This is a genomic window from Pontixanthobacter sp., assembly GCF_049682855.1.
In the GTDB taxonomy this organism is placed as follows: Bacteria; Pseudomonadota; Alphaproteobacteria; order Sphingomonadales; family Sphingomonadaceae; genus Pontixanthobacter.
Genome location: NZ_JBAUIK010000002.1, coordinates 57,672 through 111,971, shown reverse-complemented (window position 1 = coordinate 111,971; position 54,300 = coordinate 57,672). Strand labels below are relative to the sequence as shown.

Here is a 54,300-nt window from a genome sequence, read left to right as displayed (position 1 = left end):
CCGGAGGCGCATCGCCGGCTGGCTGCCCATTTGGGTACTGGCTCAACATATGACGGTGCCAATCACAGCGGTATGTTCACTCTGGTTGGCCGCATTGCCCGCAGCACTATGCGCCCGCGCTAGGCAGCGCATATCTAGCCTGTGAAACAGATCATCGCGCAGCGCCGGTCACGCGGCAGACCTTGGCTGGCTTCGTGTGCGATTTTTTTGGCTAAGCGGGGATGCGCAGCCAAATCACTAATAGTCGCAAAGCCAATCTTTTCATAAAAAGGGGCGTTCCAGGCAATATCGCGGAACGTCGTGAGAGTGACTGCGGCAAAACCGCTATTCTTGGCATCGATGATGCATGCGCGCAGCAATCCGGCCCCAATGCCCCGCTGCTGGAATGCGGGAAGCACTGACATTTCCCAAATATGCAATTCGCGTCCGAATGGTTGGCTGGCCAGAAAACCAACGATGTCCTCCCCCGCACAGGCGACCAGACAATGCCCCTTAGCGATGAAGCCGCGCTGCTCTTTGGCGCTCAACACGTCGTTGAAATCAATAGCGGCAAGGTCAGGCTCGCCTGCCAAGAGCTGTCCCGCCGCCCGTTCGATCGCGGGTAAATAATCGGCGTCATCTATGTGCGCGAGCCGCAATGACCAGCTGTCAGCGGTCATTCCTCGGTCCGAATGAGGACGCTTTCACCGATAAACAGAAACAGCAGGAACGGTCCCCAGGCGGCGAGTGAGGGCGGATACCCGCCAAAGCTGCCCATTGCCAACGCTGCATTATCGACCACGAAATATGCGAAACCCAATGCCATGCCAATAACCGCACGGACAAATAATTGCCCCGATCGGGCCAGGCCGAATGCTGCCACCGCGCCGAGCAATGGCATCAGAAATGCCGAGAGCGGCCCAGCCAGTTTGTGCCACCATTTCGCGCGCAATTCGCTCGTCCGGCGGCCCGCCGCCTCATATGCGTCAATTGAACGCGATAACTCAAAAAAACCCAGACCATCCGCATCGACACTATCAAGCTCTATCTGCGCCAGAGTCAGCCCTTGACCAACCACGAGTGTGCCGGCCACAGACGAATCAGCAGCCGCGACGTTGAAGCGTTCTGCATCGTCCAATCGCCAGCCTGGATCCGCGAAGGTTGCGGTTTCGGCAGTGATTTGTTCGGACAGCATGCCATTGGGCGCGCGGCTGTACCATGTGACGCCCGTCATTGTGATATCATTACCCGAACCGCTCAGCGTTGCGGCTGTCATGATATTCGCGCCATCGGTCAAATATACATTGGTCCGCGTGCCCTCTTCCTCGGGGATGAGGCCGTAATCCGCGCCCTCCCATGCTTTCAACGCGGCATTGGCCTTGGTCACAAAACTTTCGTTAAATGCGAAGCTCAAGCCAGCGACAATCAGCGCAGTCAGCAGCAGTGGCGCCAGAACCTGGTGGGCGGACAGGCCTGACGCTTTCATCGCGATCACTTCGCTATTTTGGTTGAGCGTGACCAGCGTAATCAATGTTGCAAGCAGTACCGAATAGGGCAGGAACCGCGATATTAACTGCGGGATCCGCAGGCTGACATATTTCCACAATTCAGGACTGCCATTGCCCTCTACGGCGAGAATTTTCCCGGTGCTGCCCAGCAGATCGAGCGCCATCAGCACGAGAACGAGGACTGCAAGCATTGCAATAATGCGCATGACGAACAGTTTCGCGAGATACAGCGTGAGCGTGCGCGAGGGGAAGAAGTCTAGCTGCATGACCCGCGCTCTATTCCGCCGGTGCCAGCGCGGTATCAGTATCGCCGCTGCGCGTTTTCCGGCGGAACAGATTCCCGATCATTTTTGCAAACTTGCCGAAAGCGGTTTCCAATGCGCCAATTGCCTGTCCGCCCGGAACATACGCAACCCGGTAGTACATCCAGATTATCAAAACACCGAACATGAAGAAAGGCCCCCACAAGGCGATGACCGGATCCACGCTGCCCAATGCGGCAATATCTTCCCCATATTGGTTGACCTTGTGATAGGCCACCACCATCACAATCGACACAAACACCCCCAAAGCAGACGATGATCGTTTTGGCGGTATGGCCAATGCCACAGCAAGCAGCGGCATCAGGATCATCATCACCACCTCGACCAGCCGGAAGTTGAAACTGGCCTGACTGGCGTCGCGTTTGGCTTCGGTGGCATTATCTGACCAGCCGATCTGCACCAGTTCGGGCAGAATATATTCCCGCTCCGCATCGCCGCGTTCGCGAAATTCCTCTATTCGCGGGAAATCGATGGGCAAATCGTGCCGGGTGAAGCTGAGCACGCGGGGGCTCGCATCCTTGCCTCCGGTTTGCTGGACTATGGTTCCGTCAGTCAGGCGCAGAATTATAGTGTCCGGGCTGTCGGTGGTGGCGAGAAAGTTGCCCTCGCGCGCTGTAATGGACAGCACCTGGCCTTGCTCATTCTGGGCCCGGGCAAATATGCCGATCAATTGGCGCCCATCCTCGCGGCTTTCATCTATGCGCAATGCCACGCGGTCTTTCAGCGTGGTGAATTCGCCCACTTTGATTGAGGCACCCAGCGCGCCGGAGCGCAATTCATATTCAAGCTGTTCGTAATAATACCGGCTGACCGGCTGTACATAGAACACCAAAGCGACATTTACCGCCATCAGAATTGCGGTGATAAGGTACGGGCCGCGTAGCAGCCGCCCATAACCGAGCCCAACCGCGCGAAACACATCAAGTTCGCTCGACGTTGCCAATTTGCGAAACGCCAGCAAAATACCGAGCAGCAATCCAAGCGGGATTGCAAGGCTGGCATATTCAGGGATCAACGCGCCCAGCATTTTGAACACGACGCCGACCGGGCCGCCTTCGACCGCGACAAAATCAAACAAGCGCAGCATCTTATCGAGGATCAGCAGCGAGGCCGCAAGAGTGAACACGCCCAACATCGGGACGATCACAAGCCGCAATATGTAGCGGTCAATGGCAGGAATGAAATTGAACACGCTGACGCAATCCGGCTCGCTTTAATGCATTATGGATAACTCTTAGCCGCAAATTTGCAGAACGTCATGCCCCGTCGGCTAAAATGACCGTACCGGGTGACTGACGGTTCAGGCCTTTTCCAGAGTGCATTGCAGAGGATGCTGGTTCTCGCGAGCGAAATCCATCACCTGATTAACTTTGGTTTCGGCAACTTCGTAGGGAAACACACCGCATACGCCGACACCCTTTTGATGAACATGCAGCATGACGCGGGTTGCCTGTTCCAAATCCATACGGAAGAAGTTTTTAAGAACCGCGACCACAAACTCCATCGGCGTGTAATCATCATTCAGCAGCAAAACTTTGTACTGGCTGGGCTTCTTGGGTTTCGTTTTGACTTTGGTGGCGACACCGGTTTGCCCCTCATCATCACTTCCGCCATTCTTATCTGGGGGGGGGCCAGCGGCAGTCATGGGGGCGCAGTCGCTGTTGGAAAGGGAGATAGCGGTCTTCATTGTTTGAACAATATCGTAAGCGCCGGTGCATCCGCAAGGGGGCTATTGCGTTGATTGCACTCGAAAAGCGCAAAATCCATAAAAAACGGGCCCAGCGGTAACACCGCAGGGCCCGTTTTTATGTCTGGCCGTAAGGGAGGGCTGTTTCAGCCTGAGCTAATGCCACCCCCAAAGTCGGAAATTATGCGGCTTTGCGGACTTTTTCCATCGCCAGGCTCATGCGTCCAGAGATCGGTGCAAAAGCATCGTTGGCAAGCTTCACGAAAGTCTCGGTGTTCTTCGAGAATGTTGCAACAGTCGCGTCGAAGTTACGGCTCGCGATCTTGCTTTGCAGCTGAACGAATTCAGTTGGCGATTTCACCGCAGCAACTTCTTTCACGTCAGCGGTCATGGTCTCAACGGCATTTTTGCCGTCAGCGACGTAGTTCTTGGCAATGTCCTGCATGCCAGCCGCCAGAATCTTGCCTGATTCAACAACGGCTTCGACGTTACCTTTTGTGAATTCGCCCATTTCATTGGCAATTTCACTGCTTTTGTCGAAAGCGGTTTTCGCGCGGGCTTGAATGTCAGCCATGCTTTCCTGGGCTTGGGCTTTTGCTTGTGATGCCAGGTTTGCGGCCTTGTCTTGTGCTTTTGTCATAATGGTTTCCTTAGTGGATGTAGTGCGGGTTTCAGCAATCGGCTTACGCTTCGATGTGGGGCGTTTAGCCGATGCCGTCTTGTCGGCAGTTTTCTTGGTTGCGGCGACTTTCTTCGCCGGTGCAGCTTTTTTGACGGCGGCTTTACGGGCGGGCTTCTTGACAGCCGCTTTTTTCGTCGGCGCCTTGGCACTAGCCGGCTTGCCAGCTTCGGCAGGTTTGTCCGCTTCTACCGCTTCTGCGATCGCTTTGATACTGACATCATCAGTGACCGGCTTCGCTTCCGTTTTTTTGGCCGCAGCTTCAGCGTAAGCCTTTTCAGCGGCTGCATCGATTTTGCTAGCATTGGTAGCCATAGTGATACTCTCTCGCTTCTTAATGTGCGCCATGCACCTTTATGTTGCACTGCACAAAATAGCTATGGCAGCTGCAAAGTCAAGCATTTTTTGTGCAGCGCAGCATAGATACGAAATACCGTTTCATTACATGGTGTTGGCAAGGAATTAGCGCGTCATAACATAGCGGCCGGGGGCATCTTCGATAATGCGGTCTCCTTTTCCCCCGGGCTTGCGTTTCCCGGTGGCGGGAATTTCCGTGTCCTCTTGACCGCGCAGCCAGTCGATCCAGTCGGGCCACCAGCTTCCCGCCGTTTCGGTAGCACCTGCTTTGAATTCTTCTAGCGAGCGTGCGTCTGCATCATTTGTCCAATATTGATATTTGCCTGATCCCGGCGGATTGACGACGCCAGCAATGTGGCCCGACCCGGCCAAGACGAAGCGCACCGGACCGGTAAAATGATTGGTGATTTCCCACACGCTTTCGGCTGGTGCGATATGATCTTCTTTGCCTGCTTGGACGTAAGACGGGGTTCTCACGCGTCGCAGATCAATCGCAGTGCCGTCTGCTTGCATCGCTCCGGGCGTCACCAATTTGTTATCGCGGTACAGATCGCGCAGATATTCCTGATGCCATTTGGCCGGCAGGTTGGTGACATCTCCATTCCAGTGCAGCAGATCAAACGCAGGGTAGCTTTCACCCATCAAATAATGATTGACCCAGTAATTCCAGATAAGGTCAGGCCCGCGCAGCAGGTTAAACGCCGCGGCCATATAGCGGCCGTCAAGATATCCCTCGCTGCATAGCTTCTCAATCCCCGACAATTGCTGATCGTCGATGAAATGCAGCAGTTCACCAGCCTTAGCGAAATCAACCTGAGCCGTGAAAAATGTTGCACTTTTTACATGGTCCTGCTCGCCGCGCTCATGCAAGATTGCAAGCGTCGCCGCCAGTGTCGTTCCGGCAACACAATAGCCAATTGTATGAACCGAGGGTACGTCCAACCGCTTGCGAATATGGTTGATCGCATCCAACTGCGCGCGGATATAATCGTCCCACGTAACATCGGCCATGCTGGCATCAGCAGATTTCCAGCTGACCACAAAAGTCGTCACGCCTTGCTCAACCGCCCAGCGAATGAAACTCTTCTTCGGATTTAGGTCGAGTATGTAATAGCGATTGATCCAAGGCGGAAAAATCACCAGCGGCGTTTCCATTACACGGCTCGTCGCCGGACTGTATTGTATAAGCTGATAGAGCGGGGTTTCATGCACGATCTTGCCGGGCGTAACGGCGATGTTTTCACCCAGCGTGAACGCTTCGGGGTCAGTATGGGTCAGCTGCCCTTTTTTGAGATCGGCCAGCAGGTTTTCCATGCCGATCACCAGGTTCTTTCCTCTGGTCTCCAGCGTCCGCTCCAGCACCAGCGGATTCATCGCGGGGAAATTGGCGGGGCTCATCGCTTCGGCCATAGCGCGGGTGGCAAACCGCATTTGCGCGCGCTTGCTGTCGTCCAGGCCCTCAATCTCGTCCACCATCGTGTGCAACCGCTCGCATACGAGAAGGTATGTTTGATGGATAAGAGCGAAGGCAGGCTGGTCGTTCCAACGACGGTCTGCAAAGCGCCGGTCCTTACGCGGAAGATCGGCCTCCTGTTCTTTCAAGGCGCCGGGTCCAATCCCGTATCGGCCGAGCACTGTCTGCCACAATTCCAGACTGTCCTGCCACAGTTGCTTTTGCGCCTCGGGTTCTGAAATGGGCATCTGGCGATACCAGTTTTGCATCGCGCCATACCATTCTGCCGGGTCCACTATGGCCAAGCGGGGATCAGCCGATTGGGCGTGTTCCGATTGATAGTCCAGCCACATTTTCTGCAACGTGTTACTTACTCTGGTCCATTCCGCCATCGTCTCGGACGGTGTTTCAAACCGGGTCTCTGCGTTTGGAAACGGGCTTTCAAAGACAGATAACGGCGCCTCTAGTCCGCCGAACGCTTGTCGCGCCGCTTCGGTCTGTATGCGTAGCATATCGGCGAGAGGACCTGCCGTGAAAGCGGAAGAAGAATGATCGTCTTTTGCCATGATGATCCTACTTTTGGAATGAAGCGAATGTATAATCTGCACCATAAACGGTGCGGCGTGGATTTGCTGCTTGCACGATTGTAGCGCAGCTAGGATAGGTCCGAAACCGGAAACCGGTGATTTGCCAGTTCTGGATACGATTTCGCCTAGTAAAGACCGAGGATTCTATGAATACCGACTTCTATCGCATGAAGCGTTTGCCCCCCTATGTCATCGCAGAAGTCAATGCGATGCGGGCGGCCGCGCGGCAGGAGGGAAGGGATATCATCGATCTGGGTATGGGCAATCCCGATCAACCGCCGCCCCAGCATGTGATTGATAAATTATGCGAAGTGGCACAAAAACCGACAGCGCATGGATATTCGCAGTCGCGCGGCATCCCCGGACTGCGTAAAGCGAAAGCCAATTACTATTATCAGCGGTTCGGGGTAGATCTTGATCCTGATACCGAAATTGTCGTGACGATGGGGTCAAAAGAGGGGCTGGGCAGCCTGGCCAATGCGATTACCGCCCCTGGCGACGTTATCCTGGCGCCTAACCCGTCTTATCCCATCCATACTTTTGGCTTCGTAATCGCCGGTGCGACAATTCGCGCCGTGCCGACAACCCCGGATGAGGAATATTGGCGCGCGCTCGATAATGCTATGGCCTTTACTGTGCCGCGGCCCAGCGTGCTGGTGGTCAATTATCCCTCCAACCCGACAGCTGAAGTGGTTGACCTGGAATTTTACGAGCGTCTTGTTGCCTGGGCAAAGAGGAATGAGGTCTGGGTATTGTCAGACCTTGCCTATTCTGAGCTATATTTTGACGGCAATCCGACACCCTCAATCATGCAGGTGGCAGGCGCGAAAGACATTGCGGTGGAATTTACCTCGATGTCCAAGACCTATTCGATGGCAGGCTGGCGGATGGGGTTTGCAGTTGGCAACACTGCCTTGATCGCTGCTCTGTCCCGCGTAAAATCCTATCTCGATTATGGTGCTTTCACTCCGATCCAGGCGGCTGCCTGCGCCGCCTTGAATGGGCCGCAGGATATCGTCGAAAGCAATCGCCAGCTCTATCAAAAGCGCCGCGATGTCATGGTTGAGGCATTTGGCCGGGCGGGCTGGGATATCCCGCCGCCGCCGGCCTCCATGTTTGCCTGGGCGCCGCTGCCGCCCGCGCTGAAAGACATGGGCAGCCTGGAATTTTCAAAACAATTGCTGACCGAAGCCGAAGTCGCCGTCGCTCCAGGCGTTGGGTATGGGGAGGAAGGCGAAGGCTTTGTGCGCATTGCGATGGTCGAAAACGAACAGCGGCTGAGGCAAGCCGCCCGCAATGTGAAACGGTATTTGACCTCGCGCGGAGTAAAGTAGACTTTGGCGATATGATCGCGATGATAGTAAACACCTGCATCTTTATTGATTATTGATCGGCGATATTTTACTTAACCTCAATGAGGATAATAGGGACCATATGAGTGTGGTAGCTTCTCCTAAGCTGACAAACCGCCAGCGCGATGTGCTGGAACGGGTGGACAGACGCGTACCGATCAAGGTGATTGCAGCGGATCTTGGACTGTCGGAAGCGCGGATCAACCAGCACATTCGCACGTTGAAGGACAAATTCCAGTGCGAAAATATGAGCGAGCTGGTGGATCGGTACCGGGCTGTTTCTTCAACAAAAACAAAGACAAAATCAAACTTTGACGCCGCCGGTCCGCGCTTTGAAAACCCCTATAGTAAATCTCTATACAGAAAGTCTCAGCTGCCCGACGATCCGATTTTCCCAGATCAGGAACATCGGGTCGGCCCCGGCAAGATTGCTTTTTCTGATGTGCATCACGTCCTCATCGATGCATCTCGGGACAAGCCCCGGGAGCCGGTGGTCGTCCCACACATAATGGATGGCAGATATGCCGTTCTCTCCCGGCTCGGGGCGATGCTTGGCATTGCGTTTGGTGTTGTTGCAGCTGTGATCCTAGTCGTGGCGGCCGCAGTCACTGTGAGCGAGGTACTGGACGGAAAAGCCTCCTTGAACACGGAAATGAACGACCCTTAGGCGATCGCTCTTTGGGTCAGTGGCCCACAGGAGATTGTATGATGACGCCTGCAATGTATTCCGACGCACTACAGATCAAAAAGCTTGTCCGCGAAGCTGAAGCCTTGTCTGACGAGGCGATGCTTGCCTGCGCCAAGCTCAAACAGGCCATGTTGATGGCCCGTCAAAATCCCAATATCCCGGTTGACACGGGACAGCGCGCGATTTTGCGCCTGACTCAGGCCGAACAACAAGCCATGACCATGTCGACAAGCCTCTTGCGCGTGCATAGCGAATTGAGCAAAGTGGCGAAAGTCCACGCGGATCGCGAAAATGTCATCACGGAACTAGAGCCCTCTGCCCTGCAGGCCGATGGCTTGGCACTGGATGCTGAAAACCTGTAAAAGAGATACACACTGGCCGCGATAGAGATCTGGAATAGCTATCGCGGCCTCATCCTCGACGCGGTCCTACTGGCTTGCCTGATTGCAGCTTTCAAAATCGGCAGTGGCCCGGAAAAAGCATCTTCGCTCACGATGCTTGGCCTGTTCGTGATTTTTCAAACTTACAGTCACTTTTTTGACGTCGACAGCATGCTTCAATCGCTCGATTGGGGGCTGTTATTGATCGATACGGTGGTGGCGGTAATTTTCATCATAATCGCAATCTATGCGAACAGAATGTACACGTTATGGCTAGCTGGCTTACAAATTATCGTAGTGTTCTCGCACCTCGGTTGGGGTATGAGCGATGCGATATCCCCACTGGCTTATGTGATAATGTTCGCAGGGCCATCCTATTTGCAGATTTTCATCCTCGGGCTCGGGATATGGCTGCATTACCGGCGCGAAAGCCGGCACGGCAGCTACCGATCATGGAGGACTTTTTCGATCTTCACCCCCGACAGTCAGCGAATACCCTAGACCGCACAGACAATGTCATCGTCTCTCTGGCCGATAAGCGCATGCACGGTTTTCTCCAGTCGCGGCTGGGCGCTAATGCTGTCGAGAGTATGCTCATCGTTTTCTGCAATGAGAGCGGAGATTATCTGATAGATGAGCAAGTGGGATGGGGCGATATATCGACGGTTGAGCTGGACTTGCCCTGCCTTTTGCGGCGTGCGCTTATTATCGGAGCATCCTCGTTTTTGATGGTCCATAACCACCCGTCCGGAAACTGCTGGCCGAGCGATAATGACATCTATGCCACGCGGAGGGTCGCAAAAGCCGCTGATCTCGTCGGTCTTCATGTCATTGATCATCTCGTGGTCACGCATTGCCAATGCTATTCGATGCGGGCTGGCGCGATAGTGTAATATGGATCAGGCTCTGGACAGATATGTCTGAATTGGTACGTCTTCCTGTAACGTTTTTTAATCGGGTAAATGATATGCACTTCCAGACGAATGACCGGGTTTCGATTGAGCTTGCGGGTGACGGTGTGGCGCAGGTCCGGCTGACCCGGCCCGATAAGATGAACGCTCTTGATCCTGAAATGTTTGAACGCATTATTCAGGCGGGGCAGGCGCTCCATTCCATGAAGGGGCTGCGCGCAGTTGTTTTCTCCGGCGAAGGGACGAGCTTCTGCGCCGGGCTCGATACCTCCAGCTTCGGCCGTGAACCGGCGCCGGATGAGCCCGAACTAACCGAGCGCACCTATGGCGATTCGAATAAGTTTCAGCAGGTCGCCACAGTGTGGCGCAAGCTACCTGTTCCGGTTATTTGCGCGATCCACGGCGTGTGTTTTGGCGGCGGTATCCAGATCGCCAGCGGCGCGGATATACGCATTGCCAGCCCTGACGCGCGGATGGCGATTATGGAACTGAAATGGGGATTGGTGCCTGATATGGGCGGATACGCATTGTGGCGCGGGCTGGTGCGCGACGATATTTTGCGCGAGCTCGTCTATACCAATCGCCAGTTTTCGGGCGCGCAGGCGCTGGAGTATGGCCTCGCTACATTTGTGGATGAACATCCGATTGCCCGCGCAACAGCGATTGCGGCAGAAATCGCCAATCGCAATCCGCATGCAATTCGGGCTGCAAAACGGCTCCACAACAAGATGGCCGACGAAAATGGTGATACCTTGCTCATGGAAGAGAGCCTTGAGCAGCACGCCATCATGCGGACCAAAAACCAGATTGAAGCGGTAATGGCGGGAATGGGAAAACGTGCCGCCAATTTTGAAGACGTGTAATTTTAGGGTGTGGACCTCCTAATCCCGCAGGTGCGGCGTCAAATTTACAAGTGTGTAAGGGGGTCGGCAGTGACGGGTCCTGACCCTTCGCTTCAACCAAAAATCGCCACTGCCTGAATGCCCGACAGCATCGGTTTGCCGTCAGCGTTCCAAAGCCGCAACCGTTCGCTCGAATATCCTTCATTTGCATGGTCGCTGGCTGTTTCAGCCAGCCACCATCCGTCGCGGGTGGCAGGGTGCGTGTCGAGTACATTGAAAGACCAGTTGATCGAACTGATCGGACCCGGCCGCTGCATAATCCGCATTGCGGATGGCGGCATGGTATCCCCGACGAGAATCAGTTCGGAAACCGGGTCGAGGTCGCCTTTATCCTTGAGCCGGGTCCAGCGCCGTATAACCGGCTCGCCCACGCCACTTCGTTCCGGCGTGTAACGCGTATCATAGTTGCATTTCAGAAATTCAGGTGCGCGGGATGTATCGGCGGGCAGTGCGTCCTCCGGACGGCCAGCACCGGGGATGTGCGCTGTCCCCGTATGGACCGCATTGGCTTCCCTGCCGGTACCAAAAAGCCACAATGCGGTTAGAGCGACTTTGCCGCCGCATGTTATTTCGCTGCGCAATTGTGTCACACTGCGTCCCTGACGGATGATTTCACTATGCACTGCAAATGCGCGCCCGACTGGCGCGGCGAAGCCGATCTGGCCCGCGCGCAGCGGCGGCAGTTGCGGGAAAGCCCTAATAGCCGAAATATACGCAATCAATGCCGAGGCCCCGCCATATAGCGTCCGTCCCTGCATCCAGCTTTGTGCATTTTCCAGGATCACGTCGCCCCCTTTGGCGGTGATCGGATCGGTCAGGTTGGCTACGCTCATACGGCACTCCTATCCAAAGTTTTATCATTCGTCAGCCGGGCAGATTGCGCATTACGGCGCAGCCGGGATTACCGAAAATTCGGATTGCCAGTTAGGAAAATGTCGCTAGAAGGCGCTTGCACCTACCCCGAAGGCCCGATGGCGGAGTGGTGACGCAGCGGTTTGCAAAACCGTGCACGCCGGTTCGATTCCGGCTCGGGCCTCCACGGGTTGCGTATTCTAAGAACAGATCGAGTCTAGCAACTTCCTGGGATTGCGATCAAAACTGCTCTGTTGAAGTACGCGCTTTCATCTTTAGGTGAGGCCAAGCCGCTGAAAGACTTTTTGTTCTCTTGAGCTAGCTTCAACCTCTAGCAGTCCTGAGCCGCTCTCTTAGCTCGATGCTCTGAAAATCCAGACCTGATATTCTTACGGTGGAAGGGTCTGATGAGACCTGTTGTTTTGGTAAATGGTGCAAAAGCTGGTCTGTCGTACTGTATCATCGTTATTTTTCTGACTACCTGCTGAATATCCGTCGAGCATCCACTGGCTGGGAAACGGCGCTGTTGGCTGGTCATGGGACGGCTTTACGCGCGAAACGCTCACGCAATTCGGTATCGCTATTACATTCAGGCAACCACTTGCGGGCTTCATTCTGACGGAAACCGGAGTGCCCGCTTACACTGGTGCCTAGCCCCTAGACACGCGATCAACGGGTTCACCATCCACAGGGTATCCCAGATTGTCAGGGATGCATAGCCAGCGCCGTCCGCCGCGCTCGGCAAAAAATGGCGTGATGATATTGGCGGGGTACGTTGCGCAATCATTCTGCGCGGCAGCGAAATCCGGGAATTGCGCCAATCGTTCCAGATTGCGGCGCGTGGGGTAAATGATGGTCAAATCGCCTGATTCCGCCGCATCAAGCGCGCCTTGCGCGGTAATCCAGTACAGTTTGCTGTTCTCGGTCGCATCAACCTCGATATCGACTGCGCCAGTGCCGAGATCGGCAAGGTAAAACCGGGTGTCGAATACGCGGGGAAGCTTTTCATTCTTGGGAAACCAACGGGAGAAAGGCACCACGGCGTCAAGATCGAGAGTCCAGTCCATCGCTCTTAGAACCGGTGCGAATGCGGCCTCGTGCTTCAACAATTCTCGTGCAGCGCGGGCGCGCCCCGCATCGACGGTGCCGGTGATGCCGATGGCAAGACCGGTCTCTTCCAGCGTTTCGCGGATGGCGGCCACGCGATGTGCAGCCTCAACTGGGTCCAAAGTGCTTCCCAGCGAGTCCGCCAGTTTAAAATCCGCATCATCGACTCTGCCGCCAGGGAACACGGCTGCGCCGCCTGCAAACGCCATAGAACGCGATCGGGTGACCATCAGCAATTCTGGCGGGCCCCCGTTTCTGGCTTTGCGGAAAATTACTACGGTGGCTGCGGGAATACCCTCGGGCGATGGATCTTTTGGCATATCGGTCATTGCGGCACATGTGGCGCAGCGTTGCGGTATTGCCAAGACGTAAACCTGTCGGATGTTTTTACATCAGGATAGACTGTTTAACCGTTATTAACCATCGAGTACCGCGAAAAATGGCGCTGCCGTGAAGTTGGCACATGGTTTGCAACAGTTATCGTGTCTTATTGGTCTTCGACATGAAGGCGGGGCCTACCGGTCTCCGGGCCCCGCCTCCTCTAAAATACTAACAAGCCCGCCCAATTATTGGGCGGGCTTTTATGTTACATTGAAGACAGCGAAACGCCCTGCAAATTTATTCCGCTCTGGCGACGTTCTTGTCATCCAGCAATTGTTTCAACTCACCCGCTTCAAACATTTCCATCATGATGTCGCTGCCGCCGAGAAATTCGCCTTTGACGTAGAGCTGCGGGATGGTCGGCCAGTCAGAATAGACTTTAATGCCCTGGCGGATTTCCATATCCTGCAACACGTCGACGCTTTCATAGGCCACGCCGCAGTGATCAAGGATCGAAACGGCTTTGCTGGAAAATCCGCATTGTGGGAACAGAGGCGTGCCCTTCATAAACAGGACAACATCATTGCCGGTTACGACTTCGGAAATACGGGCGTTTGCATCTGACATAGTTCTTGGGTTCCGCTTATTCTTGTACTGGTCAGGAGGTGGGCACTGCAGTGCTGAGTTGCAAGGCGTGCAGTACACCGCCCATGCGCCCGCCCAAAGCATCATAGACCATCTTGTGCTGTTGCACGCGGCTTTTACCCTTAAATTCGGGCGCTGTGACTTTGGCCGCCCAATGATCGCCGTCGCCAGCAAGGTCGGTCATCTCAACCACCGCGCCTGGAATGGCCGACGTGATCATTTCCTGGATATCTGGGCCTGACATGGGCATATTATCAGGACTCGCTCATCAGCTGGCGGCGTGCCTCTATGGTATATTGCGCCAGAGCCGCGCGGACACCGGTTTCGTCAATCTCAATCCCGGCAGCGATCAGATCGCCATGCAATTTGCGGATCACGTCTTCATCGCCCGCTTCTTCAAAATCGGCCTGCATGACCGCCTTGGAATAGGCATCAGTTTCTTCGGCGGTCAGATTCATTTTCTCTGCTGCCCACTGGCCAAGCAAACGATTGCGCCGCGCGGCGATTTTAAATGCATTTTCTTCATCAAAAGCGAATTTGGCTTCTTCGCCTTTCTGGCGGTCTGAAAAATCGGTCATCAATAGTTCCTATTTTGAACGCTTTTGGAAACAGGCGCGTTGGCCGGAGTTTTTGGCTGCGCGATAATACGGTCAGCCATCCATTGTGACAACCAGCTTGCCGATCGCGCCGCGCGATTCCAGTTTTGCGATGGCTTCATGCGCGCGGTCCAGCGGATAGGTTTCGCTGATAAGCGGGTTTATCTTGCCCTCTTTCCATAGGCGGAACAGCTCAGCGATATTGCCTTCATTCTTGCGCGGCTCACGCGCGGTAAACGCGCCCCAGAACACGCCGCGAATATCGCAGCTTTTCAGTAGAGTCAGATTGAGCGGCATTTTGGCGATCCCGGCGGGGAAGCCGACCACCAGAAAACGGCCTTCCCAAGCAATGGCGCGCAAGGCAGGTTCTGAATAATCGCCGCCGACAATGTCATAGACAATGTCCGCACCATTTGGCCCGACTGCATCCTTGAAAGCTTTGGCAAGCGCCTTGGACGTGTCCTTATCAAACGGAGCGCGAGGGTAGACCACCACTTCATCGGCCCCCGCCTTGCGTGCGACTTCGCCTTTTTCCTCGGTCGAAACCGCGGCAATAACGCGCGCGCCATAGGCTTTGCCGAGCTCCACCGCCGACAGGCCAACCCCGCCAGCCGCACCCAGTACAAGCATTGTGTCGCCCGCCTTGATGTTGCCGCGGTCCTTCAGTCCGTGAATGGTGGTACCGTAAGTCATGAGCAACGCAGAAGCTTGCGGCAATTCGACAAAATTGGGCACGCGAAACAGTGACGCAGCGGGCGCAGTGATTTTCTCGCGCAGGCCGCCGCTGCCAACGCCGGCGAGGACTTTATCGCCGACTTTCCAGCCTTCGACACCGTCACCCAGTGCTTCGATTGTCCCCGAAATTTCCCCGCCAGGAGAAAACGGGCGGGGCGGTTTGAACTGGTACATGTCGCGGATAATCAGCGTGTCAGGGAAGTTGATCGCGCAGGCCGCCACTTTGATCAACACCTCACCGGCCGCAGCGACCGGTTCTGCAATATCTTCCACCACGAGCGTTTCCGGCCCGCCCACCTCTTTTGACAATAATGCTTTCATGCGGTTTCCCCCATTCCTTGGACAGGAACTGTTGCTTGCGCGAGCCACGGCAGATGATCTGCCTGACGCGCTTCGTAATCTGCAATAGCTGTATCGCGTGCAAGCGTAAGGCCAACTTCATCGAGGCCCTCGCGCAGACAATGCTTGCGGAACGGGTCCATTTCGAAAGTGAAACGGTCCTGAAATGGTGTGGTGACGGTTTGGCTTTCCAGATCGACAGTGACCGGATCAGTCTGCGCGACTTCCATCAACCGGTCGATCTGATGCAGCGGCAATTCAACCGTGACAATACCGTTCTTGAACGCATTTCCGGCAAATATGTCCGAGAAACTCGGCGCGATGACCACGGTTATACCCAGATCGAGCAAGGCCCATGCGGCATGTTCGCGGCTCGATCCGCAGCCAAAATTATCCCCCGCAATCAGGATCGGCGCGCCGGAAAATTCCGCACTGTCGAAGATATTATCGGGATTTTTGCGGATGGTTTGAAACGCACCCTTACCCAGACCGTCGCGGCTGATCGTTTTGAGCCATGCCGCCGGGATAATCACATCGGTATCGACATTTTTTGCGCCGAACGGAATGGCGCGGCCTTCAACGCTGCTGACTGGCTGCATCAATCGGTTTCCGGCGCTTCACCGCTGGGCGGTGCTGGCGGTGGGGCAGTCTTTTTCTTGCGGTTGGTAGCGTAAAGCAGAGCTGCAGCAATCGCGGCAGAACCAATCGCGGCACCGGCCATCGCCGCTTTGCCGCCCAGTGTGTCAGGAAGTTTCTTTGTCATGGGCTGGTAATGGTATCCCGCGCCGCTGTGCGCAAGCAGAATTGCTCTATTTTACCAATTCGCGCACATCGGTGAGGCGGCCCGTTACGGCGGCGGCGGCGGCCATTGCGGGGCTCATCAAATGGGTGCGCGCGCCGGGGCCCTGGCGGCCCACAAAATTGCGGTTGCTGGTGGAGGCGCAGCGTTCCTCCGGCGGGACTTTGTCGGGGTTCATACCAAGGCAAGCCGAACAGCCGGGTTCGCGCCATTCGAGGCCGGCATCCTTGAACACCACATCCAGCCCTTCTGTTTCGGCCTGCTTTTTGACGAGACCGGAGCCGGGGACGACAATCGCCCATTTCACGTTCGCTGCTTTAGTGCGCCCGCGCAAAATGTCCGCTGCGGCGCGTAAATCTTCGATGCGGCTATTGGTGCAGCTGCCAATAAAGATGTTTTGCACTTCGACATCGGACAGTTTTTGGCCTGGTGTCAGCCCCATATAGTCAAGGCTTTTGGCGGCTGCTTCCTGTTTGGATTTATCGGCAAAGCTGGCCGGATCGGGCACGGCCCCGCCAATCGGTGATACGTCTTCCGGGCTTGTGCCCCATGTTACGGTGGGTTCGATGTCGCCCGCGTCGATTTCAACGATGGTATCGAACCGTGCGCCCTCGTCGCTATGCAGCGTTTTCCACCATTCTACCGCGCGGTCCCAGTTCTCGCCTGTGGGTGCGAGTGGCCGGTTTTTGAGATAGGTGAAGGTTGTTTCATCAGGGGCAATAATCCCTGCGCGCGCGCCCGCTTCAATTGACATATTGCACACCGTCAGACGGCTTTCGATGCTCATTTTCTCAAACACATCTCCGCGATATTCGATCACATGGCCGGTGCCGCCCGCCATGCCGATCACGCCGATAATATGCAGGATCAGATCCTTGGATGTTATCCCGTGGCCCAGCGCGCCGGTCACGCGCACTTCCATCGTTTTGGAGCGTTTGAGCAGCAATGTCTGCGTGGCGAGCACGTGCTCAACCTCGCTCGTGCCAATTCCGAAAGCGAGCGCGCCCACGCCGCCATGCGCCGCCGTATGCGAATCGCCGCAGACGATGGTGGAGCCGGGCAGGGAGAAGCCTTGTTCCGGCCCGACAACATGGACAATGCCCTGTTCCGCCGCGCTGGCATCGATGTAGCGAATCCCGAAAGCGGGCGCGTTGGCTTCCAAGGCGGCCAATTGTGCCGCGCTTTGCGGGTCAGCAATCGCAATGCGCTTACCGGCCGCATCGAGCCGCGGGGTGGTCGGCAAATTGTGATCGGGCACCGCCAGCGTCAGATCAGGGCGGCGCACGGGGCGGCCAGCCAGACGAAGCGCCTCAAAGGCTTGCGGGCTGGTCACTTCATGTACCAGATGCCGGTCGATAAATATCAGACTGGTCCCGTCATCGCGGGTTTCCACCACGTGAGCGTCCCAGATTTTTTCGTATAAACTACGCGGTTTGCTGGCCATCTTCGTCCCTGTTCAGATGCCTGATTTAGCGGCGAATTGGCAACAGTGGCAAGTGATCTCATACTTATCAAAATTGTGTCATGGTATAGAAACCTTTGCGTGCCTAACTAACATGCATGTCAGCAGCGCCCTACACTTTTCCGATCACGATCCTGCCCAGCGATATCGATTTTATGGGGCATGTGAACAATGCCCGCTATCTGGGCTGGGTTCAGGATGCGGTGCTGTCCCACTGGCGCAATATTGCCCCGGCAGATGCAGTGGCGAGCCGCGCATGGGTCGCGCTAAAGCACGAGATCACGTACCGCAAACCTGCTTTTCTTGAAGATGATGTGATCGCGCGTACTGTGCTGGAAAGTACCAAAGGCGCGCGGGCATTTTATCATACCGTGGTTTTGCGCGGCGAGGAAGTGCTGGCGGAGATACAATCAAGCTGGTGCTGCATTGATGCAGAAACGCTGCGTCCGGCGCGAATTGGGGAGGAAGTGGCCAGGTTCTTTTTCCCTTCAGGCTCCTCAACTGGCAGATAACGCTACGGCCATTGCGCGGGTTGGCATTGCGGACTCACCGATCTGGTCTATAGTTTTATTGATGCAGTTCGATATTCCCTCCTCCAATTCGCGCTTTAGACAGGCGATGACCGGGCTCGCGCTGGCTGGCGCAATCTTTGCGGCGTGGCTGTCCGTGCATATCTATACGATGTTCGTGTTTGATCTTACGTGGACCACTCTACCTTCGGCTGTGTTGATGGCGGTGTTGCAATGCTGGCTGTCGGTCGGGTTGTTCATTATCAGCCATGATGCGATGCATGGTTCGCTGGTGCCCGGCGCGCGTCGGATCAATTCCGCCATCGGGGCAAGCCTGCTGTTTCTCTATGCGGGGTTTTCCTGGCGCAAGATGCGCGATGCCCATTTTGATCATCACAAGCTGGCGGGCAAAGCGGGCGATCCTGATTTTGACGAGAATGACCCTACGGCATTTTGGCCGTGGTATTTTACCTTTCTAAAACGGTATTTCGGGCTGGGATCGGTGCTGTTCATCGGCACGGTCGTGAACGTTTATTGGCTGGTGTTTGATGTGCCGCTGGCCAAGATCATAGTGCTTTACGGCCTCCCAGCCATCGCATCGTCGGTGCAGCTATTTTATTTCGGAACATTTCGTCCGCATCATCACAACGGCTCTGCATTCGCCGACCGGCATAATGCGCGCAGCGAAAGTTTTGGCACGCTTGCCAGCCTCGCCAGCTGTTTTCATTTCGGTTATCATCATGAACATCATTGCCATCCCAGCACGCCGTGGTGGGGTCTGCCAAAAATCCGGCAGAATATTTTGCAGAAAGGAGATCTGGCGTGAGCGCGCTGGCAATCATCGGAATTATCACTGCTTCGGTAATCGGGATGGAGCTGTTTGCATGGTGGGCGCATAAATATATCATGCATGGCTGGGGCTGGGGCTGGCACCGCGATCATCACGAACCGCATGACAATATGCTGGAGAAGAACGACATGTTTGCAGTCGTCTTTGGCACAGCCGTATTTTTCATGTTCCTGATCGGCTTTTACCTGTCCGATGCACTATGGTGGACCGCATTCGGAATTACCGTCTACGGCCTCATCTACACGCTGGTGCATGATGGGCTGGTGCATCAAAGATTTTGGAAGTATGTACCAAAGCGTGGCTATGCCAAGCGGTTGGTGCAAGCGCATAAGCTGCACCATGCGACTGTTGGACGCGAAGGCGGGGTAAGCTTTGGCTTTGTATTCGCGCGTGACCCGGCAAAATTAAAAGCCGAGCTGAAAGCACAGCGTGACGCAGGTATTGCGGTCGTCAGAGACAGCGCTGGAACTTAGCCATGTGGCATCCATGCAAACGCCGCCAACCAACGATGTGGCGGCGGCGTTTGCATGTTTTCAGCTCGTGACTACCGAAGGTAATTTACATATATGCCGTGAATCAGCCCCGGTACGAACAGGATAATCGTCAGAATAAGATTGATCACAAAGTCGCGGCTGATGCCGTGCTTCAAGGCCACGCCCAGCGGCGGAAGCAGAACTGTTGCGATTAAGATAATTATAGCCATCATATTGAATTCCCCAAATTTAATCTTTGTTCAGCACGCCAACGGGGTATCGGCGGCGTTGTTCCAATAAAGCTTGGCTACTCGTTACGTGTGATGATCCATGCGCCGCAAGTCACGAGGATGGCGACCGAGCCATAAGCCCACGGCAAGCCGAGTGTAAAATAGGTAAATATAGCGCCCAGGCCCATCGCACCCACTGCCATGAATTTCGATTTGCGCGAGACGGCCCGCCGGTCGCGCCAATCGCGCAATTGCGGCCCCCAGTGCGGATGGTCGAGCAGCTTCTGCTCCCAAGCAGGATTGCTTTTTGCAAAACAAAACGCTGCCAGTATCAGAAAGGGAACCGTTGGAACCAGGGGCAAGACAGCGCCGATGGCACCGCAGATCGCCGCAAGGATGCCGATCGCAAGATAGACCGGCCGCAAGGGCTAGTCCGCTGCTGCGATGCGCGCGGCGTGTTCCTGCACCAATGCAATCATATTGGGGATACCCTGCGTCCGGTTGGAACTCAGCTGATTTTTCAAATCAAACGGCTCCAGCGCGGCGGGCACGTTCATCTTTGCGATATCCGCAGCCTGCCGGTCCTGGACAGCGGCAATGACCAGGGCGACGATGCCTTTGGTGATCGCAGCATTGCTATCTGCCAGAAAATGCAAAGTGCCGCTCTGTTCGGTGGGATAGACCCAGACGCTGGCAGAGCAACCGCGCACCAATGTTGCGTCAGTTTTGAGCGCGCCGGGCATGGCATCAAGTTCCCGGCCAAGCTCAATCAGCAGCCGGTACCGCTCGTCGCCTTCCAGAAATTCATATTCTTCGCGGATATCATCAAGCGTGCGCATGGACTTGCATGTAGGCGCTATCGCTTACAAATCCACCCCGCTGGCGATGGCTTCCAATTTTCTAATGCGCTCTTTCAGATCGGCAATTTCGATCCGGGCTGTGCCTGGGGCTGAACTATCCTGCATCGCGGTATCCACCTGCGCAATTCGGGTGCGGTCCAGCTCATGCTCTTTCAGGGCCAGCCACCCTTGCCAACCGCGAAGAGCGATCAAGGCAATGATAGTCATCCCGACAATGGTGGCACTAGAAATAATGATCTGTTCAGTCATGTCACACGCCCTCCTGCGGCTATAGTCCGGTCGCTCTGGCCGCTTACCTATCGCGCAATTTCTCGATTTCTGCGGAAATGGCTTTGATCTCCAAGCTTTCGCTGGAATTGGCATCGGTCGCGATACGCTCCAGAACTTTGATCCGCTCGCGCAGCTCCATAACTTCGCGCTGCGCGTCACTGTCGCCGTCCAGTTTTTTGGCGGCATCACGGTCAAGAGCATCCTTGCGCTCCTTATAGGCAAGTTGCCGTTTGTGGGCCAAGGCCGCGTAACCAAGAGCGAGTGCGACGATAATTAATATGAAGCCGAAAATGATGGTCAGCGGATGCATTATGCGTGGGCTCCCTTCCGGCGCTGTGTCAGCGCATCGCCGTTTTCGGTGCCGCGCTCATCGCGAAGCCGTTCAATTTCATTGCTTACGGAATAGCTGCTGTCGGTGACGATTTTTTCGACATTGGCGAGCCGGTCTTTGACCGACCCCAATTGTGCACGAAGCTCCGCGTTTTCTTGCGTCAGCAGAGTGACGCGCTGTGCGGTTTGGCCATCAGTGCTGGGTTTCAAGGATTGGCCCCACATCCCTTCGAGGGGATAGCCGTGCTTGATTTTCAGCTTCGTTGTGTGAATCCACCCGAATGTCGAGATAGCCCCAATACCGAGTGCGGCCCCGATTATCCACGGAAGATGGGGGAATATAATTGCAGGGTCCATCAGATGGTTTCCTTCTTGCTCATGTTCAGCGGTACACCATTTTCTGCCGTTCTTGGTGACGGCAGGCCGCGCAGCGCCTCAATCTCTTCGTTCAGGCGGTAACTCTTATCGGTCACGATCCGCTCCAGCGTTTCCATCCGTTCGCCTTGGTCTTTCAGCAATTGGACAAGTTCGGCATTGTCTGCTTTCAACTGCTTGATCTCGCCCGTTTCGCGCGGCTTGGTTTTGCCGCCCCATTCATCTTCCAGATCATATCCATGTCTGGCTCTGATCCAGTTGTTGATCAGCCATCCGCCCATGCTCAGCGCGATGATCAGGATGACAAATCCCGGTCCGCCCCAATCCATTATGCTTTTTCCTTTTGCCCGATATTGAGCGGAGTACCGCTGTCACGCATTTCCACTTCGCGCTGGTCGCGGAGTGCCTCAATCTGGGTCGCAACATCGTATCCGCGATCGGTCACAATGCGCTCAAGCACAGCAACGCGGTCTTCCAACAGTGTTACCTGGCTGGCATATTGGGCTGCTTTCTCGCTGCTTGCTTCGGCCGTTGCAGAAATGCGCTTTTCTTCGAGTTTCCGGTTATTGACCAACCAGATGATCCCCAGCACCATGATAAAGGGCGCAAGCGGTATAAGGATGCCTAAGTCCATGAGTATTCCCCTCGATATTCGTTCTTAGCGTAGCCGTTCAATCTCTGCATTGAGACGCGGATTGCTGGACACATAATAGGTTTCAACATCGGCCAAGCGGCGATCAACATCGCGCATCTGGCTGCGAATTTCGCGCGCAGTGCGGGTCGGGCTCTGGCGAACGCGCTGCCAGTATTTTTGCTCTTCGGGCTCGACATACAGGTGAGCCGGTTTCTTGTTCAGCAACAATCCGGCGATGAAATAGGCGGGTATGACAAACCCGGTCAGCGGGATGAGAAACAATGCGCAAAGACGAACCCAGAGTGCATTGACACCCGTGTAGTCTGCAATGCCCGAACAGACCCCCATGAGTTTCGCATTGGCTTTGTCTCTGTACAAAGTTGTCCGTTCGCTGGTCATTATTGGGCTCCCTTTTTCTCGGCGAGCAATCGGTCAAGCTCGCGTAGCTTTTGATTGTCCTGTTCCTGATCGTGCAGGATGCGGGCCGGTTGAAAATCGGCGTGATCGTTGGCGACGAGCCGTTCGACAGTATCCATCCGTTCATCCAGACGCTTGGCCAGATGATATAATTCATCCAGCAATTGCTCGTCATCATTGGTGATCGTGCCCGCTGTCTTCCATTTGGTGATGTAGTGCATAATCAACCAAGGAAGACCGATGAAAAGTATGGGAACGATTATGATTTCGCTTGGGAACACGTGATCAGTCCTTCTTCTCTGCGCTACTCTTGCCGAGCGCGGCTTTCATGGCTTCCAATTCGGCATCGACTTTATCGGCACCTTCCAGCGCAGCGATCTCGTCCGATAGCGACGGTTTTTGGCTACCGTCCGACAGTGACATCGCCTCGGCGCGGCCTTCTGCATAATCGACGCGGCGGTCGAGTTGATCAAACCGTGACAGGGCTTCATCGGTCCGCTCGGTGCTCATCAAAGTCCGCAGCTTCACGCGATTTTCGGCGCTCTCGAGGCGGGCGGCGATGGCGGTCTGGCGGCTGCGCGCTTCGCGAAGGCGGTTTTGCAGCTTTTCAATATCTTTCTCATAGGCTCGCAGCGCATCGTCGAGCACGGTGATTTCGGCGGTGAGTTGCTCGGCCATGTCAGCGGCCTTCTTCTTCTCTACCAAAGCGGCACGCGCCAGATCTTCGCGGTCCTTGCTCAGCGCCAATTGGGCTTTCTCGCCCCAATCAGCTTGCAGCCTGTCCAGCTTGACCGTGTGGCGGTGCATTTCCTTCTGGTCCGCAATCGTGCGGGCGGCACTCGCACGCACTTCCACCAGCGTCTCCTCCATCTCGAGGATGATCATGCGGATCATTTTTGCCGGATCATCGGCATTGTCCAGCATATCGTTAAAATTGGCGGCGATGATATCGCGGGTACGGCTGAAAATTCCCATCAAGGGTGCTCCGTTATTAAAAAAAGTATCTTTCCAATCCTGGCGGAAGGTAGAATGTCCAAGATCTGGATGCGTTTTATCTGTGCGCGCGCGGGGGCTGGCTTGAGTCGGTGTAGGCGTCGTCCTGATACGTTCGACTTCCGATTCAAACCGGGACGCCACGTCTTGCCGGGGTTTCGCCGAAGCGTCCTTTTCCGGTCTTAACGGATCATTGTCCGATGGTGTGTTCATGCGATCAAAACAGTTCCGGCATGCACGGTCGCCGCATAGGCCGGCGCCACTTGCATCTGCGTGCTCAGGGCGACGAACGCACACATCGCAGCAACGCTGACGAGAGAGGCCTGGCCCAGCTTGCTGGTGAAAAAGCGGCGGTCGAACATGATGTAATTTCCTTCCAAGTGATATTACCTCCATATTAGCAAACGCTATGCCAGATTGGATAAACATAATAGAAACAGCAGTTTAATCGAATATTTCATTTTTGCGGTTGGCGTCTATTGCCAACATTCGGTAAAATTTACTATAGGTTGGCGTAATGGAGCGCGACAATCAATTTATCGGCCAGTCCGGTGCCTTTCTCGACTCGGTCGAACGGGCGAGCAAGGCCGCGCCCATGCGCCGTCCGGTTCTGGTGATTGGCGAGCGCGGAACCGGTAAGGAGTTGATCGCCGAACGGCTTCACCGCCTGTCCGAACGCTGGGGCGAGCCTCTGGTTACGATGAATTGTGCTGCTCTCCCTGAAACTTTGATAGAGGCGGAATTGTTTGGGCACGAGGCTGGCGCGTTCACCGGCGCTACCAAAGCGCGCACGGGAAGGTTTGAAGAAGCCGACAAAGGCACCTTATTTCTCGACGAATTGGGCACTTTGTCGATGGCGGCGCAAGAACGGCTGCTGCGCGCGGTGGAATATGGCGAGGTGACGCGGATCGGGTCTTCGCGGCCGATCACAGTCGATGTACGGATTGTTGCGGCAACCAATGAAGATTTGCCACGGCTAGCGGGCGAGGGTGCATTTCGCGCCGACTTGCTCGACAGGTTGAGTTTTGAAGTGATTACTCTGCCGCCGCTCAGAGTGCGCGATGGCGACATTGATGTATTGGCAGATTATTTCGGACGGCGGATGGCGGCTGAACTGCGGTGGGAGGGGTGGCCTGGCTTTGCCGATCACGTGCGCGCGCAATTGGATACGCATTCCTGGCCAGGCAATGTCCGCGAACTGCGCAATGTGGTGGAGCGTGCGGTGTACCGGTGGGATGACTGCAGCGCGCCGATAGGGCACGTGCAATTTGATCCATTTGAAAGCCCGTGGAAGCCGCTGGGTGAAGCGCGGTCGCAGCCATCAGCTGGATCACCGCCGCGCCCGCCAGGCTCAGCCGGATCGGGCGACCCTGCGACGGCCGCTGGCGCAACGGCCATTTTGGACCAGGTCGATGATTTGCGGTCGGCGGTCGACGATCATGAAAAACGGATTGTTGAACATGCGCTGGGCAAGCACCGTTGGAACCAGCGCCAGACGGCCAAAGCGTTGGGGCTTAGTTACGACCAATTGCGGCACTGCATCAAAAAGCACGGCCTGTTGGAAGAGGCCGAGTAACGCCGTTAAGGCGACAGGCTTTGCTTGGACACGGTCATGCCCGCACGGCATGCCAATGGCCGCCCGATTATCTGGCCGGAAAGAGTATCGGGCCCCACTGAGTATTGGGGCAGAGTAATGTTCGCGGGCATGGAATGGTGTCTTGAACGGTGCTTTTCAGACCGCGCCAGCCAAATTGTCCGCCAGCCTGCGCCGCTGCCTTTACGATAGTCCTTGCAATCACGGGCCCGGCAGCCTAATTGGCGGTCAATCCCGACATCGTGATAATAATGGAGGGCTGGCGCCGGACGGGGCCGGCACGGTACTTCATTATCGGTTACGGTGTCACAATACACTTCTTACCGGAGTTTTGATGGCCGACTTGACACGCCTTACCAAGATCATCGAACCCGAGGCTGAGGCGCTCGGCTTTGATCTTGTGCGTGTGAAAATGCTTGCCTCTGAAGCCGGAGATGGCGACCGGGCTTTGCAGATTATGGCGGAAGATCCGGCAACCGGGCAGTTGGTTATCGATCAATGCGCCGCCTTATCGCGTGCTGTATCGGAAAAAATTGATGCGCTGGAGGAGGCTGGCGATGTGCTGATTGAAGGCGCGTATCACCTTGAAGTCAGCTCGCCAGGGATCGACCGCCCGCTGACCCGCGCGAAAGACTTTGCCGCATGGGCCGGGCACGAAGCGAAAATTGCTCTGGCTGAAAAGCGTGACGGGCATCGCAATTTACGCGGCCTGCTGATTGGCATAGACGGCGATGTGGTTGCGATAGAGGATAAGAGTGCCGGACGGCTGGATGTTCCGCTGGCAAGCATCCACTCGGCCAAGCTGATACTGACCGATGCGCTGATAGCGGCCACGCGGCCGATCGACACATCCGGCGCAGAAGACATTATTGAAGATTCAGACTATAACGATGAAGAGAAGGCTGACGACTAATGGCCACTGCAATTTCCGCAAATAAGGCAGAGCTGCTCGCGATTGCGACCGCTGTTGCTTCTGAAAAGATGATCGACAAGTCGATTGTTATCGAGGCGATGGAAGAGGCAATCCAGAAAAGTGCGCGCAACCGCTACGGCGCAGAAAATGACATTCGCGCCAAGCTGGATCCGCAAACCGGCGATCTACGCCTGTGGCGGGTCGTGGAAGTGGTCGAGGAAGTTGAAGATTATTTCAAGCAGGTCGATCTGAAGGCTGCGCAAAAACTGGAAGATGATGCCAAGCTGGGCGACTTTATCGTCGATCCGCTGCCGCCGGTTGATCTGGGCCGGATCGATGCGCAGTCCGCGAAGCAGGTGATTTTCCAAAAAGTTCGCGATGCAGAGCGTGAGCGCCAGTATGAAGAATTCAAGGACCGCACCGATGAAGTGATTACCGGAGTGATCAAATCGGTCGAGTTCGGCCATGTAATCGTGAATCTTGGCCGCGCCGAAGGCGTTATCCGCCGCGACCAGCAAATTCCGCGCGAAGCCGCCCGTGTGGGAGAGCGTATTCGCGCGATTATCACCAAGGTCGAGCGTAACAATCGCGGTCCGCAAATTTTCCTCAGCCGCGCACACCCTGACTTTATGCGCAAGCTGTTCGCCCAGGAAGTACCCGAGATTTACGACGGCATTATCGAGATCAAGGCCGCTGCCCGTGATCCGGGTTCGCGCGCCAAAATCGGCGTGATCAGCCATGACAGCTCCATCGACCCCGTCGGTGCCTGTGTGGGGATGAAGGGAAGCCGTGTTCAGGCCGTCGTGCAGGAATTGCAGGGCGAGAAGATCGACATCATTCCCTGGTCCGAAGATACCGCCACATTCGTGGTCAACGGCCTCCAGCCAGCCACGGTCGCGCGTGTGGTTCTGGACGAGGATGAGGGGCGCATCGAAGTGGTGGTGCCTGACGATCAATTGTCGCTCGCCATCGGCCGCCGCGGCCAGAATGTCCGTCTCGCCAGTCAGCTGACCGGTCACCAGATTGACATTATGACCGAGGAAGAAGCCTCCGAAAAACGCCAGAAGGAATTCGCCGAACGGTCCAAAATGTTTGAAGAAGAGCTCGACGTGGATGAAACCCTGTCGCAGCTGCTGGTTGCCGAAGGTTTCGCTGAACTGGAAGAGGTTGCCTATGTCGAGCTAGCAGAGCTTGGCGCAATCGAAGGATTCGACGAAGATCTGGCCGAAGAGCTGCAAAGCCGCGCGGTTGAAGCTCTGGAGCGTCACGAAGATGTAGCGCGCGGCGAACGCCGTGAGCTTGGTGTCGAGGATGCGCTGGCCGAAATGCCGCATTTGACCGAAGTGATGCTGGTTGTTCTGGGTAAGGCCGGCATCAAGACACTTGATGATTTGGCTGATCTGGCGACGGATGAACTGATCGCCAAAAAACGCGAAGCGCCCAAGCGCCGCCAGAACACAGACGGTCCGCGTATGCGCGCTGATGTTCAGCCGAAACGCGCTGAAGATAAAGGCGGCGTGCTGGGTGATTTCGGTCTGAGCGAAGAACAGGGCAACGAGATCATCATGGCCGCCCGCGCGCACTGGTTCGAGGATGAGGAAGAAGCCGCCCCGGCACCTTCCTCTGCAGAACCTGACCCACAGGAGGCCGCTGATGCGGACTCCACACAATGAGCGCGTAGCGTCCGATACCTCTGAAACACATTCCGGACGGGGGCAGGGCGCTTCCGCCCGGCAAAGTTCCTGTCCGGTGCGCAAATGCATTCTGTCTGGCGAAGCGCAGCCCGCTGACGCGTTGATCCGGCTGGCTATTTCGTCTGATGGTCTGGTGCTGCCAGATCCGCTGGCAAAGGCTCCGGGGCGCGGTGCATGGCTGGGCGCAGACCGGACTGCGCTGGAAACGGCTCTGGCAAAGGGAAAATTGCGCGGCGCTCTGGCGCGGGCGTTCAAAGGCGCGCCGTTAACTGTGCCCCATAATTTGCCCGATCTGATCCAAAACGCGCTGATCCGCGTATTGTCAGACCGGCTCGGCCTCGAAATGCGCGCGGGAAAGCTTATATTGGGATCGGACCGGATCGCGGAACAGTCACGATCGGGCCGTGTGGCGTTGCTGCTGCACGCCAGCGATGCGCGCGACGATGGCCGGAAAAAACTGGATCAGGCGTGGCGTGTTGGCGCAGAAGCCGAAGGATCGGGCAATCGCGGTATCACCTTGCCACTGGACCGCATGGCATTGTCTGTGGCATTGGGCCGCAGTAATGTTGTTCATATGGCGCTGGCCGATGATGCATCAGCCGAGCGGGTCCAATCGGTCCTGTCGCGCTTGTTGCATTTCCTACAGGCAGATGACGCCATACATGATACTGCCACGCAGCCCATCGCTGCGCAGCATGATGACACTGAAACGACGAATTGAATTTTAAGGATTGAGACGAGCTATATGGCTGACGAAGAAAAGAAACCGACACGCACACGCAAGCCGCTTGGCCTGAAGCGTCCGGTCGATGGCGGTGAAGTCAAACAGACTTTCAGCCACGGGCGGACCAACAAGGTCGCGGTCGAGGTGAAGCGTCGCCGGAAGCTCGTCAAACCGGGCGAAGAGCCGGCAGCCACTCCTGCGCCTGCTCCGGAGCCGGCACCGGTCCCCAAACCGGCGCCTGCGCCTGTCGCCAGGCAGGATACGCCCCAAAAGCCATCTGCGGTGGATGAAACGCCGCAGGAACGCGTTGCGCGGCTGCAGCGCGAGGCCGAAGAAGCACGTCTGCAGATGGGTGAAGATTCTCGCCGCCGTGAAGAAGAACAGAAACTCAAGGCTGCGGAGGAAGAGAAAAAGCGCGCGGATGACAACCGCAAGGCTGACGCGGACGCAGAAGCGGCGGCCCGGAAACAGGCCGAAGCGGACGCGGCGCAAGCCAAACAGACAGATGGCGCGGCCGCTCAGGCTGCGGCTGAGGCGCCCGCAGCGGATGCCAGTACTACCGCATCCGCAGCCCCGGCTGCGCGTAAATTCACGCCGGTTGCGCGCCCGGAAATCAAGCGTCCGGCCAAGAAAAAAGAGGAACGCCCGGCCAAGGGCGGTGGCGGCGCGGATAAGCGCCGTTCGGGCAAGCTTAGCGTTACCAAGGCCTTAAACGAGGATGAGGGCCGCCGTGCCCGCAGCCTTGCCGCGCTAAAGCGTGCACGCGAAAAAGAGCGGCGCGAGCAAGGCGGGGGCGGCTCGTCTAAACCGCGCGAGAAGCAAGTGCGCGATGTGATTGTGCCCGAAGCCATAACGGTCCAGGAACTCGCCCAGCGAATGGCTGAAAAAGGCGCCGATCTGGTCAAGGCGCTCTTTAATATGGGCATGATGGTCACGGTTAATCAGACGATTGATCAGGACACTGCCGAATTGCTGGTCGAAGAATTTGGCCACACCATCAAGCGCGTCTCCGAAGATGATGTCGATATCAAGCCGCTCGAAGATGATGATGCGGAAGACACGAAAAAGCCGCGTCCGCCGGTGGTGACCATCATGGGTCACGTCGATCATGGTAAGACCAGCCTGCTGGATGCTCTGCGCGGTACCAATGTGACCAAGGGTGAAGCGGGCGGCATCACCCAGCATATCGGATCATACCAGATCACGACCAAGGATAAGGCCAAAATCACTTTCCTTGACACGCCGGGGCACGCCGCATTTACCGAAATGCGCCAGCGCGGCGCCAATGTAACCGATATTGTGGTGCTGGTTGTTGCTGCTGATGACGGTATTATGCCGCAAACCATCGAAGCGATTAAGCACACCAAGGCAGCTGGCGTCCCGATGATTGTGGCTATCAACAAGATCGACAAGCCGGAAGGGAACGCCCAGAAAGTCCGCGAACGCCTGCTCGAACATGAAGTGATTGTGGAAGCGATGTCAGGCGAGGTACAGGATGTCGAAGTCTCTGCCACCAAAGGGACCGGACTTGATGATCTGCTCGAAAAGATCGCGCTCCAGGCGGAATTGCTCGAACTGAAAGCACGGCCCGACCGCGCGGCAGAAGCGACCGTTATCGAAGCCCAGCTTGATAAGGGGCGCGGTCCGGTTGCGACGGTGCTGATTACACGCGGTACTCTGAAACGCGGCGATACGTTTGTTGTGGGCACCGAAAGCGGTAAAGTCCGCGCAATTGTCAACGATCAGGGTAAGCAGATTAAAGAAGCTGGCCCGTCCATGCCGGTCGAGGTCCTGGGTCTTGGCGGGGTGCCGGGCGCGGGTGAACAGCTGACCGTTGTGGAGAATGAATCGCGTGCACGCGAAGTGGCACAATATCGCCAGGAACGGGCAACGGCCAAGCGGACTGCGCTGGCCCCGACCAATTTCGATACCATGTTCTCCAACATGCAGAGCGACCTGGTCGAATTTCCTGTGCTGGTGAAAGCCGACGTGCAGGGCAGTGTCGAAGCGATTACTACTGCGCTGCATAATCTGGGCAATGATCTCATCAAGGTCCGCGTGCTGCATGCCGGTGTGGGTGCAATTACCGAAAGCGATGTAACGCTGGCGGCCGCATCAAAAGCGCCCATTATCGGTTTTAATGTCCGCCCCAACCCGAAAGCGCGCGAGCTGGTCAAGCGGGACGGCGTCGAAATGAAATATTTCGATGTGATTTATCATCTGACTGACGAGATCGGCAAGGAGATGGCCGGCGAGCTGGGTCCAGAGAAGATCGAACACGTGGTCGGCCGCGCCGAAGTGAAGGAAGTCTTCAAATCGGGCAAGAAAGACAAAGCGGCGGGCCTCATGGTCACCGAAGGCGTCATTCGCAAAGGATTGTTTGCGCGTCTTACCCGCGACGATGTCATCGTTTCGGCGACCACCATCGCCAGCCTGCGCCGCTTCAAGGACGATGTGGATGAAGTCCGCACCGGCCTCGAATGCGGAGCGGTTCTGGAAGACACGAACGATGTGAAACCGGGCGACAGTCTGGAAGTCTTCGAGATTGAGGAGCGTGAGCGGGTTCTTTGATGGAATATCGCGACCCAGCCAAAGAGACATACGATGCACTAAGGAAGCTCATTCGGGAGATGGAGAAAAATCTCGAAGATGGCGAAGTAATCGCAGTTTCTGGCTGCGGGCCTAACTCATCGGAGTTCTTTCTTCAAAGGATGCAGCGCGTTGGGCCTCTTATTAGCATTATTGGCGATGCTGATGATGAGCGATTTGAGGAACTTGTCTATGCTCCCGACCAAGTTTCAATCAGGCTGTTTACTGCTAAGCGGGAAGGCGCTCGGAAATCCATCGGCTTTGAAACCGAATGACAGCACCAAACTCTACCAAACGCCTGTCCCCGTCAGCAGAATTGATGGGATCGGAGTTTGTGTTGTTTGATGCCAATACCGAAACAGCCACCGTTCGCTATCCTCCGTCGCCGAACTTTGCCTCGCCTCGCGGGGCAGCGCAGCGGGATCATTTGCTCGCGCGGGCGACCAGTACCGCGATGCCGACCGCAATTCCCGGAGCTGAAGCATGAATAATTTCGCGCCCAAGGCATGGCCGCATGCCACTCTGATGGGGGCGGAATTCCGCTCTTATGACGAGGATACGCAGACTATCACAATGGGTTTTTCTGCGCCCAGTAGTTTTATTACGCCGCGCGGCAGTGTGCAGGGCGGGCTGGTCGCCGGGTTTCTCGATGAAGCGATGGGCTGGGCCTATACCTATTCCACCAAAGGCACGCATTCACCGCTGATGCTGGATGTGAATTTTTCGCTGTTGAAGCCGGTATTGCAAGGTCCGCTGACGGCCAAAGGGCGGGTAGTGAAGGCTGGTCGCCGCGTGCTGTTTCTGGAGGCGGAACTGTTCGATGCGGATGAGAAATTACTCGCGCGGGCAACCTCCACCTGCATCCCTACTGAAAATCCGGAATTGTAAGATGCCGCGTTTCGCCGCATTTCTGGGGAGCATCAATGTCGGCGGCAACCGGCTCATGATGGAAGATTTGCGCCGTGTCCTGCGCTATGAAGATTTCGATGATGTCGAAACGGTGGTGGCGAGCGGCAACGTGCTGTTCACCCATCCTGAATGCCCGTCCGAAGGCCTCGCTGAGAAGATGGCGTGGATCGTCAATCAAGAGTTCGACATTGACAGTTTTATCGCCGTCCGCAGCTGCGCGGAGGTTCATGCGATTATTGCGGAGAATCCGTTCGGTCCGGGCAAGGAGAACGCTGGCGAAGAAAACTTCGTTCATACGCATTTTCTGTCAGGCGAGCCCGGGGAACACCAAATGAAAGCTCTACTGCTCGATCATGCGGGGCGCGGCGATGAACGTATCGCCGTTGGCACCCGCGCGCTGCATATTGATTATGTCGACGGTGTCGGGCGGAGTAAACTAACCGCTGATTTTATCGAACGGCGGCTGGATTTGCGCGGCACAGCCCGCAATATGCGCACCCTCAAACGCATCGCGTGCAAACTGGACAAGTTGGAATAGGCAGATGGCTAAACAACATTCAACCCGGGAACAGCAATCGGTTCGCGTTTTGAGAGTGGGCGAAAGGGTGCGGCATATCCTGTCCGAATTGCTCGCGCGCGCGGAAGCGCATGATGACGTTCTTCGCGCGACCACAGTCAGCGTCACCGAAGTGCGCATGACCCCCGATCTGCGTAATGCAACTGCTTATGTAAAACCTCTCTTGGGGGAAGAGGAAGAGGTGGTGATCAAGGCGTTGCGGACCAACACCGCATTCTTCCAGCGCGAGGTTGCCAAACGGCTGGGCCTGAAATTTGCACCTAAGCTGAAATTCAAACCCGATGAGAGTTTTGACGAAGCAAGCCGGATTGAGCAGCTGCTCAATGATCCCAAAGTGGTCCGCGATCTGGATGATGAGGCTGAAGCCTGACCCCCTTTCAGCGCGGGACCATTTTGGCTTTCAGAGTGATATCCACATTCTTGCCCACAATCAGCGAGTAGGATTTCATTCCAAAATCACGGCGGTTGATGGTGGTGGTGCCCGTGATGGTCATGGGTTGGCCGGTTTTTGCTTCACTGGGCGGCGTATCGAAAGTCACTGCCAAAGTAACCGGCTGGGTCACGCCGCGCGCGGTCAGTCTGCCCGCGACGGTACCCGAGCGGCTACCGGACATTTGCAATGTATTGCCGGTAAAGCGCACAGTCGGATATTTCTCCACCCAGAAGAATTTTTCGCCCTTCAGCCGGCCGAGTGTAAGTGTGTCGGGCGCAGTGAGTGCGCGGGCATTTATCGTCACGTCCAGCGCCAGAGTGTCGAGCCGGCCGGGTGCGATCTGGGCTGTCCCTGATACCTCGGGGAAGCGCGCCGTTTTGCTGCCGATCCCGAAAAAGCCGACTTTGGCGGAGACATGGCTGCCCGCAGAATCCACGACATAGCGCAGCGGCATGGTGGCGGCAGTGAGCAGCAACAAAGCCAGCGGCGCTGCGAGATGGGGAGCTAAGCGCATGATCTATCCCGCTGTGGTAATTGCTGCTGACGGGATATCGATAAATACGCTGGCCCCGGGGCCGAGCGGCAGATCAAGCACGACCCAGCCAATCGCCATAGCAAGACCCGCTGCCATCAATCCGATGGAATAAGGCAGCATCGTCGCAGCCAGACTGCCCAGACCAAAATCCTTTTGCCATCGCTGGCAGAATATCAGGATCAGCGGAAAATAGACCATCAGCGGCGTGATGATGTTGGTCGCCCCGTCACCCACACGGTAGGCAGCGGTCGCCATCTCGGGCGAGATACCCATCAGCATCAACATCGGGACCAAGACCGGTGCAAGCAGTGCCCATTTCGCACTGGCTGATCCGACGAACAGATTGAGCAGGCCAGTAAACAGGATGATACCCGCGAGCAATGCCCATGCCGGAAGGCCGGAGGTTTGCAAGACATCCGCCCCGTGGACGGCGAGGATCAGACCAAGGTTGGACCATGCAAACATTGCCACAAAATGCGCAGCAGCGAAGGCGAGGACGAGATAATAGGCGAGATCGGCCATGCTCTCGCTCATCATTTTGACCATATCACGGTGATCGCCAATGGTGCCCGCTGCCTTGCCATATGCCCATCCGGCGAACAGAAACAGCACCAGAAATCCGCCGACAAGGCTTTGGTAGAATGGATTTAGCCGTGCTTCTGGGGCGGCGCCTTCATCGATCAGCGGCGTACCGGGGCCGAAGGTGAAAAACAGCCACAGCGCAATCACGGCCAGCATCGCCAGACCAGCCCAGCGCAGACCCTTTCGCTCGTCAGCCGACAAGGCCCCTTGTGCGCTGTCATCAGCGGCAGCCGATACCGCCTTAGCCGGATTAAATATGCCCAAACGCGGTTCGATAATGCGGTCGGTTATATACCAGATCACCGGCAGGAAGATGAAAGTCATCGCGACTATGAAGAACCAGTTTCCGGCAATATTGGGCGTGTAATCACCAAACACAGTCCCAACCGCCGCTTCGGTAATACCAAACAGCAATGCGTCGAGCTGGCCAGGGAAGAGATTGGCGGAAAAACCGCCCGATACGCCTGCGAAAGCCGCTGCAATACCTGCAATCGGATGGCGGCCCGCAGCGTGGAAGATAATCCCTGCAAGCGGGATCAGGACAACATAGGCAGCATCCGCCGCCAGATTGCCCAGCATCCCAACCAGCACGACCAACGGGGTTAAAAGCAATTTTGGCGCATTGGCGACGCCGGCGCGCATCGCGCTGCCGAACAGGCCCGCCCGCTCTGCCACGCCTGCACCCAGCATCACGACAAGAACATATCCGAGCGGATGGAAATGCGTGAATGTCTTGGGCATTTCTACCCAGAGCCGCTGAATATTCTCTGCCGAAAACAGACTTTGCGCCGCGAGGATTCGGGCCTCGCCGGTCGCATCGTCAATCTCCACCGGATGCGCGGCGGACAGTCCAGCCATGCTGGCAATGACAGAGATTGCCATCAGAAACAGGATCAGTCCGAAAAACAGAAACACCGGATCGGGCAATCTGTTGCCGGTCCGTTCGATCCACCCCAATATGCCCCTCGGTGCCGGTTCTGCCGTGGCGGTTTCGGTCATTCGCACATCCTTTAATCTTCTGGCTTTTGGTCGCAGATCTTTCGCTGCCATAAAAATTGCGGTTAAACAGGCTGTATGGCTAAACTCTACTTCTACTATGCGTCGATGAATGCGGGCAAGTCCACCACATTGCTTCAGGCGGATTTCAATTATCGCGAACGCGGTATGAACACGGTATTATGGACAGCCCGGCTGGATGATCGTTCCCAGCGCAAAGCCATTGAAAGCCGGATCGGATTGAGCGCGGATGCCGGGCGCTATGGCCATGATACCGATCTGTGGCAGGCGGTAACCGGCGCGCACGCGGAAACACCGGTTGATTGCGTGATGGTGGATGAAGCGCAATTTCTGACCAAGGAACAGGTCTGGCAATGCGCGCGATTGGCCGATGAAGCGGGTATTCCGGTTTTGTGTTACGGGCTACGTACAGATTTTCAGGGCGAGCTTTTTCCCGGATCCGCCGCCTTGCTGGGTATTGCCGATTCGCTCGTCGAACTGAAGGCAGTGTGCCATTGCGGACGCAAAGCGAGCATGAATTTGCGGGTCGATGCAAACGGGGCAGCCGTGAAAGCCGGCGCGCAGACAGAAATTGGCGGTAATGACCGCTATGTGGCCCTATGCCGCAAACATTTTACTGCCGCGCTCAGTGACTAGGATGGGGCAATGCGGGCATCAACCGCATCAATAAAGCGCGCTCGGGGATGGGCGGCCAAAAGCTGTGCTTGCCACTCTTCGCGGATACCGCATTCCACACAGGCAACAATACAGCCGCCAAAACCGCCGCCAGTCATCCGTGCTCCTGCTGCGCCGAATTGCACAGCATCAGACACAAGGGCATCAATTGGCGGGATTGTGATGTCAAAGTCATCGCGCATCGAGGCATGGCTGCCGATCATTAGTTGGCCGAAACCGTCAATATGCCCCGCTTCTAGCGCCTCGACAGCGGCCAGAACGCGCCGATGCTCGGTGGCACAGTGGCGGGTACGGCGTTTTAATACCGGATCGATCCGCACCAACGCTTCGATCTCTTCGGGGATCAGCTGGCATAGATCGTTTGTCGCAAACACCGCTTTGGCCGCATCGCATTCTTCCTTGCGCGCGGCATAGCGACCATCGGTCAGCTGCCGCGTGTGGCCGCTATGGATCACCGCCATGCTGTGCGAGCGGGGCAGGGAGACGACACGGTAGTCAAGCGTCGCAGTGTCGAGCGCCATTGCCTCGCCCGGTGCCGCCACCGCGACCGCCATCTGGTCCATGATACCGCACGGGACGCCGATATAGTCGTTCTCGACCCGCCGCGCAGCCACCGCGATCGCGGTGTCTGATATGTCCGATCCGGCTATTCCTCGCGCGGCTTTCAAGATGGCGACGATCAGAGCGGCGGAGGAGGACAGGCCCGATCCGGCAGGTATAGTGGAGGTGATACTCAAATCAGCGCCGCCGGTCAGCAGCCCCAGAGTATTGGCTTCACGCAGTGCGCCCACCGCTGGGTCTGACCAATGCCCTGCTGCGGCATCATTCAGCCTGCGCCGCACCTGGCCACCAAAGACGTCTGCAGTAACGCTAATCTGATCGCCGGATCGCGGCGCAAGCGTCACGCTCAGGCTTACGGCCAATGCGGCGGGCAATACCCAGCCGCCATTGTAATCGGTGTGCTCACCAATCAAATTGACGCGTCCCGGGGCGGTTATGGTGATGCTCATCCTACACTGCTCGCAGCGTTTCAGCGGCGCTCTCGGGCATCACATCAACGGTAAACACACCCGTATGCTGTTCTACTGATGCGAGATATTTGACCCGGTCGCGCGCGCGCAGCAGTGGATAGAATTGCGCGCTGAAATGGTAATGTGCGCCGCCCGTGCGCGGGGCGGAATGCAGCGCAAACATATATGGCGTGGCGCGCCCGAAAAACGCATCATACCGCCGAGTGACGCCGCCCAGCAAAGTTGCAAAACCGCTAATTTCCTGTGCACTCAATTCCCAGGGACCGGCGCGGCGCTGCTGCGGGGCGATCCACACTTCATACGGAAAGCGGGCAAAGCGCGGACACCATGCCGCGATATTGCCGGCTTCAGCCAGGCCATAATCAGGCATCGCTGCGGCAATCTCTGCGGCCAGATCATAGCCGCGTGCAAAAGCATCAATCGCCGTTTTCTGAACCTGCGGAACTGTGCCGAAGCCATAGATCTGTCCATGCGGGTGATGCAACGTCGCACCAACTTCATCGCCGCGATTTTCAAACGGTAGCACATAGTCGCAGCCCTGATGAAACAGAGCGGCATATCGGTCTATCCACGCAGCGATCAAAACTTCGCGCCGATCCTGACCGATAGTGTGCATGCTGCCGGCCGCACCGGGTGTATAGACAATCACGTCGCATGCACCAATGGCCGCCATGCTATCGACCCCGTCAAGCACTTTGGGCTGCGGCGCTTGCGGATGGAGCCCGGAAAATTTGTTCTCAAATATGGCGAGTTCGAAATCCGCAAATGGGATTTCAGTATTGGGTCTGCCGGGCTTTGTCGGTGCCAGCGGATCATCGGCTGCGGCTGGCTTGAATGTGCGGTCTTGCCGGTGTGCAGCGTAGATGTTCCATTCTCCGCGCAATGGATGGAAGCGCAATTCGCCGCCAGTGGCAATATCATCTGTATCCTGCGCTTGCGGCGGCAGCGCATGCGGCGTGCGGCCATAGAGGTAGAGCATTCGCCCATCGGCTTTGGCAAAGCTGCGTTTATGGACTGCGCCGGATACCGGCGTATCAAGCAATTCGGTGTGGTCAGTCATGCAGAGGCCGCCACATGTTCACAGGTCAACCAGCCGTCCAGAGCCGCGCGCTGTCCCTCTGTCATATGCAGACCCAGCTTGCTTCGCCGCCACAGAATATCGTCCGTGTTACTGGCAAATTCTAGATCGATCAGGAAACGCACTTCACGCTCGGTCAGACCCGCACCAAAATCTTGCCCCATTGCGGCCCAGCTATCCGCCTCACCAATCAGCGAAGGCGTCAGCGAGCCATAGGCGCGGCACCAGCGGCGCATTGTTTCAGCTGGGCACCATGCGTAGTTTTGTTGCATACCGCCCAGGAATGTTTCGAAACTGCCGGTAATATCTCCGCCGGGCAGAGCGGCTCCGCCGGTCCAGGCTGTTTCAGAGACCACGCCCAATTTCGATAGCTTGTGCAGCGCATGTTCGGCCAGTTTGCGGTAGGTGGTGATCTTGCCGCCGAAGATCGACAGGATCGGTGCGGCGCCTTCGGGGGCGTCGAGCGCAAACACATAATCGCGTGTGACGGTGGAATTATCCGCCGACTGGTCATCATAAAGCGGGCGTACCCCGGCATAGCTCCACACCGCGTCTTCGGGCGTTACATCGCTGGCCAGATATTCATTGATGGCAGCGCAGATATAAGCGGATTCTTCCGCCGAAATATCAATCCCGTTCGGGTTACCTTGAAACGCCTGATCGGTCGTGCCGACCAGAGTGAATTGGCCCTCATACGGTATCGCAAAAACGATCCGGTCGTCCTTGTTTTGGAAAATATAGCAATGATCCCCGTCATAGAGTTTGGGGAACACCAGATGGCTTCCTTTGACGAGCCGCAGATTTTCATGCGCATCACCGGGCCTCGCTGTGCCCAACACGGCATCGACCCACGGACCGGCTGCATTAACCACAGCGCGCGCGGCCACCCGTTCAGTGCTGCCGTTCATGTGGCGCAGCTCGGCATGCCACACATCGCCCTCGCGGCGCAGGCCGGTGCATTCGGTACGCGTGCGAATATCTGCCCCGCGCGTGCGTGCATCAATCGCGTTGAGGACGACCAATCGCGAATCCTCAACCCAGCAATCTGAATATTCAAAACCTTTGACGAGGCGCGTCTTTAGCACGTCACGATGCGGCGCAGCGCGCAGATCAACTGTTTTGGTCGGCGGCAGAATTTTGCGCCCGCCTATATAATCATACATGAACAGCCCCAGCCGCAGCAGCCATGCCGGGCGCAGACCCCTGTCATGCGGCAGGACAAAGCGCAGCGGCCAGATAATATGCGGTGCCATACCCAATAGCCGCTCCCGCTCGATCAGACTTTCACGGACCAGCCGGAATTCATAATGTTCTAGGTAGCGCAGCCCGCCATGCACCAGTTTGGTACTGGCAGAGGATGTATGGCTGGCCAGATCGTCTTTTTCGCACAGCAAGACGCGCGCTCCTCGGCCAGCTGCATCGCGGGCAATCCCTGCGCCGTTAATCCCGCCGCCAATGATCAGCAGATCATATGTCCCGGCGTCAGTCATGCGCCGCCTCGCTATGGAAAATCATACACGTATCGGGATGCGTCAGAGGAAGCTGAATACCATGTTCCATAAGCGCCGCACCGCTGGCTACAAAGCCGCCCCCAGTCAAGTTAGGGCCAATTAAATCAGGGCCAGTCAAATCAGGGCCAGTCAAGTCTGCAGCATCTATAATTGAGGGGTGCGATAGCGACGGATTATGCAGCGGCCAGACCAAGCGGGTGCGGTACCGCATATCGGCATCAAGCCCCGCAAAACGCAAGCGCGGCGGGCGGCTCTCCGGGCATACATCCAGCACCGCACAGCCGGTGAGCGATTCGTTCTGGCCAGACGCGACACAGCTCTGTGCAGACAGGAAAGGCTCGGTCTCGATCCGGTAATGCGCACCATCATGGATCAGTGCGCGGTGCCGTTTATGCAGAGCGATCGCTGCGGCAAGTATCGCGCGATCTTCCAGCGTTTCATCAGCCAGATCGAGTTCGATACCCATATGCCCAAAAATTGCCGAAGCCGCGCGGAAATGCATCGCGAACATGCGGCCTGTAATATGGCAAGTTTTGGGCCCGACGTGATTGCCTAGAATACTTAGCGGGAAGAAATGGCTAGCCCCGCGCATAATCCGGTGGCGGCGGCGCGCATCATTATTATCCGATGTCCAAATCCGGTCTGTACGGCCCAGGATTGCATAATCAGCCCGCCCGCCGCCGGACGCGCAGCTTTCAATCTCGATATCGGGGTGCGCAGCGCGGAGCCGGTCGATCAACGCATAGAGTGCGAGGGTCTGCTGGTGCATGACGGCATGGCCGCAGCTCGCAGCGTGTTCAATATCGCGGTTCATATCCCATTTGATGTAATCGACGGCATATTCGCGAAGTAGCGCGCTCAGGCTCTCAAACAGGTAGTCCGTAACGTCCTGTTTCGTCAGATCGAGCGGCAATTGATGCCGTGATGCAATGTGCTCCACACCCTCCACACCCAAAACCCAATCGGGATGCGCGCGGAACAGATCGCTGTCGGGATTGACCATTTCAGGTTCAAGCCACAGGCCAAACTCCATACCCAATTCGCGCACACGGTTTGCGATCGGATGCAGTCCACTTGGGTAAATATCAGCTGCGACAAACCAATCGCCGAGGCCCGCCGCATCGCTGCGCCGCCCGCCGAACCACCCATCATCGAGCACAAAACGTTCTGCGCCGACCGCAGCCGCTTTTTCGGCCAGATCAATCAAGCGGCTCTCCGAATGGTCAAAATACACCGCTTCCCACGTGTTGTAATGTACCGGGCGGGGCGTATTGGCGGCGCGTTGTGGCAGGATATTCTGCCGCAGGTGGCTTTGCAGCCGGCGCGTCACATCGCCATATCCATGATCTGACCAGCAAATGTGTAAGGTGGGGGTGCGATATGTTCCTGTCAGCAAAACCTCACCTGGCAGAAGCAATTCACCCGCCTGGAACAGGACCGATCCGTCCTGCCCCGTGTCGAGCCTGATCTGGCTATTGCCTGACCAACCAAGGTGAAATGCCGCCGCAAGGCCGTGCTCTTCACGGGTGTTATCGCTGCCCATATACAGACCGGGAAAATTGGCATGGCTGGTTCGCCCCGCACGGTTTTCGCGCACATAGGATCCGCGAAACCGTTCGATATCTTCGGTTCCGAATTCATCCGCCCATTTCCCGCCAAACGTGCGCAGCGTTGTCAGGCGCGTATCAACCGGCAGACAAATCGCGGCGCAGTTCATCAGCTCTACCGGACTATCGGCGGTGTTCGACAGACTTACCGAGCAGCTCAAGACGCCCGTGGACTGGCACAGCGCAAAGTGATGAACGGCAGCGATATGGGCGTTTGCATCGGCGCAATGCAGATCAATCTCGTAACCCGATATCTGTACAAGCTTGTTGACCCGCAGATCGATTGCCCAATCCTGGCCGGAGCGATGCGCCATCAAACCCGGCGTTCCGGGCCAGCCTGAACCCAGCGGATTGAGCAGCGAAGGCTGGATGGGGTGCTGCGGCCCTCCCGGAATATGCTGGGCTGTTTGCAGCAGTGCCAGTTCCTCCGGCTGCGCCCCGGGTATATCCGGCCCGGCATACAGCATTGCAGGGCGCAAACCCCCGGTGATCCTCAGAACGATCAGCGTACCCGCGCCGCGAAGAATGGAATACTCAGCCACGCAGCATCTGTGGCAGATCACGCGGTGCGCGCAAACAGAAACGATTGGTATTGGACATAAAGCGGGCTAGGCAGCGTGCTGAAACCTGGCGCAGACCGGACATGCCCCGTATTCGGGAGAGGGACCTTCGATGAACACTCCGCTTCAGATCGGCGTATTTCTGGCGATTACGGCAATGATCGCCCTTGCCACCTACCTCCATTGCCGGGGCAAGGGCAAAAGCGGGGCCGCGAGCGAGAAGGACTACTTCCTCGCCAATGGCGGGCTGACCTGGTATTTCGTTGCCGGTTCAATTACGCTGACAAACCTGTCCACCGATCAGCTGATCGGGATGAATGGCAACCAGATGGCGCTGCTGGCGTGGTGGGAATTTGCCGCCGTTTTCGGTTTGCTGATCCTGACTTTCGTGTTTTTGCCGGTTTACTACGCCAATAATTGCACCACCACGACCGAGCTGCTGCAGAAGAAATATGGCGACAAGCATATTCGGGCGCTGATTTCGGTGCTGTTCCTGTTCGGCAATCTGTTCATCTTTCTGCCCGCAATCCTCTATGGCGGATCGCTGTTTTTGCTGTCTATGACGGGTATTGATACCAGCCTGTCCAATCTGATGTTCGCGTCGGTTGTGCTGGCATCAGTCGGTGCAGCCTATGCGATTTTTGGCGGGCTGAGGGCGGTTGCTGTTTCTGACACCTATTCGGGCGTGCTGATCCTCGGGCTGGCATTGCTGGTCGTGTATCTTGCGCTGTCAGCGATAGATTTTGATCTGTCGGGCATTCCGGCAGAGCGGCTGACGCTGATCGGCGATGATGACAGCCCGATCCCGTGGCAAACGCTGCTGACAGGGATGATCTTCATCCAGACATTCTACTGGTCCACCAACCAGACGATCACCCAGCGGGCGATGGCCGCACCGACTATCAAGGAGGCGCAAAAGGGCGTGCTGGCGGCGGCCGGTATCCGGTTGCTGATTGTCCCTGCGATTGTGGTGATCCCGGGCATCGTATCGTATAAATTATATGGCGATATAGGCGACCCTGCCTATGGCCGGTTAGTGGCGGATGTGCTGCCCATATGGCTCTCGGGGGCATTTGCAGCGGCGATTGCCGCGGCGGTGCTGACCACCTTCAATTCGATTCTCAATGCGTCTGCTGCGCTATATGTTTGCGACATTCACGAGGCCTATGTGGGCAAGCCAAAATCGGTGCCGTTGCTAAGCGGCGCGGTGTCGATTGCGATGTCAGTGCTGGCATTGGTGCTGGTGCCGTTTTTCTCCAGTCAGGAAAGCCTTATCAATACAGTGCAGGAGCTCTACGGTCTGCTGTCCATGCCGATCCTCTCCGCTTTCATCGTGTGTCTGCTGTTCCGTGATGTGAAAGCCGGTGCGGCAATGATTGGGGTGGTCGCGGGTGTCGCCTTCTATGCCTATTTCAGCATGGTATGGCAGCCGTTTCATTACATCCACGGTATGGCGATGACGCTGGCGCTGTCGATCATGACGGCATTGGCGAGCAATAAAGTGATCTTCGGGCAGACTGCGCGCTTCCAGCTTGGCCGGTGAAACGCTATCGCGCTTGAATGACTGACCAGCACGAAAGACCTGCGCCAAATGGCTGGATCATTCTGGACAAGCCGCGCGGGCTGGGATCGACGCAGGCGGTCGCGGCGGTAAAGCGCAACTTGCGCGAGGGCGGCCATGCCCCGAGCAAGAAAGATATGCCCAAAATCGGGCATGGCGGCACGCTCGATCCGCTGGCGGAAGGCGTCTTGCCGATTGCGCTGGGTGAAGCGACCAAGCTGGCCGGGCGGATGCTCGATGCCAGTAAGACCTATGAGTTTACGGTCCAGTTCGGCGAAGAGACCAGCACTCTGGATGCAGAGGGTGCAGTCACCAAAACCAGCGCCCGGCGCCCGCCAATGGCGGCTGTCGCTGCGATACTGGAGCATTTTACGGGCGCAATCGAGCAAGTGCCGCCAGCCTATTCCGCGCTTAAAGTGGACGGCAAACGCGCTTATGACTTGGCGCGCGCGGGCGAGGACGTGGAGCTGAAGACGCGGCGGGTGACGGTCTACTCGCTTACCTGCGGGATCGGCGGCGATGCGGGCGCGCTCTATTCCACATTTGCGACCACGGCCACGCGGCCAGATCCTGAAATCGGTTATGAACCGCTCGAACTCGCCGATGCGATCACGCTGACCGCGCATGTCAGCAAGGGCACCTATATCCGCAGTTTGGCCCGCGATATCGCCCGCGCTCTTGGTACGGTCGGCCATGTCACCTTTCTGCGCCGGATAAAGGCGGGGCCGTTCACCGAAAAACAGGCGATTTCGCTAGACAAACTGAACGAAATTGGTAAGGGCGCGCCACTTGAGAAAGTAATTCTGCCTTTGGAGGCGGGGCTGGACGGCATCCCGGCCCTAACCCTCTCGTCCGATCAGGCAGTGGCCGTCCGCCAAGGGCGGCTTCTCACTGGGCAGCCCCAAGCAGACGGGCTCTATTGCGGATTCCACCGGGATGTACCGGTGGCATTGCTGGAGCTCGAAAGCGGTACGGCCAGAGTCGTCAGGGGTTTCAATCTATCCGATGTCGCGGAGTAACACCATGACTGTAGCTGCAGATCGCAAGCAAGAAATCATCAAAGAATACGCAACAGCCGAAGGCGATACAGGTTCGCCCGAAGTGCAAGTTGCCATCCTGACAGAGCGTATTCGCAACCTGACCGACCACTTCAAAGCCAACCACAAAGATAACCATTCGCGCCGCGGTTTGCTGATGATGGTCAATAAGCGCCGCAGCCTGCTGGCCTACCTCAAGAAAATTGACGTGGCCCGGTATAATGCACTGATCCAGAAGCTGGGTCTGCGTAAATAAGATTTTGCACAGGGCGGCCGGGGAAACTGGCCGCCCTTCTTCTATCAGGCAACTGCTGCAATCCGGTGGCAGAGCCTCAGGAGCCAGAGAGGCTCCGCACCGGCCCGGGCCGGAACTCCCGGAAACAAGAAGGCCCCGCGCAGCAATATGGCGGCGCGGGATCATAAGGAAAATACATGTTCGACAAAAAAACCGTATCGATTGAATGGGGCGGCAAAACCCTCACTCTCGAAACTGGCCAAATTGCCCGTCAAGCAGACGGCGCAGTTCTGGCCACTTATGGCGAAACCGTGGTGCTATGCGCCGTAACTGCTGCCAAATCCGTGCGCGAAGGGCAGGATTTTTTCCCGCTGACCGTACATTATCAAGAAAAATTCTCCGCTGCTGGCCGTATTCCCGGCGGTTTCTTCAAACGTGAAGGCCGGGCGACCGAAAAAGAAACACTGACCAGCCGCCTGATTGACCGTCCGGTCCGTCCGCTGTTCCCGGAAGGCTTCTACAACGAAATCAACGTAATCGCTCAGGTCCTGTCCTATGATGGTGAAACAGAGCCGGATATCGTGGCGATGGTTGCAGCCTCGGCTGCTCTGACCATTTCCGGTTTGCCGTTCATGGGCCCAATCGGGGCCGCGCGTGTCGGTTTTTCAACTGACGGCGAATATGTTTTGAACCCGAGCATTTCTGATGCGCTGGGCGAAGAAGGCCGCCTCGATCTGGTGGTTGCTGCGACCAATGACGCAGTGATGATGGTTGAATCCGAAGCCAAGGAATTGACTGAGGAAGAAATGCTTGGCGCGATCATGTTTGCACATGATGAAAGCCGCAAAGTCATCGGCGCGATCATCGATCTGGCTGAACAGGCTGCGAAAGAGCCGTGGGAAGTCAGCATCACGGATGACACAGCTGGCATCAAAGAAAAGCTTCGCGGCATGATCGGTGATGATATCGCAGCGGCTTACAAGCTAACCGACAAATCAGAGCGTAGCGACGCGCTGAATGCGGTGCGTGCAAAAGCCAAGGAGGCTTACGCCGAAGAAGATGGCCAGACTCAGATGACCGCCGGTAAAGCGGTCAAGAAGCTGGAAGCCGAAATCGTTCGCGGTGCTATCCTGAAGGATGGCCAGCGGATCGATGGACGTAAAACCGACGAAGTACGCCCGATCGAAGCAATGGTTGGCCTGCTGCCCCGTACCCACGGTTCGGCATTGTTCACTCGCGGTGAAACGCAGGCGATCTGTACTGTCACTTTGGGCACCAAGGATGCAGAACAGATGATCGACGGTCTGGAAGGCTTGAGCTATTCCAACTTCATGCTGCATTATAACTTCCCGCCTTATTCGGTCGGCGAAGTGGGCCGCTTTGGCTTTACCAGCCGCCGCGAAACAGGCCACGGCAAGCTTGCATGGCGTGCGCTGCACCCGGTGCTGCCAACGGTAGAAGACTTCCCTTACACAATCCGTGTCCTGTCTGACATCACCGAATCCAACGGCTCGTCTTCGATGGCGACGGTTTGCGGCGGCTGTCTGTCGATGATGGATGCCGGCGTCCCGATTGAGCATCCGGTTTCGGGTATCGCGATGGGTCTGATCCTGGAAGGTGACGAATTCACCGTGCTGTCGGATATTCTGGGTGATGAAGATCACCTTGGCGACATGGACTTTAAAGTGGCCGGTTCGGCGCGCGGTATTACCTCGCTCCAGATGGACATTAAAGTCGCCGGTATCACCAAGGAAATCATGGAAACCGCGATGGAGCAGGCCAAAGGCGGCCGTGCGCACATCCTTGGTGAAATGACCAAAGCCCTGGGCAATGCCCGCGGCGAGGTGAGCCAGCACGCACCGCGCATCGAGACAATGCAGATCGACAAATCGAAGATCCGCGACATCATCGGTACTGGCGGTAAGGTTATTCGCGAAATCGTTGCGGAAACCGGCGCGAAGGTCGATATCGATGATGAAGGCACAATCAAGATATCTTCTTCCGATGCTTCGCAAATCGAAGCGGCGAAGAAGTGGATTGCCGGTATCGTGGAGGAGGCCGAAGTCGGCAAGATCTACGAAGGTAAAGTCGTCAACATCGTCGATTTCGGTGCATTCGTGAACTTTATGGGCGGCAAGGATGGTCTTGTCCATGTGTCCGAAATGAAGAACGAGCGCGTTGAAAAACCAAGCGACGTTGTATCCGAAGGTCAGGACGTCAAGGTTAAGGTGCTCGAGATCGACCAGCGCGGCAAAGTCCGTCTGTCGATGCGCGTCGTTGACCAGGAAACCGGTGAAGAGCTGGAAGATACGCGTCCGCCACGCGAAAACAAGCCACGCGGCGGCGGTGATCGTCGTCCACGCGGCGGTGGTCGTGACGGGGGGCGTGAAGGCGGCGGCGGCCGTGGTCGTGGAGGCGATCGGGGCGGTGATCGGGGCGGTGATCGCGGGCCGCGCAGCGGTGGCAGTGATCAGCCATCGGGCGGCGACGGCCACGTTCCAGACTTCCTGAAGGATTAATCATCACTCAGGACCGTTAGAGAGGGGCTGCGCGCAATCGCGGCCCCTTTTCTTTTTGCGGGTTCCCTTTTGCGTCGTCGGCGTTCACATCACCGCTCATATTGTTACAAAGGTTGGTTCTTTGCCCAAAGCCGCATCTGTTCCGCATTTCGAAATTGCCGGTCATTTGATCGCGCCGGGCACCAGCGAAACGATTGATATACCGGTCAGCCGCCTGCCGACCGATATGGACGTGTCGATGCGCGTGCGTGTGATCCACGGCAAGATGCCGGGGCCGGTGATGTTCGTCAGCGGCAGCGTTCATGGTGACGAGATCATCGGAGTCGAGGTTGTCCGGCGCTTGCTGAAATCCGTATCCGCTAAACGCATGGCGGGCACCTTGCTGTGTATCCCGATCGTGAATGCATACGGGTTTGTCGCGCATCAACGCTATCTGCCTGACCGGCGGGATCTCAATCGATGCTTCCCCGGCAACGCAGCAGGCTCTCTGGCATCGCAACTGGCACATTGCTTCACGACGGAAATTATCGCGCGCAGCAGCATTGGTATCGATATCCACACCGCCGGTTTGCACCGCGAGAACCTGCCGCAAATCCGCATCAGCGAGAACCGGCCCTTGGCAGAGGAACTCGCGCCCATATTCGGGGCGCCTGCCATCATCGTCTCCAAATTGCGCGATGGGTCGCTACGCCAGACCGCTGCCGATCATGGTTGCGACGTATTGTTGCTCGAAGCGGGCGAAGCATTGCGGTTTGACGAATTGAGCATTCGTGTGGCTGTGCAAGGTATCCTGCGGGTCATGCATCATCTGGGCATGGGCATGAAATTACCACGCAAGGCCGGAGCGACATCGGTCCGCAGCCGCCGGTCAACATGGGTCCGCGCTCCGGAAGGCGGCATTTTCCGGGCAGTCAAACCAAGCGGCGCTTTTGTCGAGAAGGGCGAGGCGGTCGGCCATTTGGCGAACCCGTTCGGTGATCAGGATATTGCCGTGGGATCGCCCATTTCGGGGATCATTATCGGGCGCAGCAATTTGCCGATAGTCAATCAGGGCGATGCCCTGGTCCATGTCGCAGAAGTGGAACGGCCGGGCACTGCGGAAGACCAGCTGAGCGATATCGAGGATGCCGTTTTTGCAGATGGCCTGTTCGATGAGGACGAGATCGTCTAGGCGTAGTCGATGCTAGAACGCAAACTGATCGATACCGCACAAGTCCCAGGAGGGGCAGAGTTGCAGCTCATTTCCCACGGGCGCGATCATATCATTACGCTTGAGCGCACCGAGTTGATGTCTACCCGGATGCAGTTTTCCGAAGAGCAATTGGCCGAGCTGACAATTGACCGGCTCGCTGCGCACGCCACTGATCATGGCCCAAACATGCTGATCGGTGGTTATGGGATGGGTTTCACGCTCCGGGCGGCCTTGGCGCGGCTTGGGGCTGGCGCAAAAGTCGTGGTGGCAGAGCTCGTGCCGGAAATCATCGCATGGGCCAAAGGCCCGATGGCGCATCACACCGGTGATTGCCTGGCCGATCCGCGCCTGTCGCTAGAAATCACTGATGTTGCCGATCCCATCGGTGAGGCTGCCGATGGAATGCGAGCGCAATTCGACGCAATCTTGCTCGATGTCGATAATGGTCCCGATGGGTTGGTGCGTGCGGAAAACGACAAACTCTATGCGCCGCGTATGCTACGCCGGATGCGCGAGGCAATAACGCCGGGCGGCATCCTCTCGATTTGGTCAGCCGCAAAGGACCCGCTGTTCACCAACCGGCTTGAAAAGAATGGATTTGAGGTCGAGGTTCGCGAAGTGCGGGCGCGGCCCAATAATAAGGGGCCGCGCCACACCATCTGGTTTGCCCGCTCCTCATCTTAACGCTGCTTACCTAGAAACCGTATATGAGCGTGAAGCGTGTCAGGGTATCGGTTTTTACGGCGCCTGCTGGCGGCGCTGTGTCATGTTCAACAGCGTAAGACACCCGCGCCGACAGACCGCTGCCCAGACCAGCTTCGAGGCCCGTTGTCGATAGATAGGTGCTGTTGCCAGATTGAATGAACGCGCTGGCATCCTGCGTTACTTTAATCGTATCGCTGACTTGCCAATCATAATCCAGCGCAGCCAGTCCCGCTATATCGCTCGATGATCCTGATGGGATGAAGCTGGTTTTCCGGTAGGCTGGTCCCGCTTTGACCGATAATTCCATAGTATCTGTATCAATCACCCGGTAACCGAAGCCGCCCGATGCGGCAATGCGTGACGAAAAGCCTTGAAAACGGTCACGTTCATATTGCGCCAGACCATAGACGAACAGCCGGTCGCTTAGCTGGTAATTGGCTTCGTAGGCAGCAAGGAATTGCTCGCGAGTGGTGACGCCATTGGTCCTTTGGAAATCCGCAAGCCCGGTCAGTTTATGTCGCCAGTCAATCCCCGTCCGCATCAATTCAAGTCCTGCCGTCAGGCCAGTATTGCTGCTGTTGCCGGTGGAACGGAATGCGCCAACTTGACCCTGGCCCGACCAATTGTCCAGCAATCCGGCTGAGCGGATAGCAGCCTCTTTCGCGGCAGCGTCTTCGGCTGCGATCCGCTCCTGTTCGGCGTTGAAGCCAGCAGCAATGCCGTCAATCTCGGCGGCGTCACCGGGATTGGTGGCCTTGGCCAAATCCAGGACGGTGGCGACCTTTGCCGCATCACCGGTTTCGATGGCTGCGTCGATCATCGCCTTTACCGGTGCCGGCAATTCGGCAAAAGCGGGCGCAGCCGAAATTGCGGCCAGCGCGATCAGTGCGTTACGCGCCGTGTTTATGGGGGTTGGGGGCATTCCTGTTATCCTTCGGTTTACCAGATTGGCACCGCCATGAACGACAATTATCGCCCCGGGCAAGCCTTGGGCGCGTAAAATGATGTGAGGCAGACCGCGACTATGGCTTGACCGGCAGCGTGCCCAGATAATCGCGTTTGCCGATATCCAGCCCCGTCATGCGCAGAATATCAAAGGCTGTTGCTGCGTGGAAATAGAAGTTGGGATTGCTGAAACCAAGCAGGAAATCCTGCGCGGTAAAGCTCATCCGGACTTTACCGCCAAGCACAAAATCGAGCGGATGATCAGCTGCGTCAGCCAGAGTGTCAGGTTCAATTGCGAGCATGGCTTCACGCGCTGTATCAAGCAGAGTGCGCAGCCCGGCAAAATCTGTCGGTGGATCGGACAGGTCCGGCGCAAAGGTTCCCGATTGTACGGCCGCAAGGGCATGCGCGCTGTGCATCCATACGCATTTCACCTGGCGGGCAAAGGGCCACATATCATCCGCCAGCCGCGCGTCCAGCAATGCAGAAGCTGGCTGGTCATTATCGGCGCACCAGCTCTCTGCCCGATCCACCAGACCGCGCGTGGCGCCAGTCACCTGAAGCCAGGCGGGGATAGTGGCGGCGTGCAATGTCAGGGGCATGATAGTCTCCAGTAAGTGCGGCTTAAGTAACAGTGAATACAGATTGCGTCAGGCGGCGTACTTCATTGGCACGATGGCTGACATACACTATCGGCATGCCGGTGTCGTCGCGCAGGTGTTCAATCACGCTTAAAACCTTGTCCCCGCGCTCTGAATCCAGCGCGCTAAGCGGCTCGTCCAGCAGCAGGAAATGGGGGCCGGACAACACAGCGCGGCCAATTGCAACGCGGCGCTGTTCCCCGCCCGAAAGATTGGCGGGCCTGCGCTGCAGCAAGTCGGCGATGTCGAGCAAATCAGCAATGCCCTCCAGCGTGTAAGATGAAGACGCACCGGAATTCCTGATCCCGTACAGCAAATTGCGCTCAACACTCATATGCGGAAACAATCTGCTGTCCTGAAAGACATAGCCGCACCCACGCACTTCCGGTCTGAGATTGGTCCCATCCCCCGCATTGAACAGCGTTTGGCCAGCAATATCAATATGTCCGGCATCGGGTACCATCAGGCCAGCGATACAGTTCAGCAGTGTGGTTTTGCCAGCACCGGACGGGCCAATCAAAGCGATCAGTTGCTGGCTGGTCTGGATCCTACAGTCAATCCGGCGCTCGCCGATATGCTTGGTGATGTGCAGGTCAAACGACATGGGCGTTCTCTCCGGCAGAACGGCGGACCAGCCACTCGCTCAGTAATAATGCGCCAAGTGACAGCAGTACCGAAATCACCGCCAGCCGGGCAATTTGAATATCGGTACCGGGTATCTGCAGCGCGTTATAGATTGCCAGCGGCAAAGTGCGGGTTTCGCCCGGGATATTAGCCACAAAAGTGACCGTCGCGCCAAATTCGCCGATGCTGCGGGCAAATCCCAGCACAGCTCCTGCCAGGATGCCGGGCAAGCTCAGCGGTAGTGTGATCGTCACGAATGCCCGCCAAGGCCGCGCGCCCAGACTGCGCGCTGCGCCAATCAGCCTGCGGTCCACCGCCTCTATCGATAACCGCATAGCGCGCACCATCAGCGGCAATGCCATGATCGCTGCCGCAAGCGCAGCGCCCGTCCAGGAAAATGTCAGCGATACGCCAAATAGCTGGTCCAGCAATCCGCCAATCGGTCCGTTTCTGCCAAACAGCAGAAGCAGGACATACCCTGTCACGACAGGTGGCAGTACCAGCGGCAGATGCACCACAGCGTCGAGCAGGAACCGTCCGGGAAAGCGCCCGCGCGCAAGTAGCCATGCGGTGCAATAGGCGACCGGAAGTGTCAGAGCGATAGCCACGACGGTAACACGCAGGGATAGCCCGATAATCTCCCATTCCGCCGGGCTCAGCGGTGTTATCACGGACGGGTGAAGCCGTAGCGGTCAAAAACCTGCGCGCCTTCAGCCGAGGCGATGAACGCCAGAAACTCCGCCGTGTCAGGATGCGCGCTGGCGGGTAATTGCAGCGCCATATAGCGTATCGGGCTGTACAATGCCGGATCAATCGGCGCGCTCGCTATTTGTTTCACGTCCTGCGCGTCGCTGGCGTAAAGAATGCCAGCATCGGCTTCGCCGCGTGCCATGATCACCAATGCGCCGCGCGCGCTGGAGGCTCCGACAATTTTCGGTTCGACCGTATTCCATACACCGGCACTGGTGAGCGCCTGTCTGGCATATCGGCCAAGCGGAACGCTTTGGCTGTCACCGGTAACGATTTGCTCCAGCGCGCTTAATTCTTGCAATGTTGGCACGGCGGCGTCTGCGGCGGAGGCGATAACCAGCGTGTTACCTGCCACGGGATAAATTGCTGTGTCAGAAATGCGGCCAGCCGTAGCCAGATAATCGGTCCATTCCTGATCCGCTGATATAAAAATATCGGCTGGCGATCCGCTTTCAATCTGGCGGGCAAGCGCCGCCGACGAAGCGAAGGAAAACTGCGGAGCAAGATGGCCCTGCGCGCGCCACCGCTCTGCCAGGTCTTCCAGCGGTCGCTGCAAGCTGGAAGCGGCGAGAACCAGCGGCCCTCTTGGTTCCGATGCCATGCACGCTGTGAGAGAGAATAGGCCGGCGAGCAGGGCGGTGAGACGAAACAGGGTTACTATCGAATGAAACATGGCACCCCCGACTGGGCCAGCTGAGCAAGGTTTTCAAGCGAACTATGGCGCCGGATGTATATCTGTAAAAAAACGGCCCGCCATTTCTGACGAGCCGCTTGTGATATTGCACCCTTAGCGTACGCGGGGCCCGCCAAAGGGTAATGGCGGCGGAGGGCGGCGCTGGCCGCGCGGCAATTGTGCCTGGAAGGCGCGCCCGCAATGTTCAACACAATAGGGAAAGCCGGGGTTCACCTCGCCGCCACAGAAATGGAAATCGGGTTCGCCGGGGTGGCCCATAGGCCAGCGGCAGACCTTCTCGGACAAATCCAGCAGGCTGGTTTTATCCGCGATTTCGGGGCTTGGCTTGGCCGGGACCAGGCGGCGCGGCGGAGCTGGCGGAATTGGCGGTTGCTGGTCACCGGGGCCCTGACGCAAAAATCCACCGGGCCCGACGGAGACAATCTTGGGCAACGCCGGCGATTTATTCGGGATCGGCTGCATCGGAATATTGGCACCGGCAGCGCGGGCTGCCTGCTCAACCGCGTTGCTTGCCGGGCGGGCGGGTGTGTTCGCGGCTGTTCGCGGCGGCATTTTCGCGTTCGATTTCTTAACCGCTGCGGGCTTGGGGGCTGAGGATTTTTTGGCCGCAGGGGCTTTTTTCTTGGCGCCCGCCTTTACCGGCGAAGGACGTGATTTCAGCCCAAGCCGGTGCGCTTTGCCGATCACGGCATTACGGCTGACACCGCCCAGTTCTTCAGCAATCTGGCTGGCGGTGGAGCCGCCTTCCCATAATTTCTTCAAAACCCCGATGCGTTCTTCAGTCCAGCTCATTCACAATATCCAATAAATATGTCAGGCCGCATAGCGTGGGCCGAAAGTAACGTGGCGCTTGCCAGATTCTGCCATTGGTCCTAGTCGCGCGGCTATGGCCAATCAAGCCCGAACCGAGCATAAACCAGATGCGTCCAATGCAGGTACACATCCCCGCCAGACGGAGCGATTTCCGCAGCGGGGCGTGCCCATTATTGCCGGCATTAACCGCATCGGTCTGTGGAGCCTCTATATTAAGGAGGTTCGCCGTTTTTTAAAGGTGCAGACCCAGACCATTTGGGCACCAGCGGTTACGACATTGCTGTTTCTGGTAATTTTCACCGTTGCCTTGGGGCGTTCGGGACGGGAAGTTCTGGGGGTGCCGTTTGCAACATTTGTTGCACCGGGCCTGATTGTGATGGGCATGATGCAGAATGCATTTGCGAATTCCAGCTTCTCGCTGCTGGCCGGCAAAATTCAGGGGACAATCATCGATCTTCTGATGCCCCCCTTGTCCGAGGGGGAACTGATGGCCGGGATCGTCGCCGCAGCGGTGACGCGCGCCATTCTGGTGGGCGGCGCGGTTGCGCTCGCTATGGCGCTGTGGCCCGGCGTCTCGCTTGCCGCAGCGCATCCGTGGGCGATCGTCTGGTTTGGCCTGATGGGCGCAGTGATGCTGGCACTGCTCGGGCTGCTGACGTCCATCTGGGCAGAGAAATTTGATCACAATGCCGCGATCAGCAATTTTATTGTTGCGCCGTTATCGCTGCTGTCAGGCACATTCTACGTGATTGATAATTTGGCCCCGATATTTCAGGCGATCAGCCGCCTTAATCCTTTTTTCTACGTTATTTCAGGCTTCCGCTTCGGTTTTTTGGGGCAGAGCGATATTGGCGACACCAATCTCGCTGTTATTTACAGCGCGGTCGGGCTGGGTCTTTTCAATCTGGCTCTTACCGCCGCAACTTATGCGCTGCTCAAATCTGGCTGGAAA

66 protein-coding genes and 1 tRNA gene (2 of these 67 running past the window's edge) are annotated in these 54,300 nt (G+C 56.8%); 28 read left to right on the top strand and 39 right to left on the bottom strand.

What is annotated here, in order from left to right; genetic code table 11:
• On the top strand, positions 1-123 hold the end of the coding sequence (locus tag WA922_RS00905) for a fatty acid desaturase family protein (protein ID WP_424769792.1). 966 nt of this gene lie to the left of the window's left edge; 123 of the gene's 1,089 nt are visible here — the last part of the coding sequence; its start codon lies off the left edge, out of view; it ends in the stop codon at positions 121-123.
• An 11-nt stretch (positions 124-134) separates the two neighbouring features.
• Here the strand turns inward: WA922_RS00905 and WA922_RS00900 are convergent, their stop codons facing one another.
• From WA922_RS00900 to WA922_RS00875, 6 genes are all read right to left on the bottom strand, one after another.
• Positions 135-659 (bottom strand): GNAT family N-acetyltransferase, encoded by a 525-nt coding sequence (locus WA922_RS00900; RefSeq protein WP_424769791.1) that lies wholly within the window; start codon positions 657-659, stop codon positions 135-137.
• Positions 656-1,753, bottom strand: coding sequence for an LPS export ABC transporter permease LptG (lptG, locus tag WA922_RS00895; protein WP_424769790.1), 1,098 nt, complete (start codon positions 1,751-1,753; stop codon positions 656-658). The genes WA922_RS00900 and lptG overlap by 4 nt, the downstream gene beginning before the upstream one ends.
• A gap of 10 nt (positions 1,754-1,763) precedes the next feature.
• Positions 1,764-3,002 carry an LPS export ABC transporter permease LptF gene (gene lptF, locus WA922_RS00890; RefSeq protein ID WP_424769789.1) on the bottom strand — a complete coding sequence of 413 codons (1,239 nt, stop codon included), beginning with the start codon at positions 3,000-3,002 and terminating at the stop codon, positions 1,764-1,766.
• A gap of 108 nt (positions 3,003-3,110) precedes the next feature.
• Positions 3,111-3,455, bottom strand: a complete 345-nt coding sequence (gene clpS, locus WA922_RS00885) for an ATP-dependent Clp protease adapter ClpS (RefSeq protein ID WP_424769788.1) — start codon at positions 3,453-3,455, stop codon at positions 3,111-3,113.
• Between the two features lie 223 nt (positions 3,456-3,678).
• Complete coding sequence (locus WA922_RS00880; RefSeq protein ID WP_424769787.1) at positions 3,679-4,491, bottom strand: phasin family protein; 813 nt, start codon at positions 4,489-4,491, stop codon at positions 3,679-3,681.
• A gap of 147 nt (positions 4,492-4,638) precedes the next feature.
• Positions 4,639-6,552: a PHA/PHB synthase family protein gene (locus WA922_RS00875; protein WP_424769786.1), complete on the bottom strand. Its 1,914-nt coding sequence runs from the start codon at positions 6,550-6,552 to the stop codon at positions 4,639-4,641.
• Between the two features lie 167 nt (positions 6,553-6,719).
• Between WA922_RS00875 and WA922_RS00870 the strand changes: the two genes are divergently transcribed.
• The 5 genes from WA922_RS00870 to WA922_RS00850 all read left to right on the top strand — a co-directional run bounded on the left by WA922_RS00870 (position 6,720) and on the right by WA922_RS00850 (position 10,767).
• Positions 6,720-7,907 (top strand): LL-diaminopimelate aminotransferase, encoded by a 1,188-nt coding sequence (locus WA922_RS00870; RefSeq protein WP_424769785.1) that lies wholly within the window; start codon positions 6,720-6,722, stop codon positions 7,905-7,907.
• A 100-nt stretch (positions 7,908-8,007) separates the two neighbouring features.
• Complete coding sequence (locus WA922_RS00865; RefSeq protein ID WP_424769784.1) at positions 8,008-8,592, top strand: helix-turn-helix transcriptional regulator; 585 nt, start codon at positions 8,008-8,010, stop codon at positions 8,590-8,592.
• Positions 8,593-8,630: 38 nt separating this feature from the next.
• A complete protein-coding gene (locus tag WA922_RS00860) occupies positions 8,631-8,975 on the top strand; it encodes a hypothetical protein (RefSeq protein ID WP_424769783.1) in 345 nt (114 codons plus the stop codon).
• 425 nt (positions 8,976-9,400) lie between these two features.
• Positions 9,401-9,886: a JAB domain-containing protein gene (locus tag WA922_RS00855; protein ID WP_424769782.1), complete on the top strand. Its 486-nt coding sequence runs from the start codon at positions 9,401-9,403 to the stop codon at positions 9,884-9,886.
• A 74-nt stretch (positions 9,887-9,960) separates the two neighbouring features.
• Complete coding sequence (locus WA922_RS00850; RefSeq protein ID WP_424769871.1) at positions 9,961-10,767, top strand: crotonase/enoyl-CoA hydratase family protein; 807 nt, start codon at positions 9,961-9,963, stop codon at positions 10,765-10,767.
• Between the two features lie 92 nt (positions 10,768-10,859).
• On the opposite strand, the gene WA922_RS00845 is transcribed toward WA922_RS00850, so the two are convergent.
• A complete protein-coding gene (locus WA922_RS00845; RefSeq protein ID WP_424769781.1) occupies positions 10,860-11,639 on the bottom strand; it encodes an acyl-CoA thioesterase in 780 nt (259 codons plus the stop codon).
• A gap of 132 nt (positions 11,640-11,771) precedes the next feature.
• On the opposite strand from WA922_RS00845, the gene WA922_RS00840 reads away from it, so the two are divergent.
• A tRNA-Cys gene (locus WA922_RS00840) sits at positions 11,772-11,845 on the top strand.
• 463 nt (positions 11,846-12,308) lie between these two features.
• Here WA922_RS00840 and WA922_RS00835 read toward each other — a convergent pair.
• The 8 genes from WA922_RS00835 to leuC all read right to left on the bottom strand — a co-directional run bounded on the left by WA922_RS00835 (position 12,309) and on the right by leuC (position 17,644).
• A complete protein-coding gene (locus WA922_RS00835; RefSeq protein WP_424769780.1) occupies positions 12,309-13,094 on the bottom strand; it encodes an NUDIX hydrolase in 786 nt (261 codons plus the stop codon).
• A gap of 289 nt (positions 13,095-13,383) precedes the next feature.
• Positions 13,384-13,713, bottom strand: a complete 330-nt coding sequence (grxD, locus tag WA922_RS00830; protein ID WP_424769779.1) for a Grx4 family monothiol glutaredoxin — start codon at positions 13,711-13,713, stop codon at positions 13,384-13,386.
• Positions 13,714-13,744: 31 nt separating this feature from the next.
• A complete protein-coding gene (locus WA922_RS00825; RefSeq protein ID WP_424769778.1) occupies positions 13,745-13,981 on the bottom strand; it encodes a BolA/IbaG family iron-sulfur metabolism protein in 237 nt (78 codons plus the stop codon).
• Between the two features lie 4 nt (positions 13,982-13,985).
• A complete protein-coding gene (locus WA922_RS00820) occupies positions 13,986-14,309 on the bottom strand; it encodes a DUF1476 domain-containing protein (protein WP_424769777.1) in 324 nt (107 codons plus the stop codon).
• Between the two features lie 72 nt (positions 14,310-14,381).
• Positions 14,382-15,383, bottom strand: a complete 1,002-nt coding sequence (locus tag WA922_RS00815) for an NADPH:quinone oxidoreductase family protein (protein WP_424769776.1) — start codon at positions 15,381-15,383, stop codon at positions 14,382-14,384.
• Positions 15,380-16,000 carry a 3-isopropylmalate dehydratase small subunit gene (gene leuD / locus WA922_RS00810; RefSeq protein ID WP_424769775.1) on the bottom strand — a complete coding sequence of 207 codons (621 nt, stop codon included), beginning with the start codon at positions 15,998-16,000 and terminating at the stop codon, positions 15,380-15,382. The genes WA922_RS00815 and leuD overlap by 4 nt, the downstream gene beginning before the upstream one ends.
• On the bottom strand, positions 16,000-16,164 hold the full coding sequence (locus tag WA922_RS00805) for an isopropylmalate isomerase (RefSeq protein ID WP_424769774.1): 165 nt from the start codon (positions 16,162-16,164) through the stop codon (positions 16,000-16,002). The genes leuD and WA922_RS00805 overlap by 1 nt, the downstream gene beginning before the upstream one ends.
• Positions 16,165-16,210: 46 nt before the next feature.
• The gene (gene leuC / locus WA922_RS00800; protein WP_424769773.1) at positions 16,211-17,644 is read right to left on the bottom strand and encodes a 3-isopropylmalate dehydratase large subunit; all 1,434 of its coding nucleotides are present in this window, start codon (positions 17,642-17,644) and stop codon (positions 16,211-16,213) included.
• Positions 17,645-17,760: 116 nt separating this feature from the next.
• Here leuC and WA922_RS00795 point away from each other — a divergent pair, with 116 nt between their 5' ends.
• From WA922_RS00795 to WA922_RS00785, 3 genes are all read left to right on the top strand, one after another.
• Entirely contained in the window at positions 17,761-18,174 is a 414-nt protein-coding gene (locus tag WA922_RS00795; protein ID WP_424769772.1) for an acyl-CoA thioesterase, read from the top strand.
• Positions 18,175-18,235: 61 nt separating this feature from the next.
• Positions 18,236-18,997, top strand: coding sequence for a fatty acid desaturase (locus tag WA922_RS00790; protein WP_424769771.1), 762 nt, complete (start codon positions 18,236-18,238; stop codon positions 18,995-18,997).
• Positions 18,994-19,494, top strand: a complete 501-nt coding sequence (locus WA922_RS00785) for a sterol desaturase family protein (protein ID WP_424769770.1) — start codon at positions 18,994-18,996, stop codon at positions 19,492-19,494. Before WA922_RS00790 ends, WA922_RS00785 begins: the two co-directional genes overlap by 4 nt.
• Before the next feature lie 71 nt (positions 19,495-19,565).
• Here the strand turns inward: WA922_RS00785 and WA922_RS00780 are convergent, their stop codons facing one another.
• From WA922_RS00780 to WA922_RS00725, 12 genes are all read right to left on the bottom strand, one after another.
• Positions 19,566-19,727: a YqaE/Pmp3 family membrane protein gene (locus WA922_RS00780; RefSeq protein WP_424769769.1), complete on the bottom strand. Its 162-nt coding sequence runs from the start codon at positions 19,725-19,727 to the stop codon at positions 19,566-19,568.
• Between the two features lie 74 nt (positions 19,728-19,801).
• A complete protein-coding gene (locus WA922_RS00775) occupies positions 19,802-20,149 on the bottom strand; it encodes a YbaN family protein (protein ID WP_424769768.1) in 348 nt (115 codons plus the stop codon).
• Between the two features lie 3 nt (positions 20,150-20,152).
• The gene (locus WA922_RS00770) at positions 20,153-20,563 is read right to left on the bottom strand and encodes a SufE family protein (RefSeq protein ID WP_424769767.1); all 411 of its coding nucleotides are present in this window, start codon (positions 20,561-20,563) and stop codon (positions 20,153-20,155) included.
• A 24-nt stretch (positions 20,564-20,587) separates the two neighbouring features.
• Complete coding sequence (locus WA922_RS00765; protein ID WP_424769766.1) at positions 20,588-20,833, bottom strand: hypothetical protein; 246 nt, start codon at positions 20,831-20,833, stop codon at positions 20,588-20,590.
• Between the two features lie 43 nt (positions 20,834-20,876).
• Positions 20,877-21,164, bottom strand: coding sequence for a hypothetical protein (locus tag WA922_RS00760; protein ID WP_424769765.1), 288 nt, complete (start codon positions 21,162-21,164; stop codon positions 20,877-20,879).
• Positions 21,164-21,541, bottom strand: coding sequence for a hypothetical protein (locus WA922_RS00755; protein WP_424769764.1), 378 nt, complete (start codon positions 21,539-21,541; stop codon positions 21,164-21,166). Before WA922_RS00755 ends, WA922_RS00760 begins: the two co-directional genes overlap by 1 nt.
• Positions 21,541-21,888, bottom strand: coding sequence for a hypothetical protein (locus WA922_RS00750; RefSeq protein WP_424769763.1), 348 nt, complete (start codon positions 21,886-21,888; stop codon positions 21,541-21,543). Before WA922_RS00750 ends, WA922_RS00755 begins: the two co-directional genes overlap by 1 nt.
• Positions 21,888-22,193 carry a hypothetical protein gene (locus WA922_RS00745; protein WP_424769762.1) on the bottom strand — a complete coding sequence of 102 codons (306 nt, stop codon included), beginning with the start codon at positions 22,191-22,193 and terminating at the stop codon, positions 21,888-21,890. Before WA922_RS00745 ends, WA922_RS00750 begins: the two co-directional genes overlap by 1 nt.
• Before the next feature lie 24 nt (positions 22,194-22,217).
• Positions 22,218-22,592: an envelope stress response membrane protein PspC gene (gene pspC, locus WA922_RS00740; protein ID WP_424769761.1), complete on the bottom strand. Its 375-nt coding sequence runs from the start codon at positions 22,590-22,592 to the stop codon at positions 22,218-22,220.
• Positions 22,592-22,891: an envelope stress response membrane protein PspB gene (pspB, locus tag WA922_RS00735; RefSeq protein ID WP_424769760.1), complete on the bottom strand. Its 300-nt coding sequence runs from the start codon at positions 22,889-22,891 to the stop codon at positions 22,592-22,594. The genes pspC and pspB overlap by 1 nt, the downstream gene beginning before the upstream one ends.
• Positions 22,892-22,895: 4 nt before the next feature.
• Positions 22,896-23,747, bottom strand: coding sequence for a phage shock protein PspA (pspA, locus tag WA922_RS00730; RefSeq protein ID WP_424769870.1), 852 nt, complete (start codon positions 23,745-23,747; stop codon positions 22,896-22,898).
• Positions 23,748-23,812: 65 nt separating this feature from the next.
• Positions 23,813-23,965 (bottom strand): hypothetical protein, encoded by a 153-nt coding sequence (locus WA922_RS00725; RefSeq protein WP_424769759.1) that lies wholly within the window; start codon positions 23,963-23,965, stop codon positions 23,813-23,815.
• Between the two features lie 155 nt (positions 23,966-24,120).
• Between WA922_RS00725 and pspF the strand changes: the two genes are divergently transcribed.
• The 10 genes from pspF to rbfA all read left to right on the top strand — a co-directional run bounded on the left by pspF (position 24,121) and on the right by rbfA (position 32,973).
• Positions 24,121-25,179: a phage shock protein operon transcriptional activator gene (pspF, locus tag WA922_RS00720; protein ID WP_424769758.1), complete on the top strand. Its 1,059-nt coding sequence runs from the start codon at positions 24,121-24,123 to the stop codon at positions 25,177-25,179.
• A 352-nt stretch (positions 25,180-25,531) separates the two neighbouring features.
• Entirely contained in the window at positions 25,532-26,110 is a 579-nt protein-coding gene (rimP, locus tag WA922_RS00715) for a ribosome maturation protein RimP (RefSeq protein WP_424769757.1), read from the top strand.
• Positions 26,110-27,783, top strand: coding sequence for a transcription termination factor NusA (nusA, locus tag WA922_RS00710; protein ID WP_424769756.1), 1,674 nt, complete (start codon positions 26,110-26,112; stop codon positions 27,781-27,783). Before rimP ends, nusA begins: the two co-directional genes overlap by 1 nt.
• Positions 27,764-28,525 carry a DUF448 domain-containing protein gene (locus WA922_RS00705; RefSeq protein ID WP_424769755.1) on the top strand — a complete coding sequence of 254 codons (762 nt, stop codon included), beginning with the start codon at positions 27,764-27,766 and terminating at the stop codon, positions 28,523-28,525. Before nusA ends, WA922_RS00705 begins: the two co-directional genes overlap by 20 nt.
• Positions 28,526-28,549: 24 nt before the next feature.
• Complete coding sequence (infB, locus tag WA922_RS00700) at positions 28,550-31,099, top strand: translation initiation factor IF-2 (protein WP_424769754.1); 2,550 nt, start codon at positions 28,550-28,552, stop codon at positions 31,097-31,099.
• Between the two features lie 59 nt (positions 31,100-31,158).
• Positions 31,159-31,392 (top strand): hypothetical protein, encoded by a 234-nt coding sequence (locus tag WA922_RS00695; protein ID WP_424769753.1) that lies wholly within the window; start codon positions 31,159-31,161, stop codon positions 31,390-31,392.
• Positions 31,389-31,604: a hypothetical protein gene (locus WA922_RS00690; RefSeq protein ID WP_424769752.1), complete on the top strand. Its 216-nt coding sequence runs from the start codon at positions 31,389-31,391 to the stop codon at positions 31,602-31,604. Before WA922_RS00695 ends, WA922_RS00690 begins: the two co-directional genes overlap by 4 nt.
• Positions 31,601-32,005 (top strand): PaaI family thioesterase, encoded by a 405-nt coding sequence (locus WA922_RS00685; RefSeq protein WP_424769751.1) that lies wholly within the window; start codon positions 31,601-31,603, stop codon positions 32,003-32,005. Before WA922_RS00690 ends, WA922_RS00685 begins: the two co-directional genes overlap by 4 nt.
• A gap of 1 nt (position 32,006) precedes the next feature.
• Complete coding sequence (locus WA922_RS00680) at positions 32,007-32,564, top strand: DUF1697 domain-containing protein (RefSeq protein WP_424769750.1); 558 nt, start codon at positions 32,007-32,009, stop codon at positions 32,562-32,564.
• A gap of 4 nt (positions 32,565-32,568) precedes the next feature.
• Positions 32,569-32,973: a 30S ribosome-binding factor RbfA gene (gene rbfA / locus WA922_RS00675; RefSeq protein ID WP_424769749.1), complete on the top strand. Its 405-nt coding sequence runs from the start codon at positions 32,569-32,571 to the stop codon at positions 32,971-32,973.
• Between the two features lie 7 nt (positions 32,974-32,980).
• Here the strand turns inward: rbfA and WA922_RS00670 are convergent, their stop codons facing one another.
• A complete protein-coding gene (locus tag WA922_RS00670) occupies positions 32,981-33,550 on the bottom strand; it encodes a YceI family protein (protein ID WP_424769748.1) in 570 nt (189 codons plus the stop codon).
• Positions 33,551-33,553: 3 nt separating this feature from the next.
• On the bottom strand, positions 33,554-35,152 hold the full coding sequence (locus WA922_RS00665; protein ID WP_424769747.1) for an AbgT family transporter: 1,599 nt from the start codon (positions 35,150-35,152) through the stop codon (positions 33,554-33,556).
• 75 nt (positions 35,153-35,227) lie between these two features.
• Between WA922_RS00665 and WA922_RS00660 the strand changes: the two genes are divergently transcribed.
• Positions 35,228-35,806, top strand: coding sequence for a thymidine kinase (locus WA922_RS00660; protein WP_424769746.1), 579 nt, complete (start codon positions 35,228-35,230; stop codon positions 35,804-35,806).
• On the opposite strand, the gene galK is transcribed toward WA922_RS00660, so the two are convergent.
• Genes galK through WA922_RS00640 form a run of 4 tightly spaced genes read right to left on the bottom strand, consistent with a single transcriptional unit; the run spans position 35,803 to position 41,614 of the window.
• Complete coding sequence (gene galK, locus WA922_RS00655; protein WP_424769745.1) at positions 35,803-36,855, bottom strand: galactokinase; 1,053 nt, start codon at positions 36,853-36,855, stop codon at positions 35,803-35,805. The genes WA922_RS00660 and galK overlap by 4 nt on opposite strands.
• A gap of 1 nt (position 36,856) precedes the next feature.
• Positions 36,857-37,936, bottom strand: coding sequence for a galactose-1-phosphate uridylyltransferase (locus tag WA922_RS00650; RefSeq protein WP_424769744.1), 1,080 nt, complete (start codon positions 37,934-37,936; stop codon positions 36,857-36,859).
• Positions 37,933-39,444: a glycerol-3-phosphate dehydrogenase gene (glpD, locus tag WA922_RS00645; protein ID WP_424769743.1), complete on the bottom strand. Its 1,512-nt coding sequence runs from the start codon at positions 39,442-39,444 to the stop codon at positions 37,933-37,935. Before glpD ends, WA922_RS00650 begins: the two co-directional genes overlap by 4 nt.
• Positions 39,437-41,614: an alpha-galactosidase gene (locus WA922_RS00640; protein ID WP_424769742.1), complete on the bottom strand. Its 2,178-nt coding sequence runs from the start codon at positions 41,612-41,614 to the stop codon at positions 39,437-39,439. Before WA922_RS00640 ends, glpD begins: the two co-directional genes overlap by 8 nt.
• A gap of 130 nt (positions 41,615-41,744) precedes the next feature.
• Here WA922_RS00640 and WA922_RS00635 point away from each other — a divergent pair, with 130 nt between their 5' ends.
• From WA922_RS00635 to WA922_RS00610, 6 genes are all read left to right on the top strand, one after another.
• Positions 41,745-43,175 (top strand): SLC5 family protein, encoded by a 1,431-nt coding sequence (locus WA922_RS00635; protein ID WP_424769741.1) that lies wholly within the window; start codon positions 41,745-41,747, stop codon positions 43,173-43,175.
• 17 nt (positions 43,176-43,192) lie between these two features.
• Complete coding sequence (truB, locus tag WA922_RS00630; RefSeq protein WP_424769740.1) at positions 43,193-44,212, top strand: tRNA pseudouridine(55) synthase TruB; 1,020 nt, start codon at positions 43,193-43,195, stop codon at positions 44,210-44,212.
• A 4-nt stretch (positions 44,213-44,216) separates the two neighbouring features.
• Positions 44,217-44,486 (top strand): 30S ribosomal protein S15, encoded by a 270-nt coding sequence (rpsO, locus tag WA922_RS00625; RefSeq protein ID WP_424769739.1) that lies wholly within the window; start codon positions 44,217-44,219, stop codon positions 44,484-44,486.
• 176 nt (positions 44,487-44,662) lie between these two features.
• Positions 44,663-46,984, top strand: coding sequence for a polyribonucleotide nucleotidyltransferase (pnp, locus tag WA922_RS00620; protein ID WP_424769738.1), 2,322 nt, complete (start codon positions 44,663-44,665; stop codon positions 46,982-46,984).
• 121 nt (positions 46,985-47,105) lie between these two features.
• Positions 47,106-48,155 (top strand): succinylglutamate desuccinylase/aspartoacylase family protein, encoded by a 1,050-nt coding sequence (locus WA922_RS00615; protein WP_424769737.1) that lies wholly within the window; start codon positions 47,106-47,108, stop codon positions 48,153-48,155.
• 9 nt (positions 48,156-48,164) lie between these two features.
• On the top strand, positions 48,165-48,860 hold the full coding sequence (locus WA922_RS00610) for a spermidine synthase (RefSeq protein ID WP_424769736.1): 696 nt from the start codon (positions 48,165-48,167) through the stop codon (positions 48,858-48,860).
• A 10-nt stretch (positions 48,861-48,870) separates the two neighbouring features.
• On the opposite strand, the gene WA922_RS00605 is transcribed toward WA922_RS00610, so the two are convergent.
• The 6 genes from WA922_RS00605 to WA922_RS00580 form a co-directional block, all read right to left on the bottom strand.
• Entirely contained in the window at positions 48,871-49,803 is a 933-nt protein-coding gene (locus WA922_RS00605) for a DUF481 domain-containing protein (RefSeq protein WP_424769735.1), read from the bottom strand.
• A gap of 100 nt (positions 49,804-49,903) precedes the next feature.
• On the bottom strand, positions 49,904-50,428 hold the full coding sequence (locus WA922_RS00600; protein WP_424769734.1) for a DUF1993 domain-containing protein: 525 nt from the start codon (positions 50,426-50,428) through the stop codon (positions 49,904-49,906).
• Between the two features lie 22 nt (positions 50,429-50,450).
• Complete coding sequence (locus WA922_RS00595) at positions 50,451-51,071, bottom strand: ATP-binding cassette domain-containing protein (protein ID WP_424769733.1); 621 nt, start codon at positions 51,069-51,071, stop codon at positions 50,451-50,453.
• A complete protein-coding gene (gene modB, locus WA922_RS00590) occupies positions 51,061-51,759 on the bottom strand; it encodes a molybdate ABC transporter permease subunit (protein WP_424769869.1) in 699 nt (232 codons plus the stop codon). The genes WA922_RS00595 and modB overlap by 11 nt, the downstream gene beginning before the upstream one ends.
• Positions 51,759-52,514 carry a molybdate ABC transporter substrate-binding protein gene (modA, locus tag WA922_RS00585; protein ID WP_424769732.1) on the bottom strand — a complete coding sequence of 252 codons (756 nt, stop codon included), beginning with the start codon at positions 52,512-52,514 and terminating at the stop codon, positions 51,759-51,761. Before modA ends, modB begins: the two co-directional genes overlap by 1 nt.
• 114 nt (positions 52,515-52,628) lie before the next feature.
• Positions 52,629-53,327 (bottom strand): GcrA family cell cycle regulator, encoded by a 699-nt coding sequence (locus WA922_RS00580; protein WP_424769731.1) that lies wholly within the window; start codon positions 53,325-53,327, stop codon positions 52,629-52,631.
• Between the two features lie 94 nt (positions 53,328-53,421).
• On the opposite strand from WA922_RS00580, the gene WA922_RS00575 reads away from it, so the two are divergent.
• A protein-coding gene (locus tag WA922_RS00575) for an ABC transporter permease (protein ID WP_424769730.1) crosses the window boundary here: on the top strand, positions 53,422-54,300 show its 5' portion. 12 nt of this gene lie beyond the right edge of the window; the window shows 879 of its 891 coding nt (coding positions 1-879); it begins with the start codon at positions 53,422-53,424; the stop codon falls past the right edge of the window.

What these genes read in the sequence shown, in the direction of transcription:
- WA922_RS00900 (WP_424769791.1), bottom strand. Translation starts at nt 659, where the DNA reads ATGACCGCTGACAGCTGGTCATTGCGGCTCGCGCACATAGATGACGCC.
- lptG (WP_424769790.1), bottom strand. Translation starts at nt 1,753, where the DNA reads ATGCAGCTAGACTTCTTCCCCTCGCGCACGCTCACGCTGTATCTCGCG.
- clpS (WP_424769788.1), bottom strand. Translation starts at nt 3,455, where the DNA reads ATGACTGCCGCTGGCCCCCCCCCAGATAAGAATGGCGGAAGTGATGAT.
- WA922_RS00880 (WP_424769787.1), bottom strand. Translation starts at nt 4,491, where the DNA reads ATGGCTACCAATGCTAGCAAAATCGATGCAGCCGCTGAAAAGGCTTAC.
- WA922_RS00875 (WP_424769786.1), bottom strand. Translation starts at nt 6,552, where the DNA reads ATGGCAAAAGACGATCATTCTTCTTCCGCTTTCACGGCAGGTCCTCTC.
- WA922_RS00870 (WP_424769785.1), top strand. Translation starts at nt 6,720, where the DNA reads ATGAATACCGACTTCTATCGCATGAAGCGTTTGCCCCCCTATGTCATC.
- WA922_RS00865 (WP_424769784.1), top strand. Translation starts at nt 8,008, where the DNA reads ATGAGTGTGGTAGCTTCTCCTAAGCTGACAAACCGCCAGCGCGATGTG.
- WA922_RS00860 (WP_424769783.1), top strand. Translation starts at nt 8,631, where the DNA reads ATGATGACGCCTGCAATGTATTCCGACGCACTACAGATCAAAAAGCTT.
- WA922_RS00855 (WP_424769782.1), top strand. Translation starts at nt 9,401, where the DNA reads ATGGCTGCATTACCGGCGCGAAAGCCGGCACGGCAGCTACCGATCATG.
- WA922_RS00850 (WP_424769871.1), top strand. Translation starts at nt 9,961, where the DNA reads ATGCACTTCCAGACGAATGACCGGGTTTCGATTGAGCTTGCGGGTGAC.
- WA922_RS00845 (WP_424769781.1), bottom strand. Translation starts at nt 11,639, where the DNA reads ATGAGCGTAGCCAACCTGACCGATCCGATCACCGCCAAAGGGGGCGAC.
- WA922_RS00835 (WP_424769780.1), bottom strand. Translation starts at nt 13,094, where the DNA reads ATGACCGATATGCCAAAAGATCCATCGCCCGAGGGTATTCCCGCAGCC.
- grxD (WP_424769779.1), bottom strand. Translation starts at nt 13,713, where the DNA reads ATGTCAGATGCAAACGCCCGTATTTCCGAAGTCGTAACCGGCAATGAT.
- WA922_RS00825 (WP_424769778.1), bottom strand. Translation starts at nt 13,981, where the DNA reads ATGCCCATGTCAGGCCCAGATATCCAGGAAATGATCACGTCGGCCATT.
- WA922_RS00820 (WP_424769777.1), bottom strand. Translation starts at nt 14,309, where the DNA reads ATGACCGATTTTTCAGACCGCCAGAAAGGCGAAGAAGCCAAATTCGCT.
- WA922_RS00815 (WP_424769776.1), bottom strand. Translation starts at nt 15,383, where the DNA reads ATGAAAGCATTATTGTCAAAAGAGGTGGGCGGGCCGGAAACGCTCGTG.
- leuD (WP_424769775.1), bottom strand. Translation starts at nt 16,000, where the DNA reads ATGCAGCCAGTCAGCAGCGTTGAAGGCCGCGCCATTCCGTTCGGCGCA.
- WA922_RS00805 (WP_424769774.1), bottom strand. Translation starts at nt 16,164, where the DNA reads ATGACAAAGAAACTTCCTGACACACTGGGCGGCAAAGCGGCGATGGCC.
- leuC (WP_424769773.1), bottom strand. Translation starts at nt 17,644, where the DNA reads ATGGCCAGCAAACCGCGTAGTTTATACGAAAAAATCTGGGACGCTCAC.
- WA922_RS00795 (WP_424769772.1), top strand. Translation starts at nt 17,761, where the DNA reads ATGTCAGCAGCGCCCTACACTTTTCCGATCACGATCCTGCCCAGCGAT.
- WA922_RS00790 (WP_424769771.1), top strand. Translation starts at nt 18,236, where the DNA reads ATGCAGTTCGATATTCCCTCCTCCAATTCGCGCTTTAGACAGGCGATG.
- WA922_RS00780 (WP_424769769.1), bottom strand. Translation starts at nt 19,727, where the DNA reads ATGATGGCTATAATTATCTTAATCGCAACAGTTCTGCTTCCGCCGCTG.
- WA922_RS00770 (WP_424769767.1), bottom strand. Translation starts at nt 20,563, where the DNA reads ATGCGCACGCTTGATGATATCCGCGAAGAATATGAATTTCTGGAAGGC.
- WA922_RS00765 (WP_424769766.1), bottom strand. Translation starts at nt 20,833, where the DNA reads ATGACTGAACAGATCATTATTTCTAGTGCCACCATTGTCGGGATGACT.
- WA922_RS00760 (WP_424769765.1), bottom strand. Translation starts at nt 21,164, where the DNA reads ATGCATCCGCTGACCATCATTTTCGGCTTCATATTAATTATCGTCGCA.
- WA922_RS00755 (WP_424769764.1), bottom strand. Translation starts at nt 21,541, where the DNA reads ATGGACCCTGCAATTATATTCCCCCATCTTCCGTGGATAATCGGGGCC.
- WA922_RS00750 (WP_424769763.1), bottom strand. Translation starts at nt 21,888, where the DNA reads ATGGATTGGGGCGGACCGGGATTTGTCATCCTGATCATCGCGCTGAGC.
- WA922_RS00745 (WP_424769762.1), bottom strand. Translation starts at nt 22,193, where the DNA reads ATGGACTTAGGCATCCTTATACCGCTTGCGCCCTTTATCATGGTGCTG.
- pspC (WP_424769761.1), bottom strand. Translation starts at nt 22,592, where the DNA reads ATGACCAGCGAACGGACAACTTTGTACAGAGACAAAGCCAATGCGAAA.
- WA922_RS00725 (WP_424769759.1), bottom strand. Translation starts at nt 23,965, where the DNA reads ATGTTCGACCGCCGCTTTTTCACCAGCAAGCTGGGCCAGGCCTCTCTC.
- pspF (WP_424769758.1), top strand. Translation starts at nt 24,121, where the DNA reads ATGGAGCGCGACAATCAATTTATCGGCCAGTCCGGTGCCTTTCTCGAC.
- rimP (WP_424769757.1), top strand. Translation starts at nt 25,532, where the DNA reads ATGGCCGACTTGACACGCCTTACCAAGATCATCGAACCCGAGGCTGAG.
- nusA (WP_424769756.1), top strand. Translation starts at nt 26,110, where the DNA reads ATGGCCACTGCAATTTCCGCAAATAAGGCAGAGCTGCTCGCGATTGCG.
- WA922_RS00705 (WP_424769755.1), top strand. Translation starts at nt 27,764, where the DNA reads ATGCGGACTCCACACAATGAGCGCGTAGCGTCCGATACCTCTGAAACA.
- infB (WP_424769754.1), top strand. Translation starts at nt 28,550, where the DNA reads ATGGCTGACGAAGAAAAGAAACCGACACGCACACGCAAGCCGCTTGGC.
- WA922_RS00695 (WP_424769753.1), top strand. Translation starts at nt 31,159, where the DNA reads ATGGAGAAAAATCTCGAAGATGGCGAAGTAATCGCAGTTTCTGGCTGC.
- WA922_RS00690 (WP_424769752.1), top strand. Translation starts at nt 31,389, where the DNA reads ATGACAGCACCAAACTCTACCAAACGCCTGTCCCCGTCAGCAGAATTG.
- WA922_RS00685 (WP_424769751.1), top strand. Translation starts at nt 31,601, where the DNA reads ATGAATAATTTCGCGCCCAAGGCATGGCCGCATGCCACTCTGATGGGG.
- WA922_RS00680 (WP_424769750.1), top strand. Translation starts at nt 32,007, where the DNA reads ATGCCGCGTTTCGCCGCATTTCTGGGGAGCATCAATGTCGGCGGCAAC.
- rbfA (WP_424769749.1), top strand. Translation starts at nt 32,569, where the DNA reads ATGGCTAAACAACATTCAACCCGGGAACAGCAATCGGTTCGCGTTTTG.
- WA922_RS00670 (WP_424769748.1), bottom strand. Translation starts at nt 33,550, where the DNA reads ATGCGCTTAGCTCCCCATCTCGCAGCGCCGCTGGCTTTGTTGCTGCTC.
- WA922_RS00665 (WP_424769747.1), bottom strand. Translation starts at nt 35,152, where the DNA reads ATGACCGAAACCGCCACGGCAGAACCGGCACCGAGGGGCATATTGGGG.
- WA922_RS00660 (WP_424769746.1), top strand. Translation starts at nt 35,228, where the DNA reads ATGGCTAAACTCTACTTCTACTATGCGTCGATGAATGCGGGCAAGTCC.
- galK (WP_424769745.1), bottom strand. Translation starts at nt 36,855, where the DNA reads ATGAGCATCACCATAACCGCCCCGGGACGCGTCAATTTGATTGGTGAG.
- WA922_RS00650 (WP_424769744.1), bottom strand. Translation starts at nt 37,936, where the DNA reads ATGACTGACCACACCGAATTGCTTGATACGCCGGTATCCGGCGCAGTC.
- glpD (WP_424769743.1), bottom strand. Translation starts at nt 39,444, where the DNA reads ATGACTGACGCCGGGACATATGATCTGCTGATCATTGGCGGCGGGATT.
- WA922_RS00635 (WP_424769741.1), top strand. Translation starts at nt 41,745, where the DNA reads ATGAACACTCCGCTTCAGATCGGCGTATTTCTGGCGATTACGGCAATG.
- truB (WP_424769740.1), top strand. Translation starts at nt 43,193, where the DNA reads ATGACTGACCAGCACGAAAGACCTGCGCCAAATGGCTGGATCATTCTG.
- rpsO (WP_424769739.1), top strand. Translation starts at nt 44,217, where the DNA reads ATGACTGTAGCTGCAGATCGCAAGCAAGAAATCATCAAAGAATACGCA.
- pnp (WP_424769738.1), top strand. Translation starts at nt 44,663, where the DNA reads ATGTTCGACAAAAAAACCGTATCGATTGAATGGGGCGGCAAAACCCTC.
- WA922_RS00610 (WP_424769736.1), top strand. Translation starts at nt 48,165, where the DNA reads ATGCTAGAACGCAAACTGATCGATACCGCACAAGTCCCAGGAGGGGCA.
- WA922_RS00605 (WP_424769735.1), bottom strand. Translation starts at nt 49,803, where the DNA reads ATGCCCCCAACCCCCATAAACACGGCGCGTAACGCACTGATCGCGCTG.
- WA922_RS00600 (WP_424769734.1), bottom strand. Translation starts at nt 50,428, where the DNA reads ATGCCCCTGACATTGCACGCCGCCACTATCCCCGCCTGGCTTCAGGTG.
- WA922_RS00595 (WP_424769733.1), bottom strand. Translation starts at nt 51,071, where the DNA reads ATGTCGTTTGACCTGCACATCACCAAGCATATCGGCGAGCGCCGGATT.
- modA (WP_424769732.1), bottom strand. Translation starts at nt 52,514, where the DNA reads ATGTTTCATTCGATAGTAACCCTGTTTCGTCTCACCGCCCTGCTCGCC.
- WA922_RS00580 (WP_424769731.1), bottom strand. Translation starts at nt 53,327, where the DNA reads ATGAGCTGGACTGAAGAACGCATCGGGGTTTTGAAGAAATTATGGGAA.